Source organism: Mesorhizobium sp. WSM2561, from assembly GCF_000513915.1.
In the GTDB taxonomy this organism is placed as follows: domain Bacteria; phylum Pseudomonadota; class Alphaproteobacteria; order Rhizobiales; family Rhizobiaceae; genus Mesorhizobium; species Mesorhizobium muleiense.
The window spans coordinates 1-49,556 of sequence record NZ_AZUX01000046.1 but is presented as its reverse complement, the minus strand read 5'-3'; the positions used below and the strand labels follow the sequence as shown (position 1 = coordinate 49,556).

At 62.7% G+C, this 49,556-nt stretch carries 54 protein-coding genes, 1 tRNA gene and 1 pseudogene; 35 read left to right on the top strand and 21 right to left on the bottom strand.

Going from position 1 to position 49,556, the window contains the following annotated elements:
• Positions 1–195: hypothetical protein (locus tag M727_RS0128120; RefSeq protein WP_156941654.1), on the bottom strand; the 195-nt coding region annotated here is incomplete at its 3' end.
• A gap of 237 nt (positions 196–432) precedes the next feature.
• Between M727_RS0128120 and M727_RS0128115 the strand changes: the two genes are divergently transcribed.
• On the top strand, positions 433–1,863 hold the full coding sequence (locus M727_RS0128115; RefSeq protein WP_027155418.1) for a LuxR C-terminal-related transcriptional regulator: 1,431 nt from the start codon (positions 433–435) through the stop codon (positions 1,861–1,863).
• Between the two features lie 134 nt (positions 1,864–1,997).
• Here M727_RS0128115 and M727_RS37755 read toward each other — a convergent pair.
• Positions 1,998–2,283, bottom strand: a pseudogene (locus tag M727_RS37755) (BrnA antitoxin family protein).
• Positions 2,284–2,587: 304 nt separating this feature from the next.
• On the opposite strand from M727_RS37755, the gene M727_RS0128105 reads away from it, so the two are divergent.
• From M727_RS0128105 to M727_RS0128080, 6 genes are all read left to right on the top strand, one after another.
• Positions 2,588–2,812, top strand: a complete 225-nt coding sequence (locus M727_RS0128105; RefSeq protein ID WP_027155417.1) for a hypothetical protein — start codon at positions 2,588–2,590, stop codon at positions 2,810–2,812.
• A 251-nt stretch (positions 2,813–3,063) separates the two neighbouring features.
• Positions 3,064–5,550: a DNA ligase D gene (ligD, locus tag M727_RS0128100; RefSeq protein ID WP_027155416.1), complete on the top strand. Its 2,487-nt coding sequence runs from the start codon at positions 3,064–3,066 to the stop codon at positions 5,548–5,550.
• A gap of 89 nt (positions 5,551–5,639) precedes the next feature.
• Positions 5,640–6,548, top strand: a complete 909-nt coding sequence (locus tag M727_RS0128095; RefSeq protein ID WP_027155415.1) for a Ku protein — start codon at positions 5,640–5,642, stop codon at positions 6,546–6,548.
• Positions 6,545–7,639, top strand: coding sequence for a tetratricopeptide repeat protein (locus M727_RS0128090; protein ID WP_027155414.1), 1,095 nt, complete (start codon positions 6,545–6,547; stop codon positions 7,637–7,639). Before M727_RS0128095 ends, M727_RS0128090 begins: the two co-directional genes overlap by 4 nt.
• A gap of 183 nt (positions 7,640–7,822) precedes the next feature.
• Positions 7,823–8,467: an alpha/beta family hydrolase gene (locus M727_RS0128085; RefSeq protein ID WP_027155413.1), complete on the top strand. Its 645-nt coding sequence runs from the start codon at positions 7,823–7,825 to the stop codon at positions 8,465–8,467.
• A gap of 9 nt (positions 8,468–8,476) precedes the next feature.
• Positions 8,477–9,247 carry an exodeoxyribonuclease III gene (locus M727_RS0128080; RefSeq protein WP_027155412.1) on the top strand — a complete coding sequence of 257 codons (771 nt, stop codon included), beginning with the start codon at positions 8,477–8,479 and terminating at the stop codon, positions 9,245–9,247.
• A 60-nt stretch (positions 9,248–9,307) separates the two neighbouring features.
• Here the strand turns inward: M727_RS0128080 and M727_RS0128075 are convergent, their stop codons facing one another.
• Positions 9,308–9,772, bottom strand: coding sequence for a GFA family protein (locus M727_RS0128075; RefSeq protein WP_051505774.1), 465 nt, complete (start codon positions 9,770–9,772; stop codon positions 9,308–9,310).
• A gap of 219 nt (positions 9,773–9,991) precedes the next feature.
• On the opposite strand from M727_RS0128075, the gene M727_RS0128070 reads away from it, so the two are divergent.
• The 5 genes from M727_RS0128070 to M727_RS43300 all read left to right on the top strand — a co-directional run bounded on the left by M727_RS0128070 (position 9,992) and on the right by M727_RS43300 (position 14,901).
• Positions 9,992–11,479 carry a WD40 repeat domain-containing protein gene (locus M727_RS0128070; RefSeq protein WP_027155410.1) on the top strand — a complete coding sequence of 496 codons (1,488 nt, stop codon included), beginning with the start codon at positions 9,992–9,994 and terminating at the stop codon, positions 11,477–11,479.
• 81 nt (positions 11,480–11,560) lie between these two features.
• Entirely contained in the window at positions 11,561–12,574 is a 1,014-nt protein-coding gene (locus M727_RS43310; RefSeq protein WP_156941653.1) for a tetratricopeptide repeat protein, read from the top strand.
• 313 nt (positions 12,575–12,887) lie between these two features.
• Positions 12,888–14,438, top strand: coding sequence for an amidase (locus M727_RS37745; RefSeq protein ID WP_245269028.1), 1,551 nt, complete (start codon positions 12,888–12,890; stop codon positions 14,436–14,438).
• Complete coding sequence (locus M727_RS43305; protein ID WP_245269027.1) at positions 14,408–14,602, top strand: hypothetical protein; 195 nt, start codon at positions 14,408–14,410, stop codon at positions 14,600–14,602. The genes M727_RS37745 and M727_RS43305 overlap by 31 nt, the downstream gene beginning before the upstream one ends.
• On the top strand, positions 14,578–14,901 hold the full coding sequence (locus tag M727_RS43300) for a hypothetical protein (RefSeq protein ID WP_036263720.1): 324 nt from the start codon (positions 14,578–14,580) through the stop codon (positions 14,899–14,901). The genes M727_RS43305 and M727_RS43300 overlap by 25 nt, the downstream gene beginning before the upstream one ends.
• Positions 14,902–14,959: 58 nt before the next feature.
• Here the strand turns inward: M727_RS43300 and M727_RS0128055 are convergent, their stop codons facing one another.
• A complete protein-coding gene (locus M727_RS0128055) occupies positions 14,960–15,289 on the bottom strand; it encodes a hypothetical protein (RefSeq protein WP_023799016.1) in 330 nt (109 codons plus the stop codon).
• 176 nt (positions 15,290–15,465) lie between these two features.
• Between M727_RS0128055 and M727_RS0128050 the strand changes: the two genes are divergently transcribed.
• Positions 15,466–17,088 carry an ABC-F family ATP-binding cassette domain-containing protein gene (locus M727_RS0128050; protein WP_027155409.1) on the top strand — a complete coding sequence of 541 codons (1,623 nt, stop codon included), beginning with the start codon at positions 15,466–15,468 and terminating at the stop codon, positions 17,086–17,088.
• Positions 17,089–17,155: 67 nt separating this feature from the next.
• Here the strand turns inward: M727_RS0128050 and M727_RS0128045 are convergent, their stop codons facing one another.
• On the bottom strand, positions 17,156–17,587 hold the full coding sequence (locus M727_RS0128045) for a class I SAM-dependent methyltransferase (RefSeq protein ID WP_027155408.1): 432 nt from the start codon (positions 17,585–17,587) through the stop codon (positions 17,156–17,158).
• A 562-nt stretch (positions 17,588–18,149) separates the two neighbouring features.
• Between M727_RS0128045 and M727_RS37735 the strand changes: the two genes are divergently transcribed.
• The 7 genes from M727_RS37735 to M727_RS0128010 all read left to right on the top strand — a co-directional run bounded on the left by M727_RS37735 (position 18,150) and on the right by M727_RS0128010 (position 25,229).
• Positions 18,150–19,454, top strand: a complete 1,305-nt coding sequence (locus M727_RS37735) for a mechanosensitive ion channel domain-containing protein (protein ID WP_036263717.1) — start codon at positions 18,150–18,152, stop codon at positions 19,452–19,454.
• A 98-nt stretch (positions 19,455–19,552) separates the two neighbouring features.
• The gene (locus M727_RS0128035; protein WP_027155407.1) at positions 19,553–20,671 is read left to right on the top strand and encodes a KamA family radical SAM protein; all 1,119 of its coding nucleotides are present in this window, start codon (positions 19,553–19,555) and stop codon (positions 20,669–20,671) included.
• Positions 20,672–20,830: 159 nt separating this feature from the next.
• A complete protein-coding gene (locus M727_RS0128030) occupies positions 20,831–21,619 on the top strand; it encodes a BA14K family protein (RefSeq protein ID WP_027155406.1) in 789 nt (262 codons plus the stop codon).
• A gap of 124 nt (positions 21,620–21,743) precedes the next feature.
• Positions 21,744–22,073, top strand: coding sequence for a DUF2934 domain-containing protein (locus M727_RS0128025; RefSeq protein ID WP_027155405.1), 330 nt, complete (start codon positions 21,744–21,746; stop codon positions 22,071–22,073).
• Positions 22,074–22,076: 3 nt separating this feature from the next.
• Positions 22,077–22,226 carry a hypothetical protein gene (locus M727_RS41845; RefSeq protein ID WP_156941652.1) on the top strand — a complete coding sequence of 50 codons (150 nt, stop codon included), beginning with the start codon at positions 22,077–22,079 and terminating at the stop codon, positions 22,224–22,226.
• Between the two features lie 160 nt (positions 22,227–22,386).
• The gene (locus M727_RS0128015; RefSeq protein WP_027155404.1) at positions 22,387–24,159 is read left to right on the top strand and encodes an adenylate/guanylate cyclase domain-containing protein; all 1,773 of its coding nucleotides are present in this window, start codon (positions 22,387–22,389) and stop codon (positions 24,157–24,159) included.
• A 641-nt stretch (positions 24,160–24,800) separates the two neighbouring features.
• Complete coding sequence (locus tag M727_RS0128010; RefSeq protein ID WP_027155403.1) at positions 24,801–25,229, top strand: nuclear transport factor 2 family protein; 429 nt, start codon at positions 24,801–24,803, stop codon at positions 25,227–25,229.
• Between the two features lie 519 nt (positions 25,230–25,748).
• Here M727_RS0128010 and M727_RS0128005 read toward each other — a convergent pair.
• From M727_RS0128005 to M727_RS43860, 7 genes are all read right to left on the bottom strand, one after another.
• On the bottom strand, positions 25,749–26,459 hold the full coding sequence (locus M727_RS0128005) for a ribonuclease activity regulator RraA (protein WP_027155402.1): 711 nt from the start codon (positions 26,457–26,459) through the stop codon (positions 25,749–25,751).
• Between the two features lie 91 nt (positions 26,460–26,550).
• A complete protein-coding gene (gene araD, locus M727_RS0128000) occupies positions 26,551–28,284 on the bottom strand; it encodes an L-arabinonate dehydratase (RefSeq protein WP_027155401.1) in 1,734 nt (577 codons plus the stop codon).
• 47 nt (positions 28,285–28,331) lie between these two features.
• Positions 28,332–29,837, bottom strand: coding sequence for a tripartite tricarboxylate transporter permease (locus M727_RS0127995; RefSeq protein WP_027155400.1), 1,506 nt, complete (start codon positions 29,835–29,837; stop codon positions 28,332–28,334).
• Positions 29,838–29,845: 8 nt separating this feature from the next.
• Complete coding sequence (locus tag M727_RS0127990; protein ID WP_027155399.1) at positions 29,846–30,307, bottom strand: tripartite tricarboxylate transporter TctB family protein; 462 nt, start codon at positions 30,305–30,307, stop codon at positions 29,846–29,848.
• A 155-nt stretch (positions 30,308–30,462) separates the two neighbouring features.
• Positions 30,463–31,455 carry a tripartite tricarboxylate transporter substrate binding protein gene (locus M727_RS0127985; RefSeq protein WP_036263712.1) on the bottom strand — a complete coding sequence of 331 codons (993 nt, stop codon included), beginning with the start codon at positions 31,453–31,455 and terminating at the stop codon, positions 30,463–30,465.
• 120 nt (positions 31,456–31,575) lie between these two features.
• Positions 31,576–32,274 (bottom strand): GntR family transcriptional regulator, encoded by a 699-nt coding sequence (locus M727_RS0127980; protein WP_027155397.1) that lies wholly within the window; start codon positions 32,272–32,274, stop codon positions 31,576–31,578.
• A gap of 518 nt (positions 32,275–32,792) precedes the next feature.
• The gene (locus M727_RS43860) at positions 32,793–32,924 is read right to left on the bottom strand and encodes a hypothetical protein (RefSeq protein WP_280944181.1); all 132 of its coding nucleotides are present in this window, start codon (positions 32,922–32,924) and stop codon (positions 32,793–32,795) included.
• Positions 32,925–33,099: 175 nt separating this feature from the next.
• Between M727_RS43860 and M727_RS0127970 the strand changes: the two genes are divergently transcribed.
• Together M727_RS0127970 and M727_RS0127965 are read left to right on the top strand one after the other, a co-directional pair.
• Positions 33,100–33,348: a hypothetical protein gene (locus M727_RS0127970; protein ID WP_027155396.1), complete on the top strand. Its 249-nt coding sequence runs from the start codon at positions 33,100–33,102 to the stop codon at positions 33,346–33,348.
• Positions 33,349–33,363: 15 nt separating this feature from the next.
• On the top strand, positions 33,364–33,624 hold the full coding sequence (locus M727_RS0127965; protein WP_027155395.1) for a hypothetical protein: 261 nt from the start codon (positions 33,364–33,366) through the stop codon (positions 33,622–33,624).
• Here M727_RS0127965 and M727_RS0127960 read toward each other — a convergent pair.
• The gene (locus M727_RS0127960; protein ID WP_027155394.1) at positions 33,621–34,334 is read right to left on the bottom strand and encodes an SOS response-associated peptidase; all 714 of its coding nucleotides are present in this window, start codon (positions 34,332–34,334) and stop codon (positions 33,621–33,623) included. The two genes, M727_RS0127965 and M727_RS0127960, sit on opposite strands and share 4 nt — an antisense overlap.
• Before the next feature lie 278 nt (positions 34,335–34,612).
• Here M727_RS0127960 and M727_RS0127955 point away from each other — a divergent pair, with 278 nt between their 5' ends.
• From M727_RS0127955 to minE, 4 genes are all read left to right on the top strand, one after another.
• The gene (locus M727_RS0127955; RefSeq protein WP_027155393.1) at positions 34,613–35,050 is read left to right on the top strand and encodes a hypothetical protein; all 438 of its coding nucleotides are present in this window, start codon (positions 34,613–34,615) and stop codon (positions 35,048–35,050) included.
• A 165-nt stretch (positions 35,051–35,215) separates the two neighbouring features.
• Positions 35,216–36,001 (top strand): septum site-determining protein MinC, encoded by a 786-nt coding sequence (minC, locus tag M727_RS0127950; RefSeq protein ID WP_027155392.1) that lies wholly within the window; start codon positions 35,216–35,218, stop codon positions 35,999–36,001.
• A 102-nt stretch (positions 36,002–36,103) separates the two neighbouring features.
• A complete protein-coding gene (gene minD, locus M727_RS0127945) occupies positions 36,104–36,919 on the top strand; it encodes a septum site-determining protein MinD (protein WP_027155391.1) in 816 nt (271 codons plus the stop codon).
• Positions 36,916–37,188, top strand: a complete 273-nt coding sequence (gene minE, locus M727_RS0127940) for a cell division topological specificity factor MinE (RefSeq protein WP_023803855.1) — start codon at positions 36,916–36,918, stop codon at positions 37,186–37,188. The genes minD and minE overlap by 4 nt, the downstream gene beginning before the upstream one ends.
• A gap of 812 nt (positions 37,189–38,000) precedes the next feature.
• On the opposite strand, the gene yghU is transcribed toward minE, so the two are convergent.
• Positions 38,001–38,867 (bottom strand): glutathione-dependent disulfide-bond oxidoreductase, encoded by an 867-nt coding sequence (gene yghU, locus M727_RS0127935; RefSeq protein WP_027155390.1) that lies wholly within the window; start codon positions 38,865–38,867, stop codon positions 38,001–38,003.
• Between the two features lie 42 nt (positions 38,868–38,909).
• Positions 38,910–39,122 (bottom strand): hypothetical protein, encoded by a 213-nt coding sequence (locus M727_RS42515; protein ID WP_198032711.1) that lies wholly within the window; start codon positions 39,120–39,122, stop codon positions 38,910–38,912.
• Between M727_RS42515 and M727_RS0127925 the strand changes: the two genes are divergently transcribed.
• From M727_RS0127925 to M727_RS37730, 3 genes are all read left to right on the top strand, one after another.
• Entirely contained in the window at positions 39,094–39,996 is a 903-nt protein-coding gene (locus tag M727_RS0127925; RefSeq protein WP_027155388.1) for a S1C family serine protease, read from the top strand. The two genes, M727_RS42515 and M727_RS0127925, sit on opposite strands and share 29 nt — an antisense overlap.
• A 404-nt stretch (positions 39,997–40,400) precedes the next feature.
• A complete protein-coding gene (locus tag M727_RS0127920; RefSeq protein ID WP_027155387.1) occupies positions 40,401–41,000 on the top strand; it encodes a YdeI/OmpD-associated family protein in 600 nt (199 codons plus the stop codon).
• Between the two features lie 162 nt (positions 41,001–41,162).
• Positions 41,163–43,325 (top strand): EAL domain-containing protein, encoded by a 2,163-nt coding sequence (locus M727_RS37730; RefSeq protein ID WP_084646925.1) that lies wholly within the window; start codon positions 41,163–41,165, stop codon positions 43,323–43,325.
• Positions 43,326–43,395: 70 nt separating this feature from the next.
• Here the strand turns inward: M727_RS37730 and M727_RS0127910 are convergent, their stop codons facing one another.
• The 3 genes from M727_RS0127910 to M727_RS0127900 all read right to left on the bottom strand — a co-directional run bounded on the left by M727_RS0127910 (position 43,396) and on the right by M727_RS0127900 (position 44,259).
• Entirely contained in the window at positions 43,396–43,725 is a 330-nt protein-coding gene (locus M727_RS0127910; RefSeq protein ID WP_027155386.1) for a GYD domain-containing protein, read from the bottom strand.
• 163 nt (positions 43,726–43,888) lie between these two features.
• Entirely contained in the window at positions 43,889–44,071 is a 183-nt protein-coding gene (locus M727_RS0127905; RefSeq protein ID WP_027155385.1) for a DUF3606 domain-containing protein, read from the bottom strand.
• A 114-nt stretch (positions 44,072–44,185) separates the two neighbouring features.
• Positions 44,186–44,259: transfer RNA gene (locus tag M727_RS0127900), tRNA-Gln, on the bottom strand.
• Positions 44,260–44,374: 115 nt separating this feature from the next.
• On the opposite strand from M727_RS0127900, the gene M727_RS0127895 reads away from it, so the two are divergent.
• Together M727_RS0127895 and M727_RS41840 are read left to right on the top strand one after the other, a co-directional pair.
• Entirely contained in the window at positions 44,375–44,761 is a 387-nt protein-coding gene (locus tag M727_RS0127895) for an ester cyclase (protein ID WP_027155384.1), read from the top strand.
• 93 nt (positions 44,762–44,854) lie between these two features.
• Positions 44,855–45,016, top strand: a complete 162-nt coding sequence (locus tag M727_RS41840; RefSeq protein WP_156941651.1) for a hypothetical protein — start codon at positions 44,855–44,857, stop codon at positions 45,014–45,016.
• On the opposite strand, the gene M727_RS0127885 is transcribed toward M727_RS41840, so the two are convergent.
• Positions 45,013–45,486: an Lrp/AsnC family transcriptional regulator gene (locus tag M727_RS0127885; RefSeq protein ID WP_027155383.1), complete on the bottom strand. Its 474-nt coding sequence runs from the start codon at positions 45,484–45,486 to the stop codon at positions 45,013–45,015. The two genes, M727_RS41840 and M727_RS0127885, sit on opposite strands and share 4 nt — an antisense overlap.
• Positions 45,487–45,641: 155 nt before the next feature.
• Between M727_RS0127885 and M727_RS0127880 the strand changes: the two genes are divergently transcribed.
• Positions 45,642–46,394 carry a tryptophan 2,3-dioxygenase family protein gene (locus tag M727_RS0127880; protein WP_027155382.1) on the top strand — a complete coding sequence of 251 codons (753 nt, stop codon included), beginning with the start codon at positions 45,642–45,644 and terminating at the stop codon, positions 46,392–46,394.
• 82 nt (positions 46,395–46,476) lie between these two features.
• Here M727_RS0127880 and M727_RS0127875 read toward each other — a convergent pair whose 3' ends face one another.
• The gene (locus tag M727_RS0127875; RefSeq protein ID WP_027155381.1) at positions 46,477–46,899 is read right to left on the bottom strand and encodes an integrase core domain-containing protein; all 423 of its coding nucleotides are present in this window, start codon (positions 46,897–46,899) and stop codon (positions 46,477–46,479) included.
• A gap of 172 nt (positions 46,900–47,071) precedes the next feature.
• On the opposite strand from M727_RS0127875, the gene M727_RS0127870 reads away from it, so the two are divergent.
• Positions 47,072–47,506, top strand: a complete 435-nt coding sequence (locus tag M727_RS0127870) for a DoxX family protein (protein ID WP_027155380.1) — start codon at positions 47,072–47,074, stop codon at positions 47,504–47,506.
• Positions 47,507–47,557: 51 nt separating this feature from the next.
• Here M727_RS0127870 and M727_RS0127865 read toward each other — a convergent pair whose 3' ends face one another.
• Positions 47,558–47,863 (bottom strand): hypothetical protein, encoded by a 306-nt coding sequence (locus tag M727_RS0127865; protein WP_023803842.1) that lies wholly within the window; start codon positions 47,861–47,863, stop codon positions 47,558–47,560.
• A 341-nt stretch (positions 47,864–48,204) separates the two neighbouring features.
• On the opposite strand from M727_RS0127865, the gene M727_RS37725 reads away from it, so the two are divergent.
• Both M727_RS37725 and M727_RS0127855 read left to right on the top strand, forming a co-directional pair.
• Positions 48,205–48,615: a hypothetical protein gene (locus M727_RS37725; protein ID WP_245269026.1), complete on the top strand. Its 411-nt coding sequence runs from the start codon at positions 48,205–48,207 to the stop codon at positions 48,613–48,615.
• A 79-nt stretch (positions 48,616–48,694) separates the two neighbouring features.
• A complete protein-coding gene (locus tag M727_RS0127855; RefSeq protein ID WP_023803840.1) occupies positions 48,695–49,243 on the top strand; it encodes a terminase family protein in 549 nt (182 codons plus the stop codon).
• Positions 49,244–49,556 lie beyond the last annotated feature (313 nt).

The following is a 49,556-nucleotide window of genomic DNA, read 5'->3' as shown; positions in this document are numbered from 1 at the left end:
GAGCTTATCCCACCGCTTGCAATACAGGCGGACGCCGACGGGCATGATCTCATAGCCGGCGTCATTCAACTGGAGCTTCATCTCCTCGAAATGCCGCTTTGAGCCGCTGACGATCGATTCAGGCGTGTAGTCCCAGCCGTTGCGGGCGGCATTGGCCAGGATGTCGGCATAGAGGCGCATGCTCGTGATTTTCACATCCGATTCCAGCACCTGCCTGCATCCTCTTGCGAACGACGGCGACTGGGCGGCGGAAAAACTCAAGATCGTGCATGCCAGCATTATCGAAACAGGACGCATGGAAACCTCCCCCNGATTGCCGCTTTTTGCGGCAAACGACCTTGCAATTTCTGCGCTTGCAACGGGATCGGGCAGATGCAGTATTCGGCCTCCTGCATTTGTAGTATTCTGTCCTGGGATGGGACGGTTTCCACGATGACGTTCGACGTCGCTTCGAAAGCGCAGGCGCTCGATGCCTTGTCGGGTCGCGAGCGCGCGGTCGCGGAAAAATTCGCAGCCGGCATGACCTATCGCGAAATCGGCAATGCACTTTTCATTGCCCCGACCACCGTTCGCACCCACCTTGCGGCCATCTACGAAAAACTTGGGGTGCGTACCAAGATCGGGCTCGCCGCGTGCTTTGCCGGCGCTTCCAGCGCGCCGGCTCGGTCCTTGTCCGGCGCCCCGCCGGTGCTCGCCATATTCCCGATCGAATGCCTCAATTCCGAAGAGCGCTGGCGCCGCTTTGCCGACGGCCTGTCGTCGGACATCACCATCGACCTGGCGCGATACGCGGGCTTGCCTGTCATCGCCTTCCACACGATGAAATCACTGGGCAGCAAGCCGGCCGATTTCGCGGCGGACGGCAAGGCGCTCGGCGTCACCTATTTCGTATCGGGCCAGTTGCGCGCGGACGACCAGAGGATTCGCTTGACGATAGAACTTGCCGATGCGGGCAACGGCGTCAGCCTGTGGAGCGAGCGCTACGACCGCCCAATCGAGGACATTTTCGCGCTGCAGGACAGCCTGACCGAGAACGTCATCAATGTGTTGGCCGGCAGTTTCGGCACGCTCGCCACGGTCGGCCGCAACGCGGCTCGCCGCAAGCCACCGGCCAGCTTGCGGGCCTATGATTTTTATCTGCTTGCCGTCGAACAACACACTACCTTCAGCCGCGCCGGCAATGCCGAGGCGATCCGCCTGTTTTCACGCGCACTGGAGCTTGACCCTACTTTCGCCAACTGCTGGGCCGAGCTCGCCTATGCCTATTCGGTCGAGGCCTGCAACGGCTTTGGTGACGACCTGCTGACGTCGATCGAGAACTGGCGGATCACGGCCGAAAACGCCTTGCGCCTCGACCCGACGGACAGCTGCGCTCATGCATGCCTTGGCAATGTCAGGGCATGCCTTGGCGATCTCGAAGGAGCGGAGCGCGCGCACCGGCGGGCTCTCGAATACGGCTCCCACCACGCCGGCATACTGCCGCTGCTGGCCGGCAGCAAAGCGCTTGTCGCCGGCGATCCGGCCGAGGCGATCCCGCTCATCGAGCGTGCCATGCGCCTCAATCCATTGGCCCCGCCCTGGTATTTCGGCATGCAAGGCCGCATCCTGTTTGCCGCCGGCAGGCATCGGGAAGCTGTCGCGGCGCTCCGCAGGAGTTCGCCGGAGTCGCCGGACGTGCTGATGTTCCTGGCGCTTTCGCATGCGGCCATGGGCGAGACCGCCGAGGCGGCGCGCGCCGCGGCCCGCTTGAGAGCCGAATTTCCAGGCTTTTCGGTCGAACGCTTCATCGCAGGCTATCCGGTGACCAACCGGGACGCCTTGCTTGCCATCCGCCACGCTGCCGAGCTGGCGAACCTGCCGTAGGCAAGTTGATGCATACAGGGGTCGGTGCCGGCTCGCCCGATCGATGCCGGCCGATCAGGCGGGTGTTGCCGCCCTGCACAAGCACCAAATGGGCACGGCGCTATGCGGTGGGCCTCGCCGAAATGATATCCGCCTCAGCCCACTTTCGCCTTCTTCAGCACATCGTTGACCTTGGCCTGCCAGCCCTTGCCGGTTGCTTTGAACTTCTCGATCACCGCCGGTTCAAGCCGGATGGAAATCTGTTGCAACGGGACGGCGACAGGTGGGCGCCCCCGGCCGCGCTTGATGCTCTCGGCCAGATCGGGAAACGCTTCGGCAAAAGGTTTGCCCTTGGCGATCTGCTCGTCGGTCAATTCCGGGCTGTCGGCATCGTCCCAGTCTTCCTTGGTGTAAACCCCGACCGGGAACGAACTCTTTCATGCGGTTCTTGCGGGTCATGTCAAAAGGCTCCTTTCCCTGCTGCTGGCCGGACGATAATAGGATAGTCAACCATTATTCGTGATACAAAAAAGAAATGTCGTGGTGCAAGCCCCTTTCCTTCAGCGGTTGTTCACATGCGAAGGACAACCCAAAAGGCAGATATGGCACGGTGCTAGGCTCGTTTCGGCATGACACGGCGATCGTCCAGGCCGTTCGCGCCCACTGAAAAATTGACACAACCGTCTGTCTCGGCCATCCTTACGCCAGCCGTCTTCTCCTGCGGCGGCGTGTGTATGAGCAGTCCATGGCCAGTTCCGCCACCAGCCAGAATTCCAAGCGTGCCGCGGTGCGCAAGGCGCTCGACCGCCACAAGGTCTACATCACCGCGCAAAGTTTTTCAGCCGGCGCCTACAAGGCGCGTGTCCTCGTCGACGGCGAGGCCTACTGGGTCGACGAATTCCGGTTGAGCCAGCTCCAGCAGGGTCTGTCGCCGGCCGAGCTCGAACTGACGCCGGCCACCGACGACTGAACTGCATGAGCGCCGCTGCGATGGAATTTTGATGCCGGCGGGACAGCGCCCCCCTCTGTCCTGCCGGACATCTCCCCCACGATGGGGGAGATCGGCAGCTGCCGCCTTGGCGCCTCTTCTTCGACGTTGGAGATTGGCGAAAGCATTCGTGACATCCAATCTCCCCCCTCGTGGGGGAGATGTCCGGCAGGACCGAGGGGGGCGCGAAGGAACGAGGCGCTCGTTGCTCTTGCCCACCACCGCCTAGCCCCATGCCAGCTCCCTCCAAACTCAAGGCCTATCGCGCCAAGCGCGAATTCAGCAAGACGCCGGAGCCCGCCGGCGGGCCGGTTGCCGCAGAAGGCAATCGCTTCGTCGTGCACAAACACCATGCCACCGCCGACCATTACGATCTTCGCCTGCAGGTCGGTGACGTGCTGAAGAGCTGGGCGGTGCCTCGCGGCCCGTCGCTCAATCCGGCCGACAAGCGGCTGGCGGTCGAGACCGAGGACCATCCGCTCGAATATATCGACTTCGAAGGCGTCATTCCCGAGGGCGAATATGGCGGCGGGCCGATGATCGTCTGGGACACCGGTGTCTGGGCGCCGATGGACGATGTCGAAAAGAGCTTGCGCACCGGCTCCTTCAAATTTCGTCTTGCCGGCGAGAAGCTGAATGGCGGCTGGATGCTGACCAGGCTGAAACCGAAGCCCGGCGAGGATGAGGGCAAAAAGAACTGGCTGCTGTTCAAGGAGCGCGACCTCGCCGCCGACGCCAGGCTCGACATACTGGAAGCCCGGCCGGAAAGCGTCAAATCCGGCCGCCGCATCGAGGAGCTGGTGGCAACCCCGAAGCCTGCCGCAAGGCCTGCGAAACCGGTGGCATTGAAACCCGGCGCGCTGCCGGATGCGGTCAAGGCGCCGCTGCCTTCCCGGATCGAGCCGCAGCTGGCCACGCAGGTTCCAAAGCCGCCGGGCGGCGAAAGCCCTGCCGAAAAAACGCGCGAAATCTGGCTGCACGAGATAAAATTCGACGGCTATCGCACCATGGCGCATCTGGCCGACGGAGTGGTCAAATTGATCACCCGCGCCGGCCTCGACTGGACCAGGCGCTATGGCGACCTGCCGCTCGCCTTTGCCGGGCTGCCCTGCCGCGATGCGATCATCGACGGCGAGGTCGTCGTGCTCGACGCTAGGGGCATCAGCCGCTTTGCCCTTTTGCAGGAGGCGCTGGCCGAGGGCGCCGGCAACAAGCTCCACTTCTATGCCTTCGACCTGTTGTATCTCGACGGCTGGGACCTGAGAAAAGCGCCGCTCGGCCGGCGCAAGGCGCTGCTGTCGCAATTGCTGTCCGGCCTGGGCGCCAACTCCGCCATCCAGTTCTCCGACCACGTCGAAGGCGATGGCCAGGCGCTCTACGACCAGGCCTCCGAGATGGGGCTGGAAGGCATCGTCTCCAAGCGCGCCACGGCGATCTACCAGAGCGGCCGCACTAAGACGTGGACCAAGACCAAGGCGCTGAAGACCGGCGATTTCGTCATCGCCGGCTACACCACCTCCGCTGCAGCCGAGGGGCTGGCCGCACTCGGGCTCGGCGAATTCGAGGATGGCGAGCTGCACTATCGCGGCAAGGTCGGCACCGGCTACGACGCCGCCACCGCCACCGCGTTGCTGGCCCGGCTGGAGCCGCTGCGCGCCGGCGCCTCTGCACCCGAAGGGGTTCCACGCGAAATCATGCGCGAGATGAACTGGGTGCGGCCGCTGCTTTCGGCGCATATCCACTATGCCAACCGGACCACCGATAATGCGCTGCGCCATGCCGTGTTCCGCGGGCTGCGCGACGTCGGCCTGTCGACGCCTGTATCGGCCAAGCGCAAGCGGCTGATCGCCGAGGCCGACCTCGCCACGATCTGGGTGACCAACCCGACGCGGCGGCTGTTCGGCAGAACCGGACCGACCAAGCTCGATATCGCCGTCTATTACGCGCTGGTCGGCGACTTCATGCTGCCGCATATTTTGGGCCGCCCGGTATCACTGGTGCGCTGCCCGACCGGCAAGCCGCAGGACTGTTTCTTCCAGCGCCATGCCTTCACCGGCATGCCGAAATCGGTGGCGACTTTCGAGGCGACCAATTCCGAGGGCGAGACCAAATCCTACCTTTCGGTCGAGGATGCCAAGGGCTATCTGGCGCTGGCGCAGTTCGGCGTCGTCGAGTTCCACACCTGGGGCACCCATCGCACGCGGCTCGACAGACCGGACCTGATCGTCTTCGACCTCGATCCGGGCGAGGGGGTTAGCTGGCGCGAGGTGGTCGAGGCGGCGGTGCATATCCGCGCCGAACTGGAGGCGATGGGGCTGGTGCCGTTTGCCAAAACCTCGGGCGGCAAGGGCATCCACATATCAGTGCCGGTGACGCAAAAACAGAACTGGAAAAAACTGCACCAGGCGACCAGCGCCATCTCCTCGGCATTGGCCGCCACGGCGCCCGACACCTTCACCACCACCATGGGCAAGGACAACCGCAAGCGGCGCATCTTCATCGACTTTCACCGCAACGCGCGCGGCCACACTTCGGCGGCACCCTATTCGCTGCGCGCCCGCACAAACCTGCCGGCCTCGACGCCGGTGAGTTGGTCCGATCTGGAATCCATCGACGCTCCGGAAGATTTGAATTATTCTTCACTGCCGGGGCTTCTGGCCACCTCCGGCGATCCCTGGGCCGACATGGAAGATTTCGCTAGGGATTTGCCGGTATTGTGAGGGCGATGTAGGTTTTGCGCAGCGTCGTTCGTCCTTTGGACGAAGCGCTGCGAAATGTTCGACGGTGCACGGCCGCGTAGGAGAGTTTCATGGCGCCCAGGGCAAGTTGGAAAGGTTACCTCAAGCTCAGTCTCGTCAGCTGTCCGGTGCGGCTTTATCCGGCGACGAGTGCCAGTGAGCGCATCAGTTTCAACCAGCTGCACAAGGACACCCACAACCGCATCAACATGAAGCCGGTCGATCCCGAACTCGGGCTGGTCGAGCGCTCGGATCTGGTCAAGGGCTACGAATACGAGGACAAGCAGTACATCATCATCGACGATGCCGACCTCGAGGCGGTGAGGATCGAATCCAACCACACGATGAACATCGAAGCCTTTGTCGACGAGCATTCGGTCGACGTCATCTATCAGGACGCGCCCTACTACCTGGCACCGGATGGCGCGATGGCCGAGGAAACCTTCGCCGTGCTGCGCGAAGCCATGCGCAAATCCGGCAAGCTGGCGATCGCCCGGCTGGTGCTGTCCAGCCGCGAGCGCGTGGTGACGATCGGCGCGCGCGAGAACGGCATGTTCGTCTGCACCTTGAGGAACCAAGTGCGCGGCACGGCTGAATATTTCGGCAACATCCCGGCCGGCGAGCCCGACCCGGAAATGCTGCAGCTTGCCGAAGCGCTGATCAAGCAGAAGGAAACCACCTTCAATCCGAAGAACTACGAGGACCGCTATGAGATCGCGCTGATGGCGATGATCCGCGAGAAGCTCAAGGGTCACAAGCCGATCATCGCGGCAGCGCCCGAGCGCGGCAACGTGATCAATCTGATGGATGCGCTGAAGGCCAGCCTGTCACAGTCGGGCAAGCCGCCGGCCAAAAGCAAGAGCAAGGCCGATGAAGCGGCGAAACCGGCAACGAAATCCGCCAGGGGCGGCGCCGGCGCGGCCAAGGAAAATCCGCTCAAGGCCAATCTGCTCAAGGCCGTCGGCAAGAGCAAGGCGTGACGGCTCTCGCCGGCAATGTCATCGGCACCATCGGCGCGCTGGCGGCGTTCCCGCTGAGGCTGGCGGCGCGTGAGGTCGAGCGCCAGCAGGGCCAGTTGCGGCGCGGCGTTAACAGGCGCACCAGCCATGTCGTGTTCGGCCGCACATTTCTGGCCAAGGCCGGGGATGCCGAGATCGAGCGCCGCGTCGCCGCCGAGCGCGAGGCCGGCCGCAAGCTGATCAGCGAAAACGGTTTTTTGCGCTTGCTCGGGCTGATCAAGGCGCCGGAGTCCTCAGCGCTGTCGCGGCAGTCGCTTCTCGATCAATCGCGATTGGCCGCATCCGACCTCGACCTGTTGTCGCTTTTCGATGCCTTCGAGCATGATTGCGAACCCTATTCGTTTCGCGATCTGATCCTGGCCCGCAAATATGCCGGGCTGGTCGCCGGCGGGGCCTCGTGGGGGGCGATCGCGCGCTCGGTGCACCGCTGCGGTCCGGTCGCTTCGCTGACCGCCAAGTCGCTGAATGTCGGCTCGCAGCATGGTCGTGCGAATGCGATCTACCTTGAAGGCGGCCAGAGCGAACTCGACGGCCAGTTGCTGTTCGATTTGGGGTCGCCGGATGACGACACGCTGGAAGAACTGTTCGCCGATGCTGAAGCCGCGGAAGAGGCTGAAGACCACGAGCAGGCGGCGGCACTCTACCAGCGCTGCCTGGCCATCGACCCGACCGACGCCATCGCCGCCTTCAACCGCGCGAACTGCCTGCGCGCCGCCGGCCGTGTGAATGAGGCGGCGCATGACTATGCCCGCGCGATAAAGCTCGATCCCGGCTTTGTCGAGGCCTGGTTCAATTTGGCCGGGCTGATGAGCGATGAGGGCCGCGACGGCTCGGCGCGGCGGCATCTGCAAAAGGCGATAGCGCTCGACCAAAACTATGCCGACGCGGTGTTCAACCTGGCACGGCTGGAGTTCGACGCCGGCAACCTCGCCGAGGCGCGGCGGAACTGGGCGCGCTATCTCGAGCTCGACGCCAACTCCGAATGGGCGCGCATGGCGGCCAAGGGTATTCAGTTTGTCGATCTGCAGCTGGCGCACAAATCGGCGGGGTGAGGCGATGGCGCTCCCTTCTCCCCTTGTGGGAGAAGGTGGATCGGCGCTTTAGCGCCGAGACGGATGAGGGGTGCTGGAAGAAATGAGGCGTTGGCGCTCCGTCCAACACCCCTCATCCGACCGAGCTTCGCTCGGCCACCTTCTCCCACAAGGGGAGAAGGGGTCGTCAACGTTGGAGTTCCCATGACCACCTTTCTCTTCGACGGCCCAGACACCGCTCCCATCACCATCCTGCTAGCCCATGGCGTCGGCGCCCCGATGGATTCTGCCTCGATGACCGCCACGGCAAAAGCGCTGGCCGAATCCGGGTTTCGCGTCGCGCGCTTCGAATTCCACTACATGGCGGCCCGCCGCTACGGCCACCGCAAGCCGCCGCCGCGCGCCGAGACGGTGAACCCGGAATACATCAAGGCGATCGCCGACCTCAGGGCGAAGGGCGTGAACGGGCCGCTCATCATCGGCGGCAAGTCGATGGGCGGCCGCGTCGCTTCGATGATCGCCGACGAGGTGTTTTCGAAGGGCGACATTTCAGGGCTGCTTTGCCTCGGCTATCCCTTCCATCCGCCGGGGAAACCGACACAGCTTCGGACAAAACACCTCGCCGATCTCAAGACGCCGACATTGATCTTCCAGGGCACACGCGACGAATTCGGGACCAGGGACGAGGTCGCGACCTACGATCTTTCCGACGCCATCGAAGTGCGGTGGCTGGAGGATGGCGACCACGATTTGAAGCCGCGCAAGAGCATCTCCGGCTTCTCCACTGCCGATCATCTGAAGACACTCGCCGATGCGGTGAAGGCGTGGACCGAGCGCATCGTGCGCTGAAGCAGGCCGATGAAGATCGCCACCTTCAACGTCAACAACATCAACGGCCGGCTGCAAAACCTGCTCGCCTGGCTGACTGTCGCCAAGCCCGACATCGTCTGCCTGCAGGAGCTGAAGGCGAGGCAGACGCAGTTTCCACGCACAGCACTCGCCGCGGCCGGCTATGGCGCGGTTTGGGTGGGACAGCCGACCTGGAACGGCGTTGCCATACTGGCGCGGGGTTCAGAACCCGTTCTGACCCGCGAGGCGCTGCCCGGCGACGACAGCGACAACCAGGCCCGCTACATCGAGGCGGCGGTCAGCGGCATCGTCGTCGCCTGCCTCTATGCGCCGAACGGCAACCCGCAGCCCGGCCCGAAATTCACCTACAAGCTGGCGTGGCACGAGCGCCTGAACGCGCATGCGGAAGAACTGTTCGACACCGGCCTGCCGGTGGTGCTGGCCGGCGACTACAACATCGTGCCCGAGCCGCGCGACATCTATCCGACCCGCTCCTATGACGACAATGCGCTGGTGCAGCCGGAAAGCCGCGCCGCCTTCGCAGCGCTGCTCGACCAGGGCTGGACCGATGCGCTGCGCAAGAAGCACCCGAAGGAGACGCTCTACACATTCTGGGATTATCGACGCAACCGCTGGCCGCGCGACGCCGGCCTGCGGCTCGACCATATATTGCTGTCCAAGAAACTGGCGCGCCGGCTGGCCGGGGCAGGCATCGACCGCGACGTCCGCGGCGAGCCCGGCGCCAGCGACCACGCGCCGGTGTGGGTTGAGTTGCGGTGAGGGGGGAGATTGGCCGTCATTGGCGGTTTCGCCTATCTTCAATCCCTCATGCGCAACCGGTCAGCCCGGTCGCGCGCCTTCGCGGGCAAAGGCCTCGATCAATGGCGTATACCCCTCAAGGTCGGGTTGGGTGGCGAAGCTGTGGCTGGCGGCGGTCGTGGCCCAGGGCAGCCTTTCCGACGTGAAAACCTCGACGAAGGGCACGTACCAATTGTGCTCGTCGAGCATGGTAGCGCGAACATTGACGAAGAAGTCCAGGCCGTGCGGATGCGTGAACATCCAGTTCTTGCAGTGCGGGCAGTAGAGTTGCCGGTGCGGGCCGTGCATACCGCCGACCACCGGCTCGCCTTGCGTAACGCTGAAGCCGCTGCTTGGCACCGCCATGGTCAGGGAATAAGCGCTCGCGCTCAGCTTCTGACAGCCGGTGCAATGACAGGCCATGGTCAGCAAGGGCGGCGCACTTATGCGAAAGCGTATCCCACCGCACAGGCAGCCGCCGTCCCAGGGTAGTTTCCAATCATCCATCACTTGGCCTCGGTGCTGATTTCCCTGGCAGGCGATTCTAGCGCGCGGCCGGGCAACATTGCGGCGACCAAGAGTGTCGCCAGGCCATATCGAGCGCTTTGGCGCAGGCGCGCGTTTTGCGCTCGCTGTTTCGCTCTTCGGAATTGACCGGGCATCGACAAGCCCGGCGCCGACCTGCATCATTGCGGACGAAGCGAACAGCGGCGCGAGGGGAGCTCGATGAACAGGTTTGTCGACAGGCTGCTGGCAATGCTGCTGCTGGCGATCGGCATGCTCTGCTTCACACGCGTGTATTTCGCGCTGGGGGGCGCCGGCGAAGGCTTCGCGTTCGCGCGCCTGGCTTTCTTCGGCGTGGCGGGTGTTGTCTCAGCTCTTGCAGCCCTGTTGTTCTGGGCGGGCCTATTGCCGGGCCGATCGACGCACGATCCGAAGACGCCGCTGTTCGGCAGGGGCGCCGAACTGCAACCCGCCGGAAGACCACGCCTGCGGCGGCTCCTTGCCGTCGTTCCGTTCCTCGCCGTGCTCGCTCTGGTGGCCGACCAGTTCAGCCCGTGGTCGCGGCAGCCACAGGACGCCGGCAAAAGCCTGATCGCCGAGCAAACCGTGCCGAGCGCGCCGGGAGGCCAAGACGTCACCAGCGCACCGGCCCCGGAACCGGAAGCGATACAGCCGCCGGCGCCTGCCTCGCCATCCGGGGTCGCGCTGGCCCCACCTGTCTCACCGCCGGAGCCTGCTCCAGCCCCGGCTGCGCCACCGCAGACCGTCGCGCCGCTGCCGCAGGCGCCGCCGCCGCAGCCGACTGAGCCCAATGGCCACCGCGAGCCAGTCGTCTGGCTGGCGGTGGCGCCCGACGGTCACTCGATCATGAGCGCCAGCACCGACCGCACGATCAAGCTCTGGGATATCGACGGCAAGCGCCTGATCCGCACCCTCGGCATCCATAAGGACATGGCGCGTACCGCGCTTTTCCTGCCCGATGGGGCGCGGGCGCTGACGGCGGGCGACGATGGCGAGATCGTGCTGCGCCAGCTCGCCGATGGCACTGTGCTGCATGTGTTCTCGTCAGGCCAGAACGGCGGCGTCAACAAGCTGGCGATCAGCCCCGACGGCAAACGTGCCGTCAGCGGGCACGACACCGGCAGGGTCATCGTCTGGGATATCGAGAAAGGCTCGGTGCTGCATGTGATGCCGGGGCACGACTGGTCGATCAGCGGGGTCGCCGTCTCGCCCGACGGCACACGCGCGATCAGCGGCAGTATCGAAGGCACGCTAAAACTATGGGACATCGCCACCGGCAAGCAGCTGCGCAGCTGGCACGGGCATGAGCGCGGCCCCTATGGCGTCGTGTTCATGGCTGACGGGCGCCATCTGATCACCGGCAGCGGCGATTATACGATCAAGCTCTGGGATCTCGACAGCGGCCGCGAAGTCCGCCGCCTCGAGGGCCATTCGGGCACGGTCTATGCGCTGGCGCTGTCGACCGACGGCAAGCGGCTGCTGTCCGGTTCGCTCGACGGCACGGCACGGCTGTGGGACATGGAAACCGGCAGCGAGACCGCGCTGTTCGACAGCCGGTCCGGACCGATCTACGCCGTGGCATTCGCCGCTGACGGCACAGTGCTGACCGGCGGCTACGACCGCACCATCCGGGACTGGCCGGCAGGCGGCGGAGACGGGGTGGTGCTTTTCGCCGGAGCGCCAGATTGATTAGATTTTCAAGGTGCGCATATTTCGGGAAGAGGCGGCGTGCGCTAATGATTACCGCTATCGACAAATGGATTGGCGAACGTGAGCAGTGAAGACTGGCCGCTCGAGGCGAACACAACTGTGTCCATTTTGCCCGTGCCACATCGCCGAAGAATCTTTGCCATCGTCTTGCTTGTGTTGGCTGCTGTCGTACTGTTTTGGCCAGCTCGCAATTATTACGCTCAGTGGTCGGCCATCCAGAAGGCGCAAGCGGCATTCTTCGCCAAGGACTACGCCGAGGCATTCCGCCAGTGGAAGATAGTGGCCGACGCCGGCAACCCCGATGCGCAGAACAATATTGGTTTGATGTATTGGTTAGGCCAAGGCGTTGCTCAGAATGACGCGCGGGCAGTGAGCTTTTGGCGCAAGACCGCCGAGGCAGGAAACCTAAACGGTGCGTCCGGCCTCAGCCAAGCTTACTATTATGGCAGAGGTGTCGAAAAAGACGATCAGTTGGCCTTTATGTGGGCGCGGAAGGCTGCGGATAAGGGACACGCAAATGGTCAACACTTCCTTGGCGTTCTCTATTCAGAAGGTCGAGCGGTGGCGAAGGACGACCGCCAGGCGTTCGAATGGTGGGTGAAAGCCGCGGCCAGAGACGTCGCCGACGCGCAATATGCCGTGGGAACTGCATATGCGTTGGGAAAAGGCGTGGGCAAGGATGACGCAAAGGCATTTTCCTGGTTCAGTAAGGCGGCCGATCAGGGATATCCCAACGCTCAATTCGCTGTTGGCCAAGCCTATTCACAGGGTTGGGGGGTACAACATGATCATGGTCAGGCTGCGGTCTGGTGGCGCAAAGCGTCCGAACACGCCAACGCCCAGGCACAAGCCGCGCTTGGCTATGCATATTCAATCGGCAACGGTGTTCCCCAAAGCGATGCGGACGCGGCGTCCTGGTGGCTCAAGGCGGCCAATCAGGGAGACGTCAGTTCGCAACTGAACCTGGGGGCGCCTATTCGAAAGGCGCCGGTGTTAGCCAAAGCAAGGCGGACGCGGTTTCGTGGTGGCTCAAGGCCGCAAAGCAGGGAGATATCCAGGCTCAGCTCCACGTAGCATACGCCTATGCCAATGGTGAAGGCATCGCCAGAGACGACAAGTCCGCCGAGTCTTGGTGGCTGGCTGCCGCGAAAACGGGAAATGTCGATGCCGAAGCCAGCCTTGGGATGCTGTACTATCGCGGTATCGATGGACAACCGAATTACAAAGAAGCCTCCAAGTGGCTGCTCAGGGCCTCTTCCCATGGCCATCCCGCTGTCCAGATTTATCTGGATATGATGAAGGACGATGGTCCGTTGGACACCAAGACACTATAGGCGAAGATCATATTCGACACTGTTTTGGATAACACACGCTTGGCTTTCCCAAAGTGATCGATCTCCACATCGTCGAGGCGTCCATCGCACAGCTGCGGCAGGCGCTGGAGGCCGGCACCGTCACCAGCGTCGAGCTGGTCGGCGCGTATCTCAGGCGCATCGCCAGGTACGACCGCCATGGCATTGCCCTCAACGCCGTTCCCGTGCTCAATCCCAAAATGTTCGAGGAGGCGGCCGCGTCCGACTGGCGCCGCAGGAAAGGTGCTGCGCTCGGGCCGCTGGACGGCATCTCCTATACCGCCAAGGACAGCTACAAGGTATCAGGCCTCACAGTGGCCGCCGGCTCGCCGGCCTTCGAGCATCTCATCGCCAACGAGGACGCCTTCACCATCGGGCGGCTGCGGGCCGGCGGCGCGGTGCTGATCGGGCTGACCAACATGCCGCCGATGGCCAATGGCGGCATGCAGCGCGGCGTCTACGGCCGGGCGGAAAGCCCCTACAATGCCGATTACCTGACCGCCGCCTTCGCGTCGGGCTCGTCGAATGGTTCCGGCACCGCGACCGCCGCCAGCTTCGCCGCCTTCGGGCTTGGCGAGGAGACATGGTCGTCGGGCCGCGCGCCGGCGTCGAACAACGCGCTGGTCGCCTACACGCCGTCGCGCGGCGTCATTTCGGTGCGCGGCAACTGGCCGCTGGTGCCGACGATGGACGTGGTGGTGCCGCACACGCGCAGCGTGCCCGACATGCTCGAACTGCTCGACGTGATCGTCGCCGACGACCCGGACACAAGCGGCGATTTCTGGCGCGCGCAGCCCTGGGTGGCGCTGCCGAAGAGCTCGGACGTACGGCCGCCACGCTACACCGGCCTCGAGCTGGAGGGAGCGCTGCGAGGCATGCGGCTCGGCGTGCCCCGCATGTATATCGGCCGCGATACGGAGGCCGAAATTGCGATCCAGACCCGCGCCTCGGTGCTGGAGCTGTGGCAACAGGCGGCAGCGGATCTGCGGCGGCTCGGCGCTGATGTGGTCGAGGTCGATTTTCCCGTCGTCTCCAACTACGAGCGCGACCGGCCGGGAACAAAAAACATGGTCGATCGCGGGCTGGTTCCGGCAGCATTCGCCGAGCGCGAGATATGGGACCTGTGCGTCTTCGCCTGGGACGATTTCCTGCGCGCCAATGCCGACCCTACCATCCCCGATCTCGCGTCGGTCGACGGCGCAAGAATCTTTCCGCAGCCGCCGGGCACGCTGCCGGACCGTTATGAGGACAGTTTTGATGTGGCGGAATGTGTCGAGCGGGCCAAGCGCGGCGTCACGGCATTCCTGGCCATTCCCGAGCTGCAGGCCGGCGTGAAAGGCCTGGAGGCGACGCTGCGCATCGATTTCGTGGATTGGCTCGACGCACAACGGCTCGACGCAGTGGTGTTTCCCGCCGTCCCGATGTCGGACCGGCCGATGCGGATGTCAACGAGGCCTCCGCAGCGCTGGCCTGGCGCAACGGAACCTGGGTCGCCAATGGCAATCTGGTGCCGCGCCATCTCGGCATTCCGACCGTCACGGTGCCGATGCGCGCGATGGCCGATATCGGGATGCCGGTCGGCCTAACCTTCGCCGGCAAGGCCTATGACGACACCCGGCTGCTGCGGCTGGCCGGCGACTTCGAGCGTTTTGGCCAACGCCGCAGCCGCCCGCCGCGCACGCCGGAACTCCCGACGATGTTTTTTTCGCCCGACACAACGCGAGCATGCCCGGCGAGGCGCCGCCGCTGACCGTCGCGCTTGCCGCCGAGACGCGCCATGCCGGTGATCAGGATGAGATAACCATCACGCTCGACATCGATGGCGAGGCCGGAACCGACACTCGTGTGAAGGTGCATGTCAACGGCGAGCCTGTCACCATGCAGCAGACCGGCGCGCGCTTGACCGGGCGTGCGGTCGTGCCTGCCAAAGAGCATGAGAGGACCCACAGCGTCTGGCGCGGCTCGTACGGCTCGATCGTCACCGCTGTCGTGCATCTTGAAGACGGACGCGCCGCCGGCGCCTATATGGTGACCGGCGGGATCGGGTGACCATCGCGCTTCGCCTTGTGCTACGGCGCGCCGTCTGCAAACGGCTTTTCAATTCGCGTCAGTCCGGCTTGCAGGGGTCGGCCTTGGCCGCTGCTGTCTTCTCGCCCTCCTGCTGCGCCTCGACATCCTGCTGCGAGGTGGCAAGGTTTTTATCGCCACCGGCTTCCTGGTTGGCAAGCGGCATGGTGTTGCCGGTCTTGTTGGCCGGGCCGCCCTTTACCCTGTTACCGGTATTCGCGTCGGTTTCGAGGGGCGCGCGCGTTGCGTCTTTTGCGACGCCTGATTGAGCTTCGATCGATGCGGTCGTGTCGTGGCAGGTAGCGCTTGCCGTGCCGGCCGTGAGCCCGATCATTGAGGTGGCGAGCAAAATAGCGGTTAGGGTCTTCATCTCGTCCTCCTTCGCTGTTTGAGGTCATCTTTCTAAACTGCCGGCACTATCCGAGGTTCCGCTAATTCAGTTCGAACTTCGAATGTGGCGTCCTATTCCCGTGATTTGCGGGCTTCCGCAGGCGCCGCCTATCGCGTATTGGCGCGGGGAAAATCCATTGGGCGCGCGTGAAAAGCATGATTCGACTGGAAAGCATCAGCAAGCAGAACGGCCGGCAGATCGTCTTCATCGAGGCCTCCGCCTCCCTGCAGAAGGGCGAGAAGGTCGGCCTGGTCGGCCCCAACGGCGCCGGCAAGACGACGCTGTTTCGCATGATCAACGGCGAGGAGCAGCCCGACGAGGGCCAGGTCTCGGTCGATCGCGGCGTCACCATCGGTTATTTCAGCCAGGATGTCGGCGACATGGCGGGCCGCAGCGCGGTTGCCGAAGTGATGGACGGCGCCGGGCCGGTGAGCGAAGTGGCGGCTGAGATGGGCGCGCTCGAAGCGGCCATGGGCGATCCCGATCGCGCCGACGAGATGGACGCGATCATCGCCCGCTATGGCGACCTGCAGGCGCGGTTCGAGGAGCTCGACGGCTATGCGCTGGATGGCCGCGCCCGCGAAGTGCTGGACGGCCTCGGCTTCAGCCAGGAGATGATGGACGGCGACGTCGGAAAACTTTCCGGCGGCTGGAAAATGCGCGTGGCGCTGGCCAGGATCCTGCTGATGCGGCCCGACGCCATGCTGCTTGACGAGCCGAGCAACCATCTCGACCTGGAAAGCCTGATCTGGCTGGAACAGTTCCTGAAGAATTATGACGGCGCGTTGCTGATGACCTCGCACGACCGCGAGTTCATGAACCGCATCGTCGACAAGGTGGTGGAGATCGATGGCGGCGCGCTGACCGCTTACTCCGGCAACTATGAATTCTACCAGCAGCAGCGTGCTATCGCCGACCGGCAGCAGCAGGCGCAGTTCGAACGCCAGCAGGCGATGCTGGCCAAGGAGATCGCCTTCATCGAGCGCTTCAAGGCGCGGGCGTCACATGCCGCCCAGGTGCAGAGCCGGGTGAAGAAGCTGGAGAAGATCGACCGCGTCGAGCCGCCAAAACGCCGCCAGAAAGTGTCGTTCGATTTCCAGCCGGCGCCGCGCTGCGGCGAGGACGTGGTGACGCTGAAGAACGTCCACAAGGGCTATGGCAGCCGCCCGATCTATCAGGGGCTGGATTTCCAGGTGCGCCGCCGCGAGCGCTGGTGCGTGATGGGCATCAACGGTGCCGGCAAGTCGACGCTGCTGAAGCTGGTCGCCGGCGCCTCCGCGCCGGACAACGGCACGGTGGCGCGCGGGCCGAGCGTCAGGATGGGCTATTTCGCCCAGCACGCCATGGAAGTGCTGGAGGGCGAACGCACCGTGTTCCAGACACTGGAAGACGCGTTTCCGCAGGCAGGCCAGGCGCCGCTCAGGGCGCTGGCCGGCTGCTTCGGCTTTTCCGGCGACGAGATCGACAAGAAATGCCGGGTGCTGTCGGGCGGCGAGAAGGCGCGGCTGGTGATGGCGCTGATGCTGTTCGACCCGCCCAACCTGCTGGTGCTGGACGAGCCGACCAACCACCTCGACATCGCCACCAAGGAGATGCTGATCACGGCACTTTCGCAGTATGAGGGCACCATGCTGTTCGTCTCGCACGATCGGCATTTTCTGGCGGCACTGTCGAACCGGGTTCTGGAACTGACGCCAGAGGGGATTCATACCTATGGCGGGGGCTATACGGAGTATGTCGAGAGAACGGGGCAGGAGGCGCCTGGGCTGCGGAGCTGAGGCGCAGAGCGGCGTTGCCGCTCACCATGACCCAAACGCTCGATTCCGGAAAGGAAGCACGGGCTGCTCAGCCGTGAATCACAATTTCGCGCAGCGGATCGCCGCCGTCGATGAACAGCCGGCCTTGCGCCGTCAACGCGGCCTTGAGCCGTTGCAGGGCGATTTTTCCTGCCTCGGGATGACGCCCGTCCAACGCGCCGACGCGCACCGCAACGGCAATGTCGAAATGCTTCTCGTCCGCCTCCAACTGGAAATCCTCGATGGCGATCTGACGAAAGCTCAGCCGGCCCGCTGCAATCTCGGCGCGCGAGGCGGCCCCGGCCTGCGCGATGGCTTTGGCCGAGCGGTCGATCGCCAGCACGTGACCGTCGCCAATCCGGCGCACGATCTCGCGCGCTGCAGCACCCGGGCCGCAGCCGATCTCCAGCACGCGCATGCCGTGCCGCAAAGGCAGGGCGTCAACGATCGCCAAAAGCCTTGGCGATAAGTCGTTCGCCATTCCTCTTTTCCAGCCTTTCCGTGAGCCGAGATTAGCGACCATGGCTGGCGACGGGAAGGCCGACACCTGAGGGATCGCGGACATCGTCGAAGTGTTCACCGCCGGTTATTGAGGAGGGCGCCCCTTGATCGATATCGAAGAGTCGGACCATCGGTCGACTTCTCAACTGCGCGACAGGAACAGTAGGGATACTTAAAGAGAGAATAAACCCCGAGCGGCCCGGCGTCGTTGGCCTGAGGGGGGCGGGACTGGCGCCGAGCCTAACCGGTTGGGGGGTAGATCACCGGCCAGCTGCATATATACGCTAAATCTAATTTAAGAGCAAGCTAATGTAATGGTGATTCAATGTTGCGCGCTGGCGATTTTCCAGCGGTTGTTTCCAATCAGTTGATGATTCTGGCGGCCGCCTCCTGGTCGCGCGCGTCATGGCGGCGGCTATGCCTGACATGTTGAGCCTACCGGCCAAGAGGCGCGCCGGGGGCGCGGGGCTGAAGCGCAGAGCGCTGGCTTGACCCTGCACCAGGCCGGCGACATTGTGCTGTTCCATAACGGTCGTGTGGGAATGGATTTTCGCAACGCTATCGATGAATCGCTGGCCTGGGCCAGCCGGTGGTTCGACTACGCCGTCACGCCGTGGTTCTTCTATCAGGCTGCCATCATCGTCACGCTCTTCCTCGTCGCCAAGCTCGCGGCGCAGCGCATCGAACCGCTGGTGGAGAACCGGGCACGCCAGATCAAGGGGCATCCCGGGCTGTTGAGGGTCGTCGTTGCCTTGTTGCGGCGCACCGACTGGATACTGTTCACGGTCTTCCTGCTTGCCGCGCTCGTTCTCATGCGCGCCGTCACCTGGCCAAGCCGGACCCATTTCATCTATATCGCGCTCTCGCTATCGCTTGCGTGGCTGTTTGCGTCGGTGCTGTCGCGCATCGTCCGCAACCGCTTTGTCGCGCGGGCTCTCGCCTGGCTGACCTGGATCTATGCGGCCCTTGTCATCCTGGGCATCGATGACGACGCCGCGACTTTCCTGGACGGCCTTGCAATACCTTTGGGCGCGGTGCGCCTTTCGGCGCTCATGGTGCTGAAAGCGGCGCTGCTGCTGATCGCCACGGTTTGGCTTGCGGTGGTCGTCGGCAAGTATATCGACGAGCGCGTCCGGATCTCCGAAGAGCTGACACCCTCGATCCGCGTCCTCGTCGGCAAGGTCGCAAAGGTCGGCCTTGTGCTGGTGGCGGGTGCCATCGCCCTGTCTTCCGTCGGTCTCGACCTGACCGCTCTGACGATATTTTCCGGTGCCGTCGGCGTCGGCTTGGCTTTCGGGCTGCAAAAGGTCGTTTCAAATTTCGTCTCCGGTATGATCATCCTGCTCGACAAGTCGATCAAGCCGGGCGACACCATTTCGCTCGAAGGCACTTTTGGCTGGGTACGCGAATTGCGGGCGCGGTTTGTCTCGGTGGTGACGCGCGACGGCCGCGAGTACCTGATCCCGAACGAGGACTTCATCACCCAAAGGGTCATCAACTGGTCGTTTAGCGACAACCTCGTGCGACTCGACGTGAATTTCGGGGTCTCTTACGGCGCCGACCCGCATAAGGTCAGTGAACTGGCGATCAAGGCCGCCATGAGCGTCGGCCGGGTCGAAGCGGACCGGCGGCCGGTCTGCTGGCTCACCGACTTCGGCGAATCCTCGCTCAATTTCGTCCTGCGCTTCTGGATCCACGACCCTCAGCAGGGCCTGACCAACGTGCGCGGCAGGGTGCTGCTGGCGCTGTGGGACACTTTTAGGGAAAACGGCATCGACATCCCCTATCCGCATCGCGAGATCATCATGAAGCCGGACGGGCGTGCTGAGAAATCAGGCGGGCGCTGAAGGGTAGGGTGCAGCAGGATCGCGGGGCCGAGTACATCCGGCAAGGGTTCGCACCCCGGCTCCAATGCTGTATCCAGCCCGAATTCAAGGAGCCTGCGATGACCTCACACCTCGACACCCCCGATGCCGGCATGGCGGCCGACGACGACGCCGCGTGGCAGGGCGATGTTCGCGCCGGCGTGCGGCAGGTGCGCGACCTCGATTCCCTGCCGCTGTCGCCAGCCGAGCGCGCGGCGGCTCAAGCCGCGGCCACGCGCCACAAGGTTCGCATCCCAAAAGCCTACCTCGACCTGATCGACTGGAGCGACCCCGCCGACCCGATCCGGCTTCAGGTCATCCCGTCGCCCGACGAACTGGCTGAGCAGGAAGGCGAACTCGACGATCCGATCGCCGACCACGCCTTCAGCCCGGTGCCGCGATTGACGCATCGCCATGCCGACCGGGTTCTGCTGTTTGCGACCTATCAGTGTGCGGTCTATTGCCGGTTCTGCTTTCGCAAGGAGTCGCTGACCTCGATCGGCCGGGGTTTTTCGCGCGAGGCGCTGGAGCCGGCCTTCGCCTATATCGAGGCCCACCCCGAAATCCGCGAGGTGATCCTGACCGGAGGCGACCCGCTGTCGCTGCCGGACAAGGCGCTGGCAGAAATCCGCGCCCGCATCGAGGCGGTTGCGCATGTGCGGCTCTTGCGCATCCACACCCGCGTGCCCGTAGCGCTGCCCTCGCGCGTCACGTCAGGGCTGGTTCGCTCGCTGCAGGGCCGGCTGATGGTCACAGTCGTCACCCATTTCAACCACGCGCGGGAGATCACGCCGGCCACCGAAGGAGCCTGCCGCGCGTTGCGGCAGGGCGGCTTCGTGCTGCTCAACCAGAGCGTCCTGCTGAAAGGCGTCAACGACACCGTCGAGGTGCTGGAGGAGCTGTGCCGCGAGCTGATGTACCGCCTCGGCGTGAAACCCTATTACCTGCACCACGGCGACCTCGCCCGTGGCATGGCGCATCGGCGCACCACGATTGCCGAGGGACGGGCGCTGGTCAGCGCCTTGCGGGCGCGCCTGTCGGGCATCTGCAACCCCGTCTACGTGCTGGATCTGCCCGATGGCGGCGGCAAAGTGCCGCTCGGCCCGTGCTATGTCGAGGCGCAGGACGGCGACACCTGGCGGATTCGCGGGCAGGATGGCGAGCTGAGGACCTATACCGAGCTTGTCGGTGACCCTTGAAAGCTTGGTTCCTCGCCCAGCGAAGCGGGGAGAGATGGCTCGGCGAAGCCGAGACGGAGAGGGGCTTCCTTTGCGCACGGAAGTTCATGCTGCCGCGCTAGTTGGAACCGGATCCAATGCCTCGCATTTTAACAGATGACGGGGCAAAAGGAGCGCAAGGTGAAAGCTTTATCGGCGGTACTTGGCGGCTTCGTGCTGACGCTGGCGGTTTTCGCCAGCGGATTGGCTTTCGCCCTCTGGATTCTCTCCGCCGAGCCGGTGCGGCCGGTCGCTCCGACTTCCAGCGTTGCCGAACTGTGGCCGAGGGAGCCGCGGAAGGTCAACCCCGCTTCGCAGCAGCTTGAGCGCCTTCCCGCCCGCGCGGTCCCAGAGGTCGCAGAGATACCAGCGGTCCCAAAGGTCGCAGAGATACCAGCGGTCCCAGAGGTTGCAGAGGTCCCGGCTGATCAGGCCCCATTTGATCAGGCTCCATTTGATCAGGCCCCGGTTGATCAGGTCCCAGTTGATCGTACCGCGAAACCTGCCGATGCCACAGCTTCGGCGCCCGACACCACCGCTACCGCCTCCATCAAGCCGGCAACGCCGGCAACCGACGAGCAGCAGGCGATGCCCGCCGCCCATGTGGAATGGTGCGCAAGCCGCTACCGCTCCTACAGGCCAAGCGACGACCACTACATATCCTACAGCGGAGAGCAACGTCCCTGCATCTCGCCCTATCTCGATGCCGGTGCGGCCGACCGCGCCGCACAGCCTGCCGACGATGGCGCCAGCTATGTCAAGGCGACCGACACGTGGTCGATGGACGGCGACGTTCCGGCGGATGAAACCGGCGGCGCCTGGCTTCCGCCCGACCACGTGCAATATTGCTTCAGCCGCTACCGCTCCTATCGGCCGGAAGACAACACCTACCAGCCCTATTCCGGCGGCCCGCGCCGGCAGTGCGAGTAGGTGGGGGCAGGGTGGCGGACTGGCGGCCGCAGTGCATGGCGCCTGTGCGACCGCCGATCGCGCAGACTTCTTGGATCGTTCGGGCTGGCGCGGCGGTCATCCGATACAAAAAGGAGGAATCAACATGGCCGACGACCGGGAAGACAAGATTCGTGAGCGCGCATACCAGATCTGGGAACGCGAAGGCGGGATCCATGGCGATCCCGAGCGGCACTGGCACCGCGCCGAGGCCGAGATCGACAGGGAGGCAGCCCTGCCGCTGACCGCAGGCGATGCCCTGCCGGAAACCCGCGAGGTCGCGAGCTCCGACGTCTTGACGGTGGAGGCCTTGGCTGTGCGCACCGGCATATCGGGCGAACAGGCGCAGGAACTGATCGACAGGCTGGGCAACGACCGAGCGGCGATCGAACAAGCCGCGCGCAATCTCAAGGGGAAGCAGCGGCTCGGGGAGTGACAGATGATCAGAAAACTCAAAGACGGAAAATACCGCCTCTATTCGCGCAAGAAGGACGAAAAGACCGGCAAGCGCCGCAATCTCGGGACGTTTGACAGCCGCGAGGCTGCGCAGAAGCACGAACGCGAGGTGCAGTATTTCAAGAGGCATTGAGGGGGCGTGCCGTCCCTTGCCAGGCAGCGCGCCGGATGACCCCTTACTTCGGCGTAGGGTGTAGAATTCTAGCGAGTGCAGGATACCGCTCTGATGGGGACAGCGAACTTTCATGTTTCCCTGCCTCTTCGTGTTATTGTGGATACGAGGAGATTGGCCCGTGAGCGAGAGCCGCAAGCTAGCCGCGATCCTTGCCGCTGATGTGGTTGGGTACAGCCGGCTGGCGAGCGCGGATGAAGATCGTACTTTGGCCCGGTTGCGGGCACTTCGTAGCGACCTGATTGACCCGACCATCGCCGTGTACAACGGTCGTATGGTCAAGCGCACAGGCGATGGTGCGTTGGTTGAATTCCGCAGTGTGGTAGACGCCGTGCGCTGCGCCATAGAAGTGCAGAATGGCATGGTCGAGCGCAACGCCGGCGTGCCCGAGGACCGCCGCATCGAGTTTCGGATTGGGATACATTTGGGCGACGTGGTCGAAGAAAGCGACGGCGACCTGATGGGCGACGGCGTCAACATTGCCTCGCGTCTGGAGGGTGTCGCTGCCCCGGGCACCATCTGCCTGTCCGAAGACGCCTATCGGCAAGTCAAGACGAGACTAGACGTTTCGGTCAATGATCTCGGCGACACCCAGCTCAAGAATATTGCCGAGCCGATCCGGGTTTATTCACTCCGAGTCGGCACCGCGGTTCACGCAAAGGCGCCTGTGACGCCCGAACTTTCGGAAGCTCTGCTTTCGACAGCGGCACGGCCTCAGTTATCGATCGCCGTGCTGCCCTTTGCCAACATGAGCGGTGATGCCGAGCAGGAATATTTCGCCGACGGAATCTCCGAAGACATCATCACAGCTCTCTCAAAGCTGTCGCAGCTGTTTGTGATCGCTCGCAATTCGTCCTTCACTTTCAAGGGCAGGAACGTGAACATTCAGGAGGTGGGCCGGAACCTCGGCGTGCATTACGTGCTGGAGGGCAGCGTCCGCAAATCCGGCAACAGGGTACGTATCACCGCGCAGCTTATTGACGCGACCACAGGCGGACATCTGTGGGCGGAGCGCTTCGATCGCAACCTGACCGATATCTTTGCTGTACAGGACGACGTTACGCAGCAAATTGTCGACGCGCTGGCGCTCAACCTGACAAAGGGCGACCAGCAGCGGCTCGCGACCGAGCAAACCGGCAACCTGGACGCATATGACTGCTTTCTTCATGGCCGAGAGCAGCTATGGCGGTTCACGAAAGCGGAAAACATCAAGGGCCGGGAGCTGTTGCAGCGCGCTGTCGAATTCGACCCGAAATTCGCTCCCGCCTACGCGTTCCTCGCGTTCGCAAACATACTGGACTATGCAAACCAGTGGAGCTCGTCGTGGTCGAACGCAAGGGCACAAGCGGAAATGTTCGCGGCACGGGCAGTGGCGCTCGACGATCGATATCCTTACGCACATTGGGCGCTGGGCATCGTCGAATTGTATTCGCGACGGCATGAGGCGGCCATCTGCTCGGCCAAACGCTTGATCGCTCTTGCGCCAAATCTTGCCGAGGGGCACGAAAATCTCGGTTACGCACTGCATTATTCCGGCAAGCCTGAGGACGCACTCCGGTGTTTCGACAGGGCAATGGCCTTGAACCCGTATTATCCGGACGTGTACCTTCACTTCCAGGCGCAAGCGATGTTCCAGTTGCGCAGGTACGAAGAGGCAATTGGGATCCTGAGGCGGCGACTTGTTCGTAACCCTTCCACCGACGTCTCACGCGTGCTCCTGGCGGCGAGCTACGGCCATCTGGGTCGGTTCGAAGAAGCCCGTCGCGAGTGGCAGGAAGTGTTTCGCGTCAACCCCCAATATTCTCTGGAACATCGCCGCAAAGTGTTGCCCTACAAGGATCCCAACGATTTCGAGCTGATCGTGGATGGCCTTCGCAAAGCCGGGCTCGTATGAGCACCTGACCGGGCGAGGTCCGGTATTGAACCTCCTGCAGCCACTGCTTCGAAGGAACAGCACGACCGCTGTGCGGCGCGTTGATGACTGGAGCGGGGCCGAAAGCGGACTGTCGGCTTTTGGACACATGGAGCGACTAGCGGAAGTTGAACTGGAAAGCGCCATATGTGTCGGATTGGCCCACATCATACGACGTCACAGGCCACCAACCCTAGCCGAACGGCATTGGCCGATTTCTACCGCCCCAAACTATCTTTTTTCATGGGTCGAAGTGAGCCGATCCACGCCGACTAACTCGTGAACCACGCGGCATGCTGCCGGTGCACGAGTGAAGCCAATGATCGAAAGTCTCATGCCGCGTTGGTAACTCGGCTGGAACTAAAGACGCCACCCGCCATGCCCCAACCCGCCGCGGTTGATCGCGTTCGACCAGCCATCTTGCTGGTCGGGGTCTTAGTCGTATTGGCACTCGTGGTGGGCCACTAGAGCCCCGATGATGCGATGTCCGGCAGATGAGGGGGCTCATCACTCTTGATACCACGATGCAACAGCAGCTAGGACCGGCCATATTTGTTACGATGGTGTCGATGTCGGATTGATCGCCCCGGCCTCGTCGTTCCAGAAAATGAAGGAGCAACGATATGTCTGAAAAGGAAATCTTGTCTGTCATCCGGGGCCAGGAAGACGCAACTGCCAAGGGGGACGCCCGCGCCAACGTCGATGCCATGGACCCGGATGTCGTGGTTTTCGATCTGCCGCCGCCGCTTGCCTATCGAGGCGAACAGGCACGCGACATCGAAGGGATAAATGCTTGGTTTGCAACTTGGCGCAACGGCGTCACCGTTCACATGGCTGACCCGCAGCTCATGATCGACGGCGATCTTGCAGTGGCCTTCGGGCTGTCGCGCATGACTGGCATTAAGACCGATGGCACAAAGGTCGACTCCTGGAGCCGGCGAACCATCGTGCTAAGGCGCATCGCCGGTTCTTGGAAAATCATCCACGAACATGCCAGCTTCCCTATGGCAATGGACGGAAGTGGGCGCGCTGTGACGGATCTCTTGCCGTAGTTCCGGAACGCCTAACGTCCTCAACAGGGGCGTCGGCTTTCAGGCGGCAAGGGTTCGTAGGTGAACGGTCGATTTGGCGGCGCGTTGCTGACAGTCAGCCTTGCGGCCGATTCCGGTCAGGCAGCTTTCAAGAACCGCCCTGCTAAAGCAGACGTTTAGGTCGGCTGGCGTGATGTCCGGGTCTGACCCGTTCGAGACCTTCATTCTCGGCGTTGCGAATGTCAGCAACGCGCCCAGTCTCGGTCGTAGAGATCAGCTTTGCTTCTTCCCAAAAGCCGACATCCCAAACAACTATGCTGACGGCGGCTTCGCGCGCTATTTACTGACCTTCCTGATGTTTCCCGTAAGCCGACGTTCGTGCGATAACTCAGCGGTAGCGCGGGCATCAAGATCCACCACTTCGGGAGTGTTGGACGGATTGATGTTCTCGGTACCGTCCGGGCCCACCCATTCCCCGTTGATCAGGCCATATGCAGTTAGTCATTTTCGGATCCTTCCGGTGTGTCCGATTCGCGCAAATCATCGATTGTTCTGCTTGCGCCAAACGGCGAACTCGTCGGTGAAGCGTTCCTGGGTCTTAGGATAGAGCCCGATTACCGGCGTGCCGGCCCTGACCCGGTCGACCACGAAATCCTCATAGGCGGTCATCTCGACCGCCTCGTCGGCCACCCCCTCGGCAATACCCTGTGGCACCACGATCACGCAGTCGTCGTCACCGACAAGGATGTCGCCAGGAAACACCGCTACATCGCCGCACCCGATCGGGACATTGAGATCCAGCGCTTCGTGAAGCGTGAGATTGGTGGGGCTGGAAGGGCGCGTGTGATAGGCGGGTATGTTCAGTCCGCCTATGTTGGCTGCATCGCGGAACCCGCCATCGGTAACCACTCCAGCGACGCCCCGCACCATAAGGCGTGTGACCAGAATATCGCCCGCCGAGGCGGCGCGCGGGTCCTTACGGCTGTCCATTACCAGCACATGGCCGGCGGGGCAGCTTTCCACCGCGACGCGCTGAGGGTGCTCGGGATTGCGGAATACAGCCAGTTCGTTTCTGTCTTCCCGAGCCGGAATGTACCGCAGGGTATAGGCTGGACCCACCATGTTGACCCCCTTCGCCCTGATCGGGTGTACGCCTTGGATCACCTGGTTGCGCAGGCCGCGCTTGAAGAGCGCCGTGGCCAAGGTCGCGACGGAAACAAGTTTCAGTTTTTCACGCAGAGCTTCGTTCACCGGAATTCCTATCTGTTCAATATGGCGTTTGCCGGGATGAGGCTGGCCGGACAGCGCCAAGCGGCCAAGCATTCATCACGATGTTTGTTGTCTAGAAGATATCGGGCTCTCCAACCTTGCTGCCGTGCTGCGTCTCGAGGAAATCGAAGTCGCATCCTTCATTGGCCTGCGTGATGTGTTGGCTGAACATCCAGCCATAGCCGCGTCCAAACCGTTGTTGCGGCTTGGCGAGCGCGGCTTTGCGTTGCGCCAGTATCTCGTCAGCCACGCCCAGGGTGATGCTTCGCTGGGCGACGTCGACTGAAACTATATCTCCATCCTGAACCAGGGCTAGAGGACCTCCCACATGGGACTCCGGGGCGACATGCAGGATGCAGGCCCCATAACTGGTGCCGCTCATGCGGGCGTCCGAGATTCGCACCATGTCGCGAACGCCTTGCCGCACGAGCTTCGCAGGGATCGGCAGCATGCCCCATTCCGGCATGCCCGGCCCCCCAATGGGACCGGCATTGCGAAGGATGAGCACATGGTCCGCCGTTACATCGAGATCGTCTTGATCCAGCGTAGTCTTCATCGTCAGGTAGTCGTCGAACACCATGGCAGGGCCGGAATGCTTACGCAGATGGGGCGCGCAGGCGCTGGGCTTCATCACGCACCCGTCGGGCGCCAAATTGCCCCGCAAGACGGCAAGCGCTCCTTCGTGATAGATGGGATTGTCGACGGTTCGGATGACGTCGTCATTGTAGACTTCGGCGGACGCGATGTTCTCCCCGAGGGTCTTGCCATTCACCGACGGTGCGTCGAGATAAAGGAAGTCCTTAAGCCGCGTCATCAGGCCGAGAATGCCGCCGGCATAGTAGAAATCTTCCATGAGATAGGCGGAGCCGCTAGGCCGGACATTGGCGATGACCGGAATTCTACGGCTGGCGGAATCGAAATCATCGAGGCTGATGCCTTGGCCGGCGCGGCGGGCCTGAGCGATCAGGTGAATAACCGCGTTGGTAGAGCAGCCCATGGCCATGGCCACAGTGATGGCGTTCTCGAAGTTCTCGCGCGTCTGGATGAGGGAGGGTTTGAGGTCTTCCCACGCCATTTCGACAATGCGACGGCCGACGGCGCGCGCCATTCGAATATGATTGGCGTCAGCCGCCGGAATGGATGAAGCGCCGGGCAAGGTCATCCCGAGGGACTCGGCGATGGCTGTCATGGTGCTGGCCGTGCCCATGGTCATGCAGTGGCCATAGGAGCGGGCGATGCCTGCTTCGACATCAACCCAATCCTGCTTGGAGATGTTTCCGGCGCGGCGTTCGTCCCAATATTTCCAGGCGTCGGAGCCGGAGCCAAGCACATTGCCCTTCCAATTGCCGCGCAGCATCGGACCAGCCGGCAGGTAGATCGCGGGTACGTCGGCGCTGGTTGCGCCCAGGAGAAGGCCTGGAGTGGTCTTGTCGCAACCTCCCATCAACACCACTGCATCAACCGGGTGCGAACGGATCAGCTCTTCGGTCTCCATGGCCAACATATTCCGATAGAGCATGGTCGTCGGCTTGACGAAGTTTTCGGAGAGGGAGATGGCCGGCAGCTCGATCGGCAGACCGCCGGCTTGGATGATGCCTTGCTTAACGTCTTCCACCCGGTGCTTGAAATGCGCGTGACAGGGATTGATGTCGGACCAGGTATTGATGATCGCTACAATCGCTCGATCCTGCCAGTCCTCGGGCGAATACCCCATCTGCATGATGCGGGAGCGATGTCCAAAGCCGCGCAAGTCGTCAGGAGCAAACCAGCGAGCGCTTCTAAGAGTATCAGGTGTTTTGCGGACCATGGCGTCGATTCGAAACGAGTGGAGGGGAGGCGCAAGGGAGACTTGGTTCAGCCTTCTTTCTGGAAGGCCTCCTCCCGTTTGAAGCGAATGGCGGGGGCGAGAACCGTTACCATCAGGACGACCGCGAGGAGCAGCAACACGGCGCTAAGGGGACGTGTAACGAATACCGACATATCGCCTTTGGAAATCAGGAGAGCGCGACGGAGATATTCTTCCATCATCGGCCCCAGAATGAAGCCCAGCATCATCGGCGCCGGCTCACAATCGATCTTGCGGAACAGGTAGCCCAGAAGTCCGAAAACCGCCATCAGGTAGATGTCGAAAACCGTATTGGCGAGGCTGAAGGCCCCGATGCAGCAGAACACCAGAATGGCGGGATAGAGCAGTCGATAGGGAACGGCGATCATACGCACCCATAAGCCGATCAGAGGCAGATTGAGCACGAGAAGCATCAGATTCCCCAGCCACATCGAGACGATGAGCCCCCAGAACAGCATCGGCTGCTGATGGATGACCGAAGGGCCGGGCTGAATGCCGTGCATGATGAGCGCGCCGATCATCAGCGCCATGACGGGATTGGACGGAACTCCCAACGTCAGCATCGGAATGAAGGAGGTCTGGGCCCCGGCATTGTTTGCAGCTTCCGGCCCAGCCACTCCTTCGATGGCGCCTTGCCCGAACTCTTCAGGATGGGCGGACACCCTTTTTTCCAGGGCGTAGGCGGCAAAGGAGGACAGCATGGCGCCGCCGCCAGGGAGAATGCCGAGCACCGAGCCGAGAGCCGTTCCGCGAAGGATCGGGGCAACGATGCGTTTCCAATCCTCCCTGGTCGGGAACAGTCCAGTCACCTTTTTTGTCACGAGCGCCCTCGAGGACCCGCTTTCGAGATTCGTTGCTATTTCGCCGAGGGCGAAAGCTCCCATGGCGACGACCACGAATCCGATGCCGTCATAAAGTTCGAAAATGCCGAAGGTATAACGCGAGGTGCCGGAGGTGACGTCGGTTCCGACAAGACCAAGCAGAAGGCCGACCACCACCATGCCGATTGCGTGGAGGAGGGATCCGTGGGCGAGCACCACGGACGCGGCCAGACCAAGCACCATCAGCGAGAAATATTCCGCCGGTCCGAATTTGAGGGCCGCGGCTGAGAGAAGCGGCGCGAAGAACGCTATGAGAACCGTCGCCACGGTGCCCGCGAAGAACGAACCGATGGCTGCCGTCGCCAGGGCCCTTCCCGCCTGTCCCTTGCGAGCCATTTGGTAACCATCGATAGCCGTCACCACCGAGGAGGCCTCACCCGGCAAATTGACGAGAATGGCCGTCGTCGATCCGCCATACTGCGCGCCATAGAAGATTCCGGCTAGCATTATCATCGCGGTCACAGGTTCCAGACCGAAGGTAATGGGCAGCAGCATCGCTATGGTGGCTGTAGGGCCAAGGCCGGGGAGCACGCCAATTGCGGTGCCCAGCACCACGCCGAAGAAGCAGTAAAGGAGATTGTCGAAGCTTAAGGCCGTTTGCAGACCAAGCAGGAGATTTGCGAAAACGTCCATGCTGTCGCCTAGCGCTCAAACCATGCGCCGAGTATCGACATGGGCACACCCAGTCCCTCGATGAACACGAAGACACAAAAGGCGACGAGCGCCAGGAACGCGCAAAAGGTCACGAGGTCCGGGCGTGACTCACGGCTGGCGAAATAGACGGTCCCCAAAAGTGCACAAATGGCAATGACAGCTCCGGCCGGTTCGAGCAGCAGGCCGAAGAGGACGGTCCCCAATGTCACGAAAGCAAGCGGCCGCCAACCGATGCCACCGATGGGACCACCCTCGCGCAACATCGATTTGCCCAAGGCTGCCACGCCAATCAGCATCAGGAGACCGCCCAGCACGGTGGGGAAACTTCCCGGCCCCATGCGCGGCCCTGAGCCGAACGAATAGCTGCGGGCCATGATGATCGCAGTGGCCCCAATGCAGAGATAGAGGATGCCAGCCCAGAAATCTTTTGGCGCCCGTATCGCTGGCATTTGTCCTCGTTCCTTCTCAATCCCGCCGGTGCGACTGTCTCCCCATGATATGCGGGTTTAGGCGCACGCCGGTGCATTGGCGGCAGAGACCAGTAAAGGTCTTGGCCTGTCGCGAACCGCGAGCTGGACATAGCGATCCAGCGCCCGCTGTTGTCCTATTCCGGCTTGATCCCGCCGGCCTGGACGACCTTGGTCCAGCGAGCGACCTCGGCCTTGGCGAACTCTTCGAATTCGGCGCCCGTATTGCCGACGACCTCAAAGCCCATGCCCTTGAACTTCTCGGTCAACTCGGGGGATTTGAGGGCCGTCTGCAAAGCGCTCTCAAGCTTTGCACGCACGTTTTCCGGCAGGCCCGCCGGCGCGCCCACTGCCTGCCAGGAATAAACGGTGACCCCGGGGAAGCCTGCTTCGGCCATGGTTGGCGCGTCTGGAAAGGCTTCAAGTCGCTGTTCGCTGGTTGTAGCCAGAAGCTTGAGCCCGCCCTCCTTGATATGCGAGCTCACTGCGCCGAGGTTCTGAAAGCTGACTTGGGCGTGGCCGCCGACGAGGTCCGCAATGGCGGGACCGCCGCCCTGATACGGAACGTGGATGCCGGTCGTGCCGGATTCGCTCCAGAACAACTCGGCCGTCAGATGGTCCGAAGAGCCTACACCAGAGGAAGCGAAGGTTACGGTATCCGGTTTGGCCTTCAGCTGCTCGACGAGCTCCTGGGGGGTTTTGGCCGCAAAGCCTGGGTTGGCCACCAACACGTTGGGTGTGCGCACGGCGACGGTCAACAGGTCGAAATCGGTAAGCGGATCATAATCCATGTCGGTGAACAGGGCGGCGTTGATCGAAAATACTCCGATCGAAGCCACCAATAGAGTATAGCCATCGGGCTTCGATTTCGCGACCGTGGTCGCGCCGAGACGGCCATTCGCCCCCGGCATGTTTTCCACCACGACGGACTGGCCGAGTTCTTTCTCGAGGGCCGAAGCAACGGAGCGGGCGGTCGTGTCCGACGACCCGCCGGCGGGGAAAGGCACGATGATTTTGATCGGGCCTTGCGGATATTCTTGCGCAAAGGCGGGGGCTGAAAGTAGCGCAACGCTTGTTAACAGCGACGCGAGCATGTGGCGACGATTCATATTCTCCTCCCTTTTGGTCATGGTGGTCAAAAAAGACCTCCAAGGCCAAAACGATACACTAATATATTAGTCGGTCAATGCGCGTGTCGAAGGGAACTTGGCGAAAGAGAGCCTGCTTGGGCGGCACTGTGGCAGACCGCATCACGTTACGAAGTAATCCGGATGCGCGCTTCGAACTGCCTCAGCCAGTGACAGCGTCTCAGACAAATGAGTTCGCATGGCTTGGTAGGCACCCTCTTGAGATCGCTTGGCCAGATTATCAACCACAGCTGTATGACCTGCGACGATCGATTCCATTTTGCCTGGCCGAGGTAGAGTCAAACTCCGGAGGCGGTCGATGTCGCCGGAGTGTCGGCGCACGGTTTCCCAAAGTGGCTCGATTTGCCCGGCGTTGAATAGCGTCCGGTGGAACTTCCGGTCTAGACGTTCGAACCGATCGAACTGCTCGACACCGGCATCAGCTGTAATCGCGTCCTGCTCAGCAACAATGGTTCGCAGCAGTTGGACAAGTTTGGCGTTCTCCACCTCCGCCAATTTGCGCACTAACTCAAACTCGATTGCGGCGCGTAGGAAATGGCCTCGATACGCCCGGGATAGGCTGATCGGGGAGACATAGGTGCCCGCCTGCGGGAAAACCTTCACCAGTCCTTCTTCAGCGAGCTGCTGTAGCGCGTCCCGGATGGGGGTGAGGCTCACATTGTACTCGGCCTGCAAGACTTGTCGTGACAGTGGGGCGTTTGGCTTAAGCTCAAGCGACAATATGCGTCCTCGAAGATCGGAGGCGATCTGTGGGACTGCGGGCTGCGAGCGATTGAGTTTCGAGCTTTCCAGGTTATGCATGATTTTCCTTCCAGCGCTCCCCACTTAACTCAAATCAACCGCAATGCGCTATTAATATATTAGTGTGTCATGGAGTTGCGCATCCTTCAGCGGGCTTTTCAGACGACTGGCGGCCTGATTAATGGGAGGCTCTGGTCATCTGGCTTTTGCATCTATGTTTAGATGGGGATTCGGCTTTGCCTTACATCTATCGAGAACGGTGTTTGAGGTGATGCGCTTCGATCTGATGATAAAACGTGGTCTGGGTGAACAGCCACAAGCATCAGGATCGGCTGCAGAACGGCAGCTATCCACTGATCAGGTTGCAAAACCGGAGTGTCTGGAAGCGGCCCCATTGCGGTCATCCGCGAGTATGCATCTGGCTGACTGGTATTGGCGCGAAGTCGCCGCTAGCGTAGGAACGAGGGATGTCCGCTTTAAGGGACGGGGCGCGCCGGTGGAACGACCGAGATAGGCGCTAAGCCGACCTTTGAACGGCACGATTGAACACGCGTCCTGCAACCGTCATCTCTAAGCGCTTACCGCGTCGCCCGGCGCCGTCCCTCCACAGCGTCAAGCCGCTCCTGCAGATGCCCGTTCAGCACGATCATTTCCTTGAGTGCCTTCACCGCGTCGCCCTTGTGCTGTGCAATGAATTTTTCTGCGATCACTGAAGGCGGCCTCCTGGCGGCTGACCAGCGTCACGTCCATGGCGATGCCTCCGACAGTTTCTGTTCAAATTGAACAAAATGGGAACAAAAATATCAAGTGTGAATTGACTTGGCGAGGAATACCTTCCTATTTGTCAGAGGTGGGGCAATTGCTCACAAACTGGGGAGAGCCGCGATGGGCAGACGAAAAAGCCGGTTCGACAGGCTGTCGGCGAGGCATGCGGAGGCGATCATCAGCGACGCTCTCAGCCTGCGCAGGACGGTGCTTTCGTCGCAACTGCATCTGAAGGCGCAGGGCGAGCTGTTTTGGCAGCTTTGCGGGCTTGTCGAAAAATTGCATGAGGTGATGGCCAGCGTAGCGGAGAAGGAGCCCGATTTCCGGATGCCGGATCTTGCCTGCTTCCGCTTCCCGAGGGCTATTTGACTCGGAAATGAGGCCATGGCCGGGCCGATGGACAGCGTTGGACGTGCCGCGAAGGCCAACATGCTGCTGATCGTCGAGTGCGGCCACTGCTACCATGTCGGGCGTTTTCGGGCCAACGACGTGGCCAAGGTGGTGGGCTGGAACAAGCCGCTGGAGACCATCCGATTCAGATGCAAGCGGTGTAGCCGAACGGACACGACGGTGAAGACCCAGTTCGTCGACCAGGACCATCCGCCAAAAGGCTACATCTGGGTGCTGCAGAAATTCAAGCTTTAGAACAGCGAACCCTGTACCGGCGCCTGTGGCGCCTGCGGCGGAAATTTTATCTGCGTCGCCGGCTTGTCGACGATCACCAGCGCGTCGTCCGCTGCCGTGCGCTGCAGGTGCCTGGCCTGCGACCACGGCGCGCTCAGCCAGGTCTCGGTTTCCTCCTGCGTGGTCAGGATCACGGGCATCGCCTTCTCGTGAATCGGCGCGATCAGCGCGTTTGGCCTGGTGGTCAGAAAGCCGTAGAGCTCGAAGTCGCCGGGACCGTCCTTGACCTTGCGCACGCCTTGCCAGCGCGTCCACAGGCCGGCGAAGAAGAACAGCGGCCGCGCCTCGTTCAGCGCGAACCAGTAGTTTTTCTGGATACCGGTATCCGGGTCCTTGTCGCCCGGCGTTGGGCTCGGTTCGGCAAAACTGGTGAGCGGCACCACGCAGCGGTTTTCGACGCCGAGATATTGCTGCCAGTGGCCATATTGCGGGTTGCGGATGTTGGTGGTGCCGTAGTCGGCCTTGCCCTTCACGCGCTCGATCGGCGTCGGCATGCCCCACAGCAGGTTGGCCAGCTCGCGCGTCCCGTCCGGCGCATTGCGCACCACCGGGCCGGGCTGGTTGGGATAGATGTCGATGGAGGGCTCGAGATTGCCGAGATTGTCGCGCAGGGCGCGGGTCCACTGGCGGATCGCCTCCTGGCTGGTGGTGATGTTGTAGAGGTTGCACATGTCGAGCCCTCAGCAATGTTCAGGCATCTTGTGGGAAAGGGCAGGTAATTTCCAGCGCTGTCCGGCCGGCTGCTGACACGCTACCCCAGCCCACAGCGCCACGATCACCGCCGCCATCCCGGCGATCGACCGCGGCAGAAGGATACCGCCGCGCGCAGCACGGCGCACCGCGGGCTCCGCCTACGCAACGCACACCGCTCGCGCGCGTTCTACCCATTAGGAGGAGCATGGCGATGTGACAGCTGGTCTCATGCGCTCACAATTGGAGGCAAACCACCATGTCCAAGTTCAAAGATGCCCTTGACCGCGGCAAGGAAGCTCGCCGTGAGCAAGAGGAGAAGGTCGGCAATGAGAAGGCCGAGGGGGTGGACTTCGGCGCGCAAGCAAGGGCCTGGCTAAACGACGTCGTGATTGCGTCGCTGGAAACGGCCAGGGCTGACGTAGCAGGCGAGGTGGCCGTCGAGATGGACACCGCGCCACGCCGCCAAGCCAAAGCATCAACACCATCTATTCGGTTCAGAATCTACAGGAAGCGGGGAACGGAAAAGGAGGTGGTCGGAAGAACGTTCACGGTCAACGTTCAGCTGAGTGGACAAGTGTCGGTCTCTTCGCCGGGGATGGTGGCAAGAGAAGTGGGAAACATCGGGGATAGGGCTGACGAGCGGTTCTCTAGCTTGCTGGCGGAACTGATCGAGGACGCAGCGAAGGGCACTTAGCCAGCAAGGTGACGAGGAGGGGCCGGCGATTTCCAGCGTTGTCTGCGGCTGCTGACACGCCGAGCCTGTCAGTAACAGCTTTCCGGACGCCGCAAACAGCCCTCCGTTAACCTTTCGTTAACCATGGCTGGCTAGCGTTTACCTATCAGTAAGGAATCGCTGTCCGTGACCTTCGCCGCCCCCGTCGAGACCAAATCCATTCGCTTTCGCGCCCGCTCCTTCGTCGCCTTCACGCTCACCCCGGAGACGCCGCTTTCGGAGTGGCTGGAAAGTCTCGACCGCTGGATCGGCAATTCTCCCGGCTATTTTGCCGGCCGCCCGGTGGTGCTCAACCTCAACACGCTGAAGCCCGCGGTCAGCCAGATCGGAGCGTTGGTTGCCGAGCTTGGCCTGCGCGGCATCCGCATCTATGCCATCGAGCTCGACGGCAACACGGTGCTTGAGCCCAGTCTGCCGCCTGTGCTGATCGGCGCCAAAGAGGCCACAGCCGGGCTGCTCATGCAGGCCGACCAAAAGGCTGCCGGCAGGCCGGAAGAGGCGGGCAGGGCGGAAGAAGGCAGGGCGGAACCGGGCAAGCAGTCAGAAGACAGGCAACCAGAAGACAGGCTGCCGGACGCGCCGGCCACGCTGATGGTCAAGACGCCGATCCGCTCGGGCCAGTCGATCTTCCACGCGCATGGCGACGTCATCGTGCTGGGCTCGGTCGCCTCCGGTTCCGAGATCGTCGCTGCCGGCTCGATCCACGTCTACGGCACGTTGCGCGGGCGGGCGTCGGCCGGTGTGCTCGGCCATTCGGCGGCGCGCATCTTCTGCCGCAAAAACGAGGCCGAACTGCTGTCGGTCGACGGGTGGTATTGCACCGCCGAGGAGATGGAGCCGGCCTTGCGTGGAAAAGCGGTGCAGGCGTTTCTGGAAAAAGACACGCTGCGCATCGCGCCGTTCAGCCAATGAAGTTACTCGAAAGTACGCAGCGGTTTCGAAATAGAAACAAAGACTTAAGCGCATCGCATAAATCAAACGCTTAACAATACGAACAACAATAAGGAGGCATAGATGGGCAAAGTTGTGGTGGTCACCTCGGGCAAGGGGGGCGTCGGCAAGACGACCTCGACGGCCGCCCTTGGCGCCGCCGTCGCGAGAACCGGCAAGAGGGTGGCGCTGGTCGACTTCGACGTGGGTTTGAGGAATCTCGATCTGATCATGGGCGCCGAGCGGCGGGTGGTGTTCGACCTGGTCAACGTCATCCAGGGAACGGCCAAGCTGTCGCAGGCGCTGATCCGCGACAAGCGGGTCGAGACGCTGTTCCTGCTGCCGGCCTCGCAGACGCGCGACAAGGATGCGCTGACCGAGGAGGGCGTCGGCGAGGTGATCGAAAAGCTGAGCTCGGTATTCGACTACGTCTTCTGCGACAGCCCGGCCGGCATCGAGCGCGGCGCGCAGCTTGCCATGCGCTTTGCCGACGAGGCGGTCATCGTCACCAACCCGGAAGTCAGTTCGGTGCGCGATTCCGATCGCATCATCGGCCTGCTCGACGCCAGGACCATCAAGGCCGAGCGGGGCGAGCAGATCGCCAAGCATGTGCTGGTGACGCGCTATGATGCGGCGCGCGCGGCGCGCGGCGAAATGCTCTCGATCGATGACGTGCTCGAGATCCTGTCGACGCCGCTGCTGGGCATCATTCCCGAGAGCCAGGACGTGCTCAAGGCCTCCAACCTCGGGTCGCCGGTGACACTCAGCGATCCGACCAACTCCGCCGCCCGCGCCTATATCGAGGCGGCCAAACGGCTCGAGGGCGAGGACCTGCCGGTCGTCGTGCCGTTCGAGCGCAAGGGCTTTCTCGATCGGCTTTTTGGAAGGAGGGCAGCATGAGCCTGTTAGACCTCTTCAAGCGGCGCGGCAGCGCGCCGGTGGCGCGCGAGCGGCTGCAGGTGCTGCTCGCCTATGAGCGCCGCAACCGCAGCCAGCCCGATCTCGTCTCGGTGCTGCGCGAGGAGATCATGGCCGTCATCGCCAGGCATGTCCAGATCGACCAGGATTATCTGCAGGTCTCGATGGATCGCGGCGAGACGATGTCGACGCTGGAGATCGACATCCAGATCCCCAACAAGAGCGCAAGGCCGCTGGCCATGTCGGCCTGAGCGTTTGCGCCTGTAGTAGTTTTTGACGCCGGCGGGACAGCGCCCCCTCTGGCCTGCCGGCCATCTCCCCTCAAGGGAGGAGATCGGCCGTCACGACTGCTTTCGCCAATCTGCAGCGGCGCAAGAGGACGCGGAGCGCCGAAGCTGCAGATCTCCCAAGTGGGGAGATGTCCGGCCGGACAGAGGGGGTGCTGTCCCGCCGACATCTTTTTATTTTTATGTCAACCATAGGTTGCGTTAAACATACGCACATTCCCATCCATTTGCCACTTGCGCAACCGTCCAAAGGGTGAAAACGTTGGTCTGGGGTAAATGGGCAAGGGTGGTCGTCGCGGCGGTTAGAAGCTCCGGGGCGGCCTTGAAAAGCGATGAACTTTCCACAGTTCCTGGTGGGGATGACCGCCGCGTCATTCGTCGTGGCGCTCTCGACTTTTTTGGCAACGGGTTCAATCTGGAAGGCGCTGGGCTGGACGGTCCTCACCTTGATCGTTCTGCAGCTTGGATATTTTTTGTCCGTCGTCCGGCTGATCTATAGGGCCGAACGAAAGACACGCAGTGACCGCGACCCGCGAGTACTGGACCGTCGAGACTGCATGCGGTTTCGAGATTCAGGTCGGCCACCACAAATATAAACATGCCTAGATCATGATGTTCATCAGATAGACAGTATGGTCTAAACCGCTTGAAAGCGGACATGTTCGGTTCTGGGAATGTGCCTTGGACGTTCCGTTACTTTAGTCAACCAGTATATATCTCCGGGTGCATGTGACCGATACTCGCAGCGTCCCCCCCCCCCAGCTCCGTCGCTCTGATCACTCCGCCGCCAGTTTGTCCTGCGTCCTGGTGTCGAAGTCGCTGGCGTCGTGGCGCTCGTGCAATTGCATCGCCGGCTCGCCGAAGGCGCGGTTGACCATGCGGCCGCGCTGCACCGCCGGCCGTGCGTCGATCGCGTCGGCCCAGCGCTGCACGTGCTTGTATTCCTGCACCGACAGGAACTCGCCAGCGTCGTTGTACATGCGGCCCTTGGCCAGCCCGCCATACCAGGGCCACACGGCGATATCGGCAATCGTGTAGGCGTCGCCGCCGAGATATTCGCTTACCGCCAGGCGCCGGTCGAGCACGTCCATCTGGCGCTTCACCTCCATGGCGAAGCGGTCGATGGCATATTCGAATTTTTCCGGTGCGTAGGCGTAGAAATGGCCGAAGCCGCCGCCGAGATAGGGCGCCGAGCCCATTTGCCAAAACAGCCACGACAGGGTTTCTGCGCGCGCCGGCTGCTCGGTCGGCAGGAACTCGCCGAATTTCTCGGCCAGATGCAGCAGGATCGAGCCGGATTCGAAGACGCGGATCGGCTTTGGCCCGCTGCGGTCCATCAGCGCCGGGATCTTGGAGTTGGGATTGACCTCGACGAAGCCGCTGCCGAACTGGTCGCCGTCGTTGATCCCGATCAGCCAGGCGTCATATTCGGCGCCTTTGTGGCCGCGCGCCAACAGCTCCTCCAGCATCATCGTCACCTTCACGCCATTTGGTGTCGCCTGCGAGTAAAGCTGCAGCGGATGCTTGCCGACCGGCAGCTGCTTGTCATGCGTCGGGCCGGCGATTGGCCGGTTGATGCTGGCGAAGGCGCCGCCATTTTCCTTGTTCCAGGTCCATACTTTCGGCGGTGTGTATTGGTTCATTTCGGAGGCCTTTGATGTGAGCGGAGAGGGTCTTGGGGAGGATCAGCTTGCATAGATACAGATAGTGCGGGCTGACGGAAGTTCAACTTGTGTTGAACTATTGTCGGTGTCGGCAGCGCAAGCTTGCGCGATTGCATCCGGCCCTTGCGCCTCGTCACATGCGCCATAGCTATAGAAGATGCCGGCCATCTGAACGGTCGTCGTGAATATTGCCAGGATTGAGAGCATGACCATCGATACGATTTTGCGGTCCATCGTGACGGTGCGCGCGTCGATTCCGGATGATGCCTTCACCGCGAATGCGCTAGGCACCAGCCGGGAAGGCAGCGGCGTGGTCATTCGCGACAACGGCCTGGTGCTCACCATCGGCTATCTCATCACCGAGGCGGAAGAAGTCTGGCTGACCGACCACAACGGGCGCGTGATTCCCGCGCACGCGCTCGCCTACGACCAGGAAACGGGCTTCGGCCTGGTGCAGGCGCTGGCCCCGCTCGGCCTGCCCGCAGTGGCTTTCGGCGACGCGGCCAGGGCGATGGCCGGCGACCCGGTGGTGCTCGCCGACGGCATCGGCCAGGCGGTCAGCGCGTACATCGTCACCAAGCAGGAATTCGCCGGCTATTGGGAATATCTGCTGGACGAGGCGATCTTCACCGCGCCGGCTCATCCGTCATGGGGAGGTGCGGCCCTCATCGGGCAGGACGGCAGGCTGCTCGGCATCGGTTCGCTGCGTCTGCAGATGAGCCGCGCCGGCGAGATCGCCGATATCAACATGGTGGTGCCGATCGACCTGCTGCCGCCCATCCTCGACGATCTGCTGACACGCGGCCAGGTTGCCAAGCCACCGCGCCCATGGCTCGGCGCCTTCTCCGCCGAAAGCAATGGCGAGGTCGTGGTGATGAGCGTCGCCGAAGGCAGCCCGGCCGCCGAAGCCGGCCTGCGCCAGGGCGACATCATCTCGGATGTGCGCGACGGCGAAGTCGACGGGCTCGCCGATTTCTACCGCAAGTTGTGGCAGAACCCGGCGGGCGCCGAGATCCCGTTGCGTGTTGTGCGCGACGGCCGCGAAACCTGGCTGCGCGTCAAGTCGGCCGACCGCAACAGCTTTCTCAAGAAACCGCAGCTGCAGTGAAGCTCCCCCTTCTCCCACAAGGCGAGCAGGAGGAACCGGTTCTGCCAGGACGTTGTTACATCACGATTGGAAGAACCGCCATGAGCTCGGGCGAGGACAGCGACGCTGCCAATCTCCCCCCTCGTGGGGGAGATGCCCGGTAGGGCAGAGGGGGGCGCTGTCCCGCCAGCCTTCAAGCCTTTGCAACTGCACCTCATGTCAATTCCCGGTTGGTCAAGAGGTAACGAGACGATGGCGATCCTTCGCGCCCCCCTCTGTCCTGCCGGACATCTCCCCCACAAGGGGGGAGATTGGCAGTTTTGCTGTCCCGCCGGCCTTGCAACGAGGTTGCCGTTGCTCCATTCGATCGGAGCCAAGCAGCGACAAGGAGAACCGATGACGACAACACAAAGGCAGACCCGCTGATGGCGCCGGTCGAGGTCAACCCCGCCAAGGTCCGCGAATTCAGCGATGCCGAGAGCTTCTACACCTGGCTCGGCAAGCATCACGAAACCGAGACAGAAATCTGGATCAAGATCCACAAGGTCGGTTCGGGACTGCCTTCGATCACGCCCAAGGAGGCCATCGACGTCGTGCTGTGCTGGGGCTGGATCGATGCCGTGCGCAAGGGGCTCGACGACAAGAGCTATTTGCAGCGCTACACACCGCGCGGCAGGAAGAGCATCTGGAGCCAGATCAACGTCGACAACGTCGCCCGGCTGATCGAGGCGGGCCGGATGACCGAGCATGGGCTCAAACAGGTCGATGCGGCGAAGGCCGACGGGCGCTGGGCGCGCGCCTATGGAAGCGGCAAGGACATGAAAATCCCCGCGGATCTGCAGGCCGCAATAGACGCCGAGCCCGAGGCCAAGGCGATGCTGGCAGGGCTCAGCGCGCAGAACCGCTTCGCGCTCGCCTTCCGCATCCACAACATGAAGACCGAGGCTGGCCGCGAGAAGAAGATCGCCGCCTTCGTCGAGATGCTGACGCGCGGTGAGGCGATCTACCCGCAAGGGAAGAAGTGAGGCTGGCGCCGTCGCGGCTGTGGCTGCCATTGCGGCAAAGTTCCCGCCTCGTCGGTGTCAGGGTGAGAGAAATTGGCCGTCCACCCCAGCCGCTGCGCAGTAACGGATTTTTCTTTGCTTTTGCCTCATAATGGCGGCGACGAGGCAGGCGAAGTCCAGAGCATGGCCGAAAAGAAAAATCGCGACGGAGAGTTCTGGGAGCTGGCGCTCGAACGCGCGCATCTTGGCGTCTGGGATTGGGATCTCAGGAGCGGCGACTGTTTCTACTCGGCGATGTGGTTGCAGATGCTCGGCTATGGCGAGGGTGAGCTTGCCGAGACAAGCGATCTCTGGTTGCAGCTGACGCATCCCGACGATCGCGAGCGGGCGGTGGCCAGCGGCGAACGCCACATTGCCGGCCTGACCGATTCGATCGAGACCGAGCTCAGGCTGAAGCACAAATCCGGTCACTGGGTATGGGTTCTCGATCGCGGCGGAGTGGTCGAACGCGACGCCGAGGGCCGGCCGGTCAGACTGATGGGCGTCCAGACCGACATCACCAAGCAGAAGCAGGCGGAAGCAGAGCTCGAACAGGTCAACGTCCGCTTTCGCCTGGCATTGGCGGCCAGCGGCACCGGCATCTGGCACCACGATATCGGTGCACGCAAAAGCTACTGGGACCAGCGCACGCGGGAGATCTACGGGCTTGTCGCCGACACCGACGAAGTGTCGCAAGACCTCTGGCACAGCTATCTGCATCCGGACGACAGGGCCGACGCCGAGCGGGCCCATTTGGCGCCGCTGCAAACCCAAAAGGTCGTCGCCGTGCAATACCGCATCATCAAGCGGGACGGCGAAATCCGACATCTCGAATCGCTGATACGGTTCGCCGACGCCCAGTCGTCGGGCCAGATCCTGGGCACGGTGCGCGACATCACCGAGGCGAAGCAACGCGAGCAGGAGCTTGCCCATGCGGCCCGCCATGACGCGCTGACCGGTCTTCTGAACCGCGCCGCTTTCGACCGGCTGCTGGCCGAGCACATCGCAACGGCGCGCCGGCTCGCGGTGTTCTACGTCGATCTCGACTACTTCAAGGCACTGAACGACTTCGCCGGCCACGCCGCCGGCGATCTTGCCCTGAAGAGCGTCGCCGAGCGCATTTTGGGCTGTCTGCCGCCGTCGGTGCATGCCGCGCGCCTCGGCGGCGACGAGTTTGCGCTGCTGGTGCCTGACTGCGACGCAGCGCAAGCCGAGCGTCTCGCCGGCGCCGTTCTCGCGGCGGTTCGCGATGCCGACCTCGGCTCGACGGCGGCGTCGCGCAAGCTTGCGGCCAGCATCGGCATCGCCTTTGTCGCCGATGCGAATACCGCGGTGGCCGACGCGCTCGCCTGCGCCGACGACGCCTGCTATGCGGCCAAGGCCGCCGGGCGCAATCGCTTCGCAGTGTTCTCGCCCGAGACAACATCCGGTTCCAGCGGCCTCAATGCGGCGCGGCTGGCCGCCGACACCGTCGACGCCATGGCGGACGGCAGGCTGAAACTGTTCGGCCAGGAAATCCACCAGCTCGGCAAACTCTGGCAAGAAAGCCGCCATGTCGAGGTCCTGGCGCGGCTCGCCGGGCGCAACGGGCGGCTGATCCCGCCGGGCGAGTTCATCCCGGCGGCGGAGCGGTTCGGCGTCGCCTCGCGGCTCGACCGCTGGATCATCAGGACGGCGCTGTCGCTTCATGGTCCGGCGCTGAAGTCAGGGGCGCTGACGCTCGGCTTCAACCTGTCGGCGCAGACGCTGAGCGACCCGCAGCTTTGGGATTTCGTCGACGCTGTCATCGCCGAGACCGGGGCGCCGCATTCCGGCATCGGCTTCGAGATCACCGAAACCGCCGCGGTCACCAATTTCGCAGCTGCCGAGCAGTTCGTCGGCAAGGCGCGCGAGCGGCGCTGCCGCGTCAGCCTCGACGATTTCGGGGCGGGCATGAGCTCGTTCGAATATCTCCGGCGCTTTCCCGTCGACACGATCAAGATCGACGGCTCGTTCATCGAGCATATTGCCGACAGCCGCTTCGACCGCGAAATCGTCTCGGCGATATCGGGCATCGCCAGGAGCCTCGGCTGCTTCGTGGTGGCGGAGAAGATCGAAGCGCAGGATGCGCTCGACATCCTCGCGGATATGGGCATTGACTTCGGCCAGGGATTTCTGCTGCACCGGCCGGAGCCGCTGCAAGCGATCGTGGCGCGGGCGTGCGCGACCCGGGCGAGCGCGACACAAGCGGGCGTGACACAAGCGGGCGTGACACGGGCGAGCAAGGCACGGGCGAGCGCGCCGGCGCCAGCCGGACGGCGAGCCTAGCCCCGGATCTCTCCGGGCTAGCCGGGCGAAAAGTCCGCAAAACCGTTCCGGCGCCTTGATGCGCGACTGGTCAGGACTTTCCCGGCGGGCGATAGCGGACCGACTTCGCCTTGCCAAGCGCTTGCATCGTCTCTTCGACGCTCAGGAGAACGGTGGTCTCGTACGAGCTGAGCGCTCCTCCCGCACCAATGGCAAGCATGACAGATGCCATCGAAACGTTGTCTGGCGCCTCCCACAGGTTCCAGCCATCGTGCTCTCCGAAGCCGTACCAGAACCCGTGCAGCTTTCCGCCCACCGATTCGATGTAGGTGCGGGCTGCCTCGCGTCTATCCTCGGGGTTTTCGATCAGGCGCGCCCAGGTCTCGGGCGTATAGCTGAATCGTGAGAGATACATGGGCATGGTTCGCCTCCAGGGCCGCCGATCCCCCAGCGGCTCGGCGTCGAGGGGATCGAGGGGGGCTGGCGCCGAGCCTGACCGGCTTGGTTGGTTCACCGGCTGACAAAATATGCGCTCAGGCTAATATAATCGCAACACCTATCCTGCAGGCCGCCGCCGATGCGGATCAGGCGTTGCGGCTCGCCATATGCGCGTCGAGCTTCTTTCTCGAAGGCCCGTACCGCTTGATGATGGTCGCGGCCTCGCTCGGCGGTATGCCGTATTTTTTCGCAAACGCCGCTACGTCGTAAGGCTCCTCGCCGGCGGCCGGTTTGCGGTCCTGCTTGCTCCTGGATTTGTCGTCGGCCATGTCGTCCTCCGTCATATCTGGTGGTTATAGGGTTCCTTGATCCGCCCGACCATCCTTGCCGGTTTGGAAAAGGGGAGGCACGCCGCTCTGACCGGTTGCCCGGCGGGGCGATGCTGGTTCCCGCTCATGGGCTCGAACCACGATTCACGCCTTCAAAGGGCGCTGTCCTACCATTAGACGAAGCGGGAATAGAGGAAGTGACGCTATCTAGCACTTTCTCATCCGCGCATGAAGCTGCTTCATGTCATCATCGGCTTGAGCATGAGCTTTCAGCGGGGCCTTGCAGGGACGGGAGCAATCGCCGTGACTAGAACCGACCTCTCCGACTTCTACCGAGACTACATTGCCTGCCTGAACAAGCAGGACTGGCCGAAGCTGGGGCAGTTCGTTGATGATGAGGTGATCCACAACGGCCGGCGGCTCGGTCTATCAGGCTATCGCAAAATGCTGGAGAGAGACTTTGCTGAAATTCCGGACCTTTATTTCAACGTCCAGATGCTGATTTCCGATCCGCCCTACATAGCGAGCCGGCTAGGGTTCGACTGCGCGCCGAAAGAAAGCTTCCTCGGCCTCCCTGTAAATGGGAGGAGAGTTTCCTTTGCCGAGAATGTTATCTATGAATTTGGGGACAAAAAGATTGTAGAAGTATGGTCTGTCATAGACAAGGCTGCCATCGAAGCTCAGCTTTAGCGCGAGAATGCTCGGCCGTCGTTCCACGTTCCGATATGAGCCACGATATGAACAATGGCAGCTGCCTGCCCACCGCCTGGCAAGGACCCGGCCTTGACGCCTGAACACGCTGCCCCAGATTACGCGGCGGAGTTTTCAGATATGCGATACGACTGGCAGGGGCGCAAATTCCTGGAACGGCATTTCGGCATTGTTATCGCAATTGGCCTGGCTGCAGGGCTGTCGGCGCTGGCCGCGCTGGGCTACACGCCTTAAGCCTTCTGCTGGGCATGCCCCACGGCATTGGCGAAAGAAATGTCATCCTTGATTTCGCGCATCGCCATCGAGGTGATCGTGCGGCGCACGCCGGGCAGGCGGCTGAGCTCGACGCGGAGCATCCTGTCCAGCGCCATCATGTCGACGGTCACGATCTGCAGGAGATAGTCGGCCTCGCCTGTGGTGGCGTGGCAGCGCCGGATCAGCGGATGCGCCTGGACGGCGGCCTCGAAGGCTTCGGAGAGTTCGAAATCGATCGACACCTGGATGAAGGCTTCGATGCCGAAGCCGAGCTTGGCCGGGTCGACCCGCGTCGAGTAGCCGCGGATGATGCCGGCGTCCTCCAGCGCCTTGACCCGCTTCCAGCACGGCGTCTTGCTTAAGCCGACCTCGTCGGCGAGCACTGCGAAGGAGGTGCGCGCATCGCGTTCCAGTGCCGCGACGATCTTCCGGTCGACGGCATCCAGCATCATGTGTTCTCCAATCCTTCGCAATGGACGAATATTCGTCCTCCATTTTCTGGCATTTGGATAACACAAAGGAACAATGTTCAAGTGAAAAGCGACTAAACTGCGGGCTCGGACCGAACAGGGAGCCCTATGGGCCGGGCAAAGGAGCAGCTGCCATGCACAAGCCGGATTATTATGCCCGTATCGAAGCGCCCGAGATGCGCGACTATGGCGTCTACCTCAGCTGCGACAAGCTACTCGCCTGCCAGAAGCCGCTGGCCGAGATGGTCAATGCCGACGAGCTGCAGTTTCAGATCGTCCACCAGGTCGAGGAGCTGTGGATGAAGCTCATCGCCTACACGCTGGTCGATGTCGTCGACTTCCTCGAGCAGCAGAACACCCATCGCATCGTCACGCTGATGGGGCGGGTGCATCGGCTGATGCGAATGATGACGGCGCAGCTCGACCTGCTCGAAACCATGTCGCCCAAGGAATACCAGGAGATTCGGCTGCAGCTCGGCAATGGCAGCGGCCAGGAATCGCCGGGCTTCAAGCTCTTGCTGCGCATGCCGCCGGATCTGTGGCGGGCCTTCAAGGCGTCCTATCTCGATGGTCGCGGGCTCTCGGTCGAGGATGTCTACGATGTCAGCTATGATCACGGCGATAGCTATGTCGTCGCCGAGGCGCTGATCGAATTCGACGAGCTGTTCCAGAAATTCCGCGCCAATCATCTTTATCTCATCCACCGCTCGATCGGGCTCGGCTCGAAATCGCTCAAGGGCCGGCCGGTCGAACTGCTGCAGGCCGGCGCCCTGCATCGCTTCTTCCCGGAGCTGTGGGACATACGCTGCGACATGACCGACCGCTGGAGCTGCCAGTATGGGACTGTGCGGGCACCGATCAGCCACCCGGAGGCGAAGGCAGGGTAAGGCCCGCGATACCTTCTCCCCTTTGTTTGGACTGGGGACATCGCGAACAGGTGTGCGAGGACATCGCGAACAGTTTGCCATCCTATCGAGCTAGGGCATTGAGGTCGATGGCTTCTATTTTCTGGTGTCTGAACCAGGCGTCGAAGACGCCGTCGGCAGCGGTTGGGCGAAAGGCAACGGATTTGCCGGCGAAGGCCCTGCACAGGCGCATGGTGTGGCCGAGGATGGAGACGAAGCCATGCTGCTGAACGCGGCGGACGAGATCGTCCTTGGCATAGTCGAACGGCTCGACGATTTCGCGATACTGGCGCTGCGAGACGCGATAGCGGTCGAGCGGCACAGCGCCGCCAAGCGCGTCGTGCGGACGCACGGTGTTGTAGACGTGGCGCCAGCGATCGAAGGCGTCCTGGGCCTTGGGGAGATCGGCAAAGGGCGGTCCCTGCAGCGCTTCGGCGCGCAGCGCCGAGCCGGATGAGGGGTGTTGGACGGAATGCGGCGATGCCAAGCTGGAGCACCCCTCATCCGACCGCGGAGCCTGTCCTCGGGCTTGCCGGAGGCAAGACCCGTGGGCGGCCACCTTCTCCCACAACAAGGGGAGAAGGGGAAGCGCCGCATGTCGGGTTTGCGGCTGGTGTAACGTCCTTGGGGTGAAATCGGTCGCAACCCTGGAGGACGGCATGTCATCGGAAACCACCCAATCACCGGCTCAATCACCGTGGCAGACCGCGGCAATCCTGATTGGCCGCCTGATCTTCGCAGCCGTCTTTCTCATGGCGGTGACCTTCAAGTTCATCGACATGGGCGCCACCGCGGGCTACATCGCCGCCGCCGGATTTCCGTTCCCGCGGTTTCTGGCCTGGTGCGCGGCCGTGCTCGAAGTCGTCCTCGTCCTGTGCTTCCTGACCGGCGCCTTGTTCTCGCAGGCCGCTCTTGTCGCCGGCGCCTATGTGCTGTTCCTCGCCTTTGCCTTCCACGGGCCGTCGCACTGGGCCGGAAACCAGGCCGAGTTCGGCTTTTTCGTCGATCATTTTACCTTCCTGGCCGGGCTGCTGTTTGCCGCCGTGCATGGGCCGGGCCGTGCGCTGACCTGGAAGGCTGCATCGGCCAGGTGATCGTAGCTCGGCTGGCAAGCGGCGTTCCGATACGGCGAGGCGATCGCGACGTTACATCTGGTCGTTGTAGGGTTCCTTCATCTGGCCGACCATGCGCGCCAGTTTGGAGAAGGACGGCATGTCCGCCTCCGGCTGACACTGGTTCGCCAGTTCCAGCAGCCGGATCGGGAAGTTGACGGCATCGCGGCTCGACGCCGACATGCCTTCGGAGCGCTCCTCGCTGGTCTCGCTGGCTTCGGCCTTGCGCAAGGCGATGTCGATCTCTTCGACCGTCAGCACGCCCTTGCGGACAAGGACCTGATTGATCGATGCGACGGCCATCAGCAGGCCCTCGAGTTGCAGATTGGCGACATTCATGGCTTTGCTCCCATTGGCAAAATTGCAAACGCGCGAACACCGGTTCCGATCCCTGCACCATAGCGCGGCGCGCGGCCGAATTTAGGCCGGCCCGCGAGATTTCGCTTGCTTTGTGACGGCAGCTATGCTAGGAATATAGTCATGGTGCTGATTTGCGCCAACGACCCGCCCGCCGAGGCGGTTTTTTTTATATCAAGCCTTCTCGAACGTTTGTGCCCGTGTTGCCGATAGCAAATGTCGGCGGGACAGCGCCCCCCTCTGTCCTGCCGGACATCTCCCCCACTTGGGGGGAGATTGGATGTCACCCCGGCTTTCGCCAATCACCAGCATCGCGGTAGGCCATGGCCGAGAATCCTTTCGACGACGAACCGGCTGATGTGGCCGAACCCAAGCCGTCCGGCCGGCCGAAGCGAGCGAAAAAGACGCTGGCCGATGGGTTTCTGGACGCCATCCGCGCCGATTTCCGGGCGCATGGCGCCGGCGTCATCGCCGAGGTTCGCACCGAAAAGCCCGATCAGTATCTGAAGATCGTGCTGTCGGTGCTGCCCAAGGATCTGCATCTCAACATCAACAGTCTGGAAGCACTGAGCGATGACGAAATCAGGCAGCGCATCCGCGGCCTCGAAGCCGTCCTGCGGCCGTTTCTCGAAAAGTCCGGCGTCGCAAGACCGGGCCTCGCAAAGCCGGGCCGCGACAGCGAAGACCGAGTATCTGAGCCTGCTCAGGGAATTGGACCGGAGGCGGCGCGCTAACCAGCTTGCCGCCTACCGGCCTTACCCGCGACAGGCCGAGTTCCATGCGGCCGGCGCTGCCAACCGAGAACGCCTGTTCATGGCCGGCAACCAGCTCGGCAAGACAAGGGCCGGCGGCGCCGAATGGGCGATGCATCTCACCGGCCGTTATCCCGAGTGGTGGCAAGGCAAGGTTTTTGACACGGCCGTGCGGCTGTGGGCGGCCGGCGTCACCGCCGAGGGCACGCGCGACAACCCGCAGCGCATTTTGATCGGCCCGCCGCAGCAGCCGGCGGCGTGGGGCACCGGCATGATCCCGGCCGACGCCATTGTCAGCACCATCATGGGGCGCGGCGCGCCGCATGGGCTGGACAGCGTCGTCGTGCGCCATGGCGGCGGCGGTGATGTGCAGGCCGATGAATCGGTGCTGTCGTTCAAGAGTTTTGAGAAGGGCCGCGAAAAGTGGCAGGGCGAAACGCTGCACGGCGTCTGGTTCGACGAGGAACCACCGCTCGACATCTATTCCGAAGGCCTGACCCGCACCAACGCGACAGGCGGCATCACCATAGTCACCTTCACGCCGTTGCTCGGCATGTCGGAAGTGGTGCTGTTGTTTCTGTCGGCGGAAGCGGTGGAGGGAATGGGGTGAGGGGGCGGCGGCCTTGCCTTCTCCCCTTGTGGGAGAAGGTGGATCGGCGCGCAGCGCCGAGACGGAAGAGGGGTGTTGGACGGAGTGCTGTCGGTGCCAATCTGGAGCACCCCTCATCCGACCTCGCGGAGCCTGTCCTCGGGCTTGCCGGAGGCAAGACCCGTGGGCGAGGCCACCTTCTCCCACAAGGGGAGAAGGAAGAGCGGCCGCCTTGGCCAGAAAAATCTTGGCCAAACAACACCATACGGCCGGCGCCTGCCAACATGATTCAAGTGCGAGGGCGAAGAAATGACCCGCCACGTCACCTTCATGA

What these genes read in the sequence shown, in the direction of transcription:
- M727_RS0128115 (WP_027155418.1), top strand. Translation starts at nt 433, where the DNA reads ATGACGTTCGACGTCGCTTCGAAAGCGCAGGCGCTCGATGCCTTGTCG.
- M727_RS0128105 (WP_027155417.1), top strand. Translation starts at nt 2,588, where the DNA reads ATGGCCAGTTCCGCCACCAGCCAGAATTCCAAGCGTGCCGCGGTGCGC.
- ligD (WP_027155416.1), top strand. Translation starts at nt 3,064, where the DNA reads ATGCCAGCTCCCTCCAAACTCAAGGCCTATCGCGCCAAGCGCGAATTC.
- M727_RS0128095 (WP_027155415.1), top strand. Translation starts at nt 5,640, where the DNA reads ATGGCGCCCAGGGCAAGTTGGAAAGGTTACCTCAAGCTCAGTCTCGTC.
- M727_RS0128085 (WP_027155413.1), top strand. Translation starts at nt 7,823, where the DNA reads ATGACCACCTTTCTCTTCGACGGCCCAGACACCGCTCCCATCACCATC.
- M727_RS0128080 (WP_027155412.1), top strand. Translation starts at nt 8,477, where the DNA reads ATGAAGATCGCCACCTTCAACGTCAACAACATCAACGGCCGGCTGCAA.
- M727_RS0128075 (WP_051505774.1), bottom strand. Translation starts at nt 9,772, where the DNA reads ATGGATGATTGGAAACTACCCTGGGACGGCGGCTGCCTGTGCGGTGGG.
- M727_RS0128070 (WP_027155410.1), top strand. Translation starts at nt 9,992, where the DNA reads ATGAACAGGTTTGTCGACAGGCTGCTGGCAATGCTGCTGCTGGCGATC.
- M727_RS43305 (WP_245269027.1), top strand. Translation starts at nt 14,408, where the DNA reads ATGGCCGATATCGGGATGCCGGTCGGCCTAACCTTCGCCGGCAAGGCC.
- M727_RS43300 (WP_036263720.1), top strand. Translation starts at nt 14,578, where the DNA reads ATGCCCGGCGAGGCGCCGCCGCTGACCGTCGCGCTTGCCGCCGAGACG.
- M727_RS0128055 (WP_023799016.1), bottom strand. Translation starts at nt 15,289, where the DNA reads ATGAAGACCCTAACCGCTATTTTGCTCGCCACCTCAATGATCGGGCTC.
- M727_RS0128050 (WP_027155409.1), top strand. Translation starts at nt 15,466, where the DNA reads ATGATTCGACTGGAAAGCATCAGCAAGCAGAACGGCCGGCAGATCGTC.
- M727_RS0128045 (WP_027155408.1), bottom strand. Translation starts at nt 17,587, where the DNA reads ATGGCGAACGACTTATCGCCAAGGCTTTTGGCGATCGTTGACGCCCTG.
- M727_RS37735 (WP_036263717.1), top strand. Translation starts at nt 18,150, where the DNA reads ATGGATTTTCGCAACGCTATCGATGAATCGCTGGCCTGGGCCAGCCGG.
- M727_RS0128035 (WP_027155407.1), top strand. Translation starts at nt 19,553, where the DNA reads ATGACCTCACACCTCGACACCCCCGATGCCGGCATGGCGGCCGACGAC.
- M727_RS0128025 (WP_027155405.1), top strand. Translation starts at nt 21,744, where the DNA reads ATGGCCGACGACCGGGAAGACAAGATTCGTGAGCGCGCATACCAGATC.
- M727_RS41845 (WP_156941652.1), top strand. Translation starts at nt 22,077, where the DNA reads ATGATCAGAAAACTCAAAGACGGAAAATACCGCCTCTATTCGCGCAAG.
- M727_RS0128010 (WP_027155403.1), top strand. Translation starts at nt 24,801, where the DNA reads ATGTCTGAAAAGGAAATCTTGTCTGTCATCCGGGGCCAGGAAGACGCA.
- araD (WP_027155401.1), bottom strand. Translation starts at nt 28,284, where the DNA reads ATGGTCCGCAAAACACCTGATACTCTTAGAAGCGCTCGCTGGTTTGCT.
- M727_RS0127995 (WP_027155400.1), bottom strand. Translation starts at nt 29,837, where the DNA reads ATGGACGTTTTCGCAAATCTCCTGCTTGGTCTGCAAACGGCCTTAAGC.
- M727_RS0127990 (WP_027155399.1), bottom strand. Translation starts at nt 30,307, where the DNA reads ATGCCAGCGATACGGGCGCCAAAAGATTTCTGGGCTGGCATCCTCTAT.
- M727_RS0127985 (WP_036263712.1), bottom strand. Translation starts at nt 31,455, where the DNA reads ATGACCAAAAGGGAGGAGAATATGAATCGTCGCCACATGCTCGCGTCG.
- M727_RS0127980 (WP_027155397.1), bottom strand. Translation starts at nt 32,274, where the DNA reads ATGCATAACCTGGAAAGCTCGAAACTCAATCGCTCGCAGCCCGCAGTC.
- M727_RS0127970 (WP_027155396.1), top strand. Translation starts at nt 33,100, where the DNA reads ATGGGCAGACGAAAAAGCCGGTTCGACAGGCTGTCGGCGAGGCATGCG.
- M727_RS0127965 (WP_027155395.1), top strand. Translation starts at nt 33,364, where the DNA reads ATGGCCGGGCCGATGGACAGCGTTGGACGTGCCGCGAAGGCCAACATG.
- M727_RS0127960 (WP_027155394.1), bottom strand. Translation starts at nt 34,334, where the DNA reads ATGTGCAACCTCTACAACATCACCACCAGCCAGGAGGCGATCCGCCAG.
- M727_RS0127955 (WP_027155393.1), top strand. Translation starts at nt 34,613, where the DNA reads ATGTCCAAGTTCAAAGATGCCCTTGACCGCGGCAAGGAAGCTCGCCGT.
- minD (WP_027155391.1), top strand. Translation starts at nt 36,104, where the DNA reads ATGGGCAAAGTTGTGGTGGTCACCTCGGGCAAGGGGGGCGTCGGCAAG.
- minE (WP_023803855.1), top strand. Translation starts at nt 36,916, where the DNA reads ATGAGCCTGTTAGACCTCTTCAAGCGGCGCGGCAGCGCGCCGGTGGCG.
- yghU (WP_027155390.1), bottom strand. Translation starts at nt 38,867, where the DNA reads ATGAACCAATACACACCGCCGAAAGTATGGACCTGGAACAAGGAAAAT.
- M727_RS0127925 (WP_027155388.1), top strand. Translation starts at nt 39,094, where the DNA reads ATGACCATCGATACGATTTTGCGGTCCATCGTGACGGTGCGCGCGTCG.
- M727_RS42515 (WP_198032711.1), bottom strand. Translation starts at nt 39,122, where the DNA reads ATGGACCGCAAAATCGTATCGATGGTCATGCTCTCAATCCTGGCAATA.
- M727_RS0127920 (WP_027155387.1), top strand. Translation starts at nt 40,401, where the DNA reads ATGGCGCCGGTCGAGGTCAACCCCGCCAAGGTCCGCGAATTCAGCGAT.
- M727_RS37730 (WP_084646925.1), top strand. Translation starts at nt 41,163, where the DNA reads ATGGCCGAAAAGAAAAATCGCGACGGAGAGTTCTGGGAGCTGGCGCTC.
- M727_RS0127910 (WP_027155386.1), bottom strand. Translation starts at nt 43,725, where the DNA reads ATGCCCATGTATCTCTCACGATTCAGCTATACGCCCGAGACCTGGGCG.
- M727_RS0127905 (WP_027155385.1), bottom strand. Translation starts at nt 44,071, where the DNA reads ATGGCCGACGACAAATCCAGGAGCAAGCAGGACCGCAAACCGGCCGCC.
- M727_RS0127885 (WP_027155383.1), bottom strand. Translation starts at nt 45,486, where the DNA reads ATGCTGGATGCCGTCGACCGGAAGATCGTCGCGGCACTGGAACGCGAT.
- M727_RS0127880 (WP_027155382.1), top strand. Translation starts at nt 45,642, where the DNA reads ATGCACAAGCCGGATTATTATGCCCGTATCGAAGCGCCCGAGATGCGC.
- M727_RS0127870 (WP_027155380.1), top strand. Translation starts at nt 47,072, where the DNA reads ATGTCATCGGAAACCACCCAATCACCGGCTCAATCACCGTGGCAGACC.
- M727_RS0127865 (WP_023803842.1), bottom strand. Translation starts at nt 47,863, where the DNA reads ATGAATGTCGCCAATCTGCAACTCGAGGGCCTGCTGATGGCCGTCGCA.
- M727_RS37725 (WP_245269026.1), top strand. Translation starts at nt 48,205, where the DNA reads ATGGCCGAGAATCCTTTCGACGACGAACCGGCTGATGTGGCCGAACCC.
- M727_RS0127855 (WP_023803840.1), top strand. Translation starts at nt 48,695, where the DNA reads ATGGCCGGCAACCAGCTCGGCAAGACAAGGGCCGGCGGCGCCGAATGG.